The 57,671-nt window shown below is 64.3% G+C and carries 48 protein-coding genes and 1 pseudogene (1 of these 49 only partly in view); 41 read left to right on the forward strand and 8 right to left on the reverse strand.

Features of this window, described 5'->3' with window-relative positions; all coding sequences use genetic code 11:
- The 3 genes and pseudogenes from C0617_RS17275 to C0617_RS16540 form a co-directional block, all read right to left on the reverse strand.
- Positions 1 to 167, reverse strand: a pseudogene (locus tag C0617_RS17275) (cytochrome c oxidase subunit 3 family protein); the annotation flags it as partial.
- An 8-nt stretch (positions 168 to 175) separates the two neighbouring features.
- Positions 176 to 1,732, reverse strand: a complete 1,557-nt coding sequence (gene ctaD, locus C0617_RS16535; protein ID WP_363324413.1) for a cytochrome c oxidase subunit I — start codon at positions 1,730 to 1,732, stop codon at positions 176 to 178.
- 82 nt (positions 1,733 to 1,814) lie between these two features.
- On the reverse strand, positions 1,815 to 2,756 hold the full coding sequence (locus C0617_RS16540) for an SCO family protein (protein ID WP_291318140.1): 942 nt from the start codon (positions 2,754 to 2,756) through the stop codon (positions 1,815 to 1,817).
- 183 nt (positions 2,757 to 2,939) lie between these two features.
- On the opposite strand from C0617_RS16540, the gene C0617_RS16545 reads away from it, so the two are divergent.
- The 13 genes from C0617_RS16545 (at position 2,940) to C0617_RS16605 (ending at position 13,542) form a co-directional block, all read left to right on the forward strand.
- Positions 2,940 to 3,191, forward strand: a complete 252-nt coding sequence (locus tag C0617_RS16545; protein ID WP_363324414.1) for a DUF3343 domain-containing protein — start codon at positions 2,940 to 2,942, stop codon at positions 3,189 to 3,191.
- A gap of 98 nt (positions 3,192 to 3,289) precedes the next feature.
- On the forward strand, positions 3,290 to 4,642 hold the full coding sequence (gene ffh, locus C0617_RS16550) for a signal recognition particle protein (protein ID WP_291318142.1): 1,353 nt from the start codon (positions 3,290 to 3,292) through the stop codon (positions 4,640 to 4,642).
- A 121-nt stretch (positions 4,643 to 4,763) separates the two neighbouring features.
- Positions 4,764 to 5,033: a 30S ribosomal protein S16 gene (rpsP, locus tag C0617_RS16555; RefSeq protein ID WP_291318143.1), complete on the forward strand. Its 270-nt coding sequence runs from the start codon at positions 4,764 to 4,766 to the stop codon at positions 5,031 to 5,033.
- Between the two features lie 51 nt (positions 5,034 to 5,084).
- Entirely contained in the window at positions 5,085 to 5,318 is a 234-nt protein-coding gene (locus tag C0617_RS16560) for a KH domain-containing protein (protein WP_291318144.1), read from the forward strand.
- Positions 5,318 to 5,854, forward strand: coding sequence for a ribosome maturation factor RimM (gene rimM, locus C0617_RS16565; protein WP_291318145.1), 537 nt, complete (start codon positions 5,318 to 5,320; stop codon positions 5,852 to 5,854). Before C0617_RS16560 ends, rimM begins: the two co-directional genes overlap by 1 nt.
- Entirely contained in the window at positions 5,844 to 6,587 is a 744-nt protein-coding gene (trmD, locus tag C0617_RS16570; protein WP_291318146.1) for a tRNA (guanosine(37)-N1)-methyltransferase TrmD, read from the forward strand. Before rimM ends, trmD begins: the two co-directional genes overlap by 11 nt.
- Positions 6,584 to 7,141, forward strand: a complete 558-nt coding sequence (locus tag C0617_RS16575) for an RNA methyltransferase (protein WP_291318147.1) — start codon at positions 6,584 to 6,586, stop codon at positions 7,139 to 7,141. The genes trmD and C0617_RS16575 overlap by 4 nt, the downstream gene beginning before the upstream one ends.
- Positions 7,142 to 7,244: 103 nt before the next feature.
- On the forward strand, positions 7,245 to 7,592 hold the full coding sequence (gene rplS, locus C0617_RS16580; RefSeq protein ID WP_291318148.1) for a 50S ribosomal protein L19: 348 nt from the start codon (positions 7,245 to 7,247) through the stop codon (positions 7,590 to 7,592).
- A 102-nt stretch (positions 7,593 to 7,694) separates the two neighbouring features.
- Positions 7,695 to 8,330 (forward strand): ribonuclease HII, encoded by a 636-nt coding sequence (locus C0617_RS16585; protein ID WP_363324415.1) that lies wholly within the window; start codon positions 7,695 to 7,697, stop codon positions 8,328 to 8,330.
- On the forward strand, positions 8,327 to 8,692 hold the full coding sequence (locus tag C0617_RS16590; protein WP_291318150.1) for a YraN family protein: 366 nt from the start codon (positions 8,327 to 8,329) through the stop codon (positions 8,690 to 8,692). The genes C0617_RS16585 and C0617_RS16590 overlap by 4 nt, the downstream gene beginning before the upstream one ends.
- A 94-nt stretch (positions 8,693 to 8,786) precedes the next feature.
- Positions 8,787 to 10,739 carry an NAD(+) synthase gene (locus C0617_RS16595; protein ID WP_291318151.1) on the forward strand — a complete coding sequence of 651 codons (1,953 nt, stop codon included), beginning with the start codon at positions 8,787 to 8,789 and terminating at the stop codon, positions 10,737 to 10,739.
- An 86-nt stretch (positions 10,740 to 10,825) separates the two neighbouring features.
- A complete protein-coding gene (rsmI, locus tag C0617_RS16600) occupies positions 10,826 to 11,665 on the forward strand; it encodes a 16S rRNA (cytidine(1402)-2'-O)-methyltransferase (protein ID WP_291318152.1) in 840 nt (279 codons plus the stop codon).
- A 155-nt stretch (positions 11,666 to 11,820) separates the two neighbouring features.
- Positions 11,821 to 13,542 (forward strand): hypothetical protein, encoded by a 1,722-nt coding sequence (locus tag C0617_RS16605; protein WP_291318153.1) that lies wholly within the window; start codon positions 11,821 to 11,823, stop codon positions 13,540 to 13,542.
- Between the two features lie 184 nt (positions 13,543 to 13,726).
- On the opposite strand, the gene C0617_RS16610 is transcribed toward C0617_RS16605, so the two are convergent.
- Both C0617_RS16610 and ligA read right to left on the reverse strand, forming a co-directional pair.
- The gene (locus C0617_RS16610; RefSeq protein WP_291318154.1) at positions 13,727 to 14,005 is read right to left on the reverse strand and encodes an acylphosphatase; all 279 of its coding nucleotides are present in this window, start codon (positions 14,003 to 14,005) and stop codon (positions 13,727 to 13,729) included.
- Positions 14,002 to 16,017 (reverse strand): NAD-dependent DNA ligase LigA, encoded by a 2,016-nt coding sequence (gene ligA / locus C0617_RS16615; RefSeq protein ID WP_291318155.1) that lies wholly within the window; start codon positions 16,015 to 16,017, stop codon positions 14,002 to 14,004. Before ligA ends, C0617_RS16610 begins: the two co-directional genes overlap by 4 nt.
- Before the next feature lie 138 nt (positions 16,018 to 16,155).
- On the opposite strand from ligA, the gene C0617_RS16620 reads away from it, so the two are divergent.
- The 19 genes from C0617_RS16620 to C0617_RS16710 all read left to right on the forward strand — a co-directional run bounded on the left by C0617_RS16620 (position 16,156) and on the right by C0617_RS16710 (position 38,968).
- On the forward strand, positions 16,156 to 17,409 hold the full coding sequence (locus C0617_RS16620; protein WP_291318156.1) for a CNNM domain-containing protein: 1,254 nt from the start codon (positions 16,156 to 16,158) through the stop codon (positions 17,407 to 17,409).
- 169 nt (positions 17,410 to 17,578) lie between these two features.
- Positions 17,579 to 18,025, forward strand: a complete 447-nt coding sequence (mraZ, locus tag C0617_RS16625) for a division/cell wall cluster transcriptional repressor MraZ (RefSeq protein ID WP_291318157.1) — start codon at positions 17,579 to 17,581, stop codon at positions 18,023 to 18,025.
- 3 nt (positions 18,026 to 18,028) lie between these two features.
- Positions 18,029 to 18,976, forward strand: coding sequence for a 16S rRNA (cytosine(1402)-N(4))-methyltransferase RsmH (gene rsmH / locus C0617_RS16630; protein WP_291318158.1), 948 nt, complete (start codon positions 18,029 to 18,031; stop codon positions 18,974 to 18,976).
- A 46-nt stretch (positions 18,977 to 19,022) separates the two neighbouring features.
- A complete protein-coding gene (gene ftsL, locus C0617_RS16635) occupies positions 19,023 to 19,340 on the forward strand; it encodes a cell division protein FtsL (protein WP_291318159.1) in 318 nt (105 codons plus the stop codon).
- Positions 19,340 to 21,319 (forward strand): penicillin-binding protein, encoded by a 1,980-nt coding sequence (locus C0617_RS16640; protein ID WP_291318160.1) that lies wholly within the window; start codon positions 19,340 to 19,342, stop codon positions 21,317 to 21,319. Before ftsL ends, C0617_RS16640 begins: the two co-directional genes overlap by 1 nt.
- A 47-nt stretch (positions 21,320 to 21,366) precedes the next feature.
- Positions 21,367 to 22,875: a UDP-N-acetylmuramoyl-L-alanyl-D-glutamate--2,6-diaminopimelate ligase gene (locus tag C0617_RS16645; protein ID WP_365889488.1), complete on the forward strand. Its 1,509-nt coding sequence runs from the start codon at positions 21,367 to 21,369 to the stop codon at positions 22,873 to 22,875.
- Positions 22,872 to 24,266 (forward strand): UDP-N-acetylmuramoyl-tripeptide--D-alanyl-D-alanine ligase, encoded by a 1,395-nt coding sequence (gene murF, locus C0617_RS16650; protein WP_291318162.1) that lies wholly within the window; start codon positions 22,872 to 22,874, stop codon positions 24,264 to 24,266. Before C0617_RS16645 ends, murF begins: the two co-directional genes overlap by 4 nt.
- A gap of 10 nt (positions 24,267 to 24,276) precedes the next feature.
- Positions 24,277 to 25,353: a phospho-N-acetylmuramoyl-pentapeptide-transferase gene (gene mraY / locus C0617_RS16655; protein ID WP_291318163.1), complete on the forward strand. Its 1,077-nt coding sequence runs from the start codon at positions 24,277 to 24,279 to the stop codon at positions 25,351 to 25,353.
- A gap of 122 nt (positions 25,354 to 25,475) precedes the next feature.
- Positions 25,476 to 26,834 carry a UDP-N-acetylmuramoyl-L-alanine--D-glutamate ligase gene (gene murD / locus C0617_RS16660; protein WP_291318164.1) on the forward strand — a complete coding sequence of 453 codons (1,359 nt, stop codon included), beginning with the start codon at positions 25,476 to 25,478 and terminating at the stop codon, positions 26,832 to 26,834.
- A gap of 2 nt (positions 26,835 to 26,836) precedes the next feature.
- Positions 26,837 to 27,943, forward strand: a complete 1,107-nt coding sequence (gene ftsW / locus C0617_RS16665) for a putative lipid II flippase FtsW (protein ID WP_291318165.1) — start codon at positions 26,837 to 26,839, stop codon at positions 27,941 to 27,943.
- Positions 27,940 to 29,076, forward strand: coding sequence for an undecaprenyldiphospho-muramoylpentapeptide beta-N-acetylglucosaminyltransferase (gene murG, locus C0617_RS16670; protein ID WP_291318166.1), 1,137 nt, complete (start codon positions 27,940 to 27,942; stop codon positions 29,074 to 29,076). The genes ftsW and murG overlap by 4 nt, the downstream gene beginning before the upstream one ends.
- A gap of 10 nt (positions 29,077 to 29,086) precedes the next feature.
- Entirely contained in the window at positions 29,087 to 30,484 is a 1,398-nt protein-coding gene (gene murC / locus C0617_RS16675; RefSeq protein ID WP_291318167.1) for a UDP-N-acetylmuramate--L-alanine ligase, read from the forward strand.
- Positions 30,465 to 31,370, forward strand: coding sequence for a UDP-N-acetylmuramate dehydrogenase (gene murB, locus C0617_RS16680; protein ID WP_291318168.1), 906 nt, complete (start codon positions 30,465 to 30,467; stop codon positions 31,368 to 31,370). The genes murC and murB overlap by 20 nt, the downstream gene beginning before the upstream one ends.
- A 70-nt stretch (positions 31,371 to 31,440) precedes the next feature.
- Positions 31,441 to 32,367 (forward strand): D-alanine--D-alanine ligase, encoded by a 927-nt coding sequence (locus C0617_RS16685; protein WP_291318169.1) that lies wholly within the window; start codon positions 31,441 to 31,443, stop codon positions 32,365 to 32,367.
- A 68-nt stretch (positions 32,368 to 32,435) separates the two neighbouring features.
- Positions 32,436 to 33,278, forward strand: a complete 843-nt coding sequence (locus C0617_RS16690; protein WP_291318170.1) for an FtsQ-type POTRA domain-containing protein — start codon at positions 32,436 to 32,438, stop codon at positions 33,276 to 33,278.
- Positions 33,279 to 33,384: 106 nt separating this feature from the next.
- A complete protein-coding gene (gene ftsA / locus C0617_RS16695) occupies positions 33,385 to 34,614 on the forward strand; it encodes a cell division protein FtsA (RefSeq protein WP_291318171.1) in 1,230 nt (409 codons plus the stop codon).
- A 96-nt stretch (positions 34,615 to 34,710) separates the two neighbouring features.
- Positions 34,711 to 35,862, forward strand: coding sequence for a cell division protein FtsZ (gene ftsZ / locus C0617_RS16700; protein ID WP_291318172.1), 1,152 nt, complete (start codon positions 34,711 to 34,713; stop codon positions 35,860 to 35,862).
- A gap of 394 nt (positions 35,863 to 36,256) precedes the next feature.
- Positions 36,257 to 37,981 carry a radical SAM protein gene (locus C0617_RS16705; RefSeq protein ID WP_291318173.1) on the forward strand — a complete coding sequence of 575 codons (1,725 nt, stop codon included), beginning with the start codon at positions 36,257 to 36,259 and terminating at the stop codon, positions 37,979 to 37,981.
- Positions 37,982 to 38,440: 459 nt separating this feature from the next.
- Positions 38,441 to 38,968, forward strand: coding sequence for a cytochrome P460 family protein (locus tag C0617_RS16710; protein ID WP_291318174.1), 528 nt, complete (start codon positions 38,441 to 38,443; stop codon positions 38,966 to 38,968).
- Positions 38,969 to 39,506: 538 nt separating this feature from the next.
- Here C0617_RS16710 and C0617_RS16715 read toward each other — a convergent pair.
- On the reverse strand, positions 39,507 to 41,357 hold the full coding sequence (locus C0617_RS16715; protein ID WP_291318175.1) for a MopE-related protein: 1,851 nt from the start codon (positions 41,355 to 41,357) through the stop codon (positions 39,507 to 39,509).
- A gap of 372 nt (positions 41,358 to 41,729) precedes the next feature.
- Positions 41,730 to 43,874 (reverse strand): MopE-related protein, encoded by a 2,145-nt coding sequence (locus tag C0617_RS16720; RefSeq protein ID WP_291318176.1) that lies wholly within the window; start codon positions 43,872 to 43,874, stop codon positions 41,730 to 41,732.
- A 1,562-nt stretch (positions 43,875 to 45,436) separates the two neighbouring features.
- On the opposite strand from C0617_RS16720, the gene C0617_RS16725 reads away from it, so the two are divergent.
- Together C0617_RS16725 and tpx are read left to right on the forward strand one after the other, a co-directional pair.
- Complete coding sequence (locus C0617_RS16725; RefSeq protein ID WP_291318177.1) at positions 45,437 to 47,434, forward strand: MopE-related protein; 1,998 nt, start codon at positions 45,437 to 45,439, stop codon at positions 47,432 to 47,434.
- Positions 47,435 to 48,087: 653 nt separating this feature from the next.
- Positions 48,088 to 48,606 (forward strand): thiol peroxidase, encoded by a 519-nt coding sequence (gene tpx, locus C0617_RS16730; RefSeq protein ID WP_291318178.1) that lies wholly within the window; start codon positions 48,088 to 48,090, stop codon positions 48,604 to 48,606.
- Between the two features lie 127 nt (positions 48,607 to 48,733).
- Here tpx and C0617_RS16735 read toward each other — a convergent pair whose 3' ends face one another.
- Positions 48,734 to 51,625: a hypothetical protein gene (locus C0617_RS16735; protein WP_291318179.1), complete on the reverse strand. Its 2,892-nt coding sequence runs from the start codon at positions 51,623 to 51,625 to the stop codon at positions 48,734 to 48,736.
- Positions 51,626 to 51,804: 179 nt separating this feature from the next.
- On the opposite strand from C0617_RS16735, the gene C0617_RS16740 reads away from it, so the two are divergent.
- The 7 genes from C0617_RS16740 to C0617_RS16770 form a co-directional block, all read left to right on the forward strand.
- Positions 51,805 to 52,866: a hypothetical protein gene (locus tag C0617_RS16740; protein ID WP_291318180.1), complete on the forward strand. Its 1,062-nt coding sequence runs from the start codon at positions 51,805 to 51,807 to the stop codon at positions 52,864 to 52,866.
- Between the two features lie 10 nt (positions 52,867 to 52,876).
- Positions 52,877 to 54,067, forward strand: a complete 1,191-nt coding sequence (locus C0617_RS16745; protein WP_291318181.1) for a VWA-like domain-containing protein — start codon at positions 52,877 to 52,879, stop codon at positions 54,065 to 54,067.
- Between the two features lie 198 nt (positions 54,068 to 54,265).
- Positions 54,266 to 54,670: a hypothetical protein gene (locus C0617_RS16750; RefSeq protein WP_291318182.1), complete on the forward strand. Its 405-nt coding sequence runs from the start codon at positions 54,266 to 54,268 to the stop codon at positions 54,668 to 54,670.
- Between the two features lie 378 nt (positions 54,671 to 55,048).
- Positions 55,049 to 56,017: a MoxR family ATPase gene (locus tag C0617_RS16755; RefSeq protein WP_291318183.1), complete on the forward strand. Its 969-nt coding sequence runs from the start codon at positions 55,049 to 55,051 to the stop codon at positions 56,015 to 56,017.
- Positions 56,014 to 56,949 carry a DUF58 domain-containing protein gene (locus C0617_RS16760; RefSeq protein ID WP_291318184.1) on the forward strand — a complete coding sequence of 312 codons (936 nt, stop codon included), beginning with the start codon at positions 56,014 to 56,016 and terminating at the stop codon, positions 56,947 to 56,949. Before C0617_RS16755 ends, C0617_RS16760 begins: the two co-directional genes overlap by 4 nt.
- Positions 56,946 to 57,431 carry a DUF4381 domain-containing protein gene (locus tag C0617_RS16765; RefSeq protein ID WP_291318185.1) on the forward strand — a complete coding sequence of 162 codons (486 nt, stop codon included), beginning with the start codon at positions 56,946 to 56,948 and terminating at the stop codon, positions 57,429 to 57,431. Before C0617_RS16760 ends, C0617_RS16765 begins: the two co-directional genes overlap by 4 nt.
- Positions 57,428 to 57,671, forward strand: partial view of a VWA domain-containing protein gene (locus tag C0617_RS16770; RefSeq protein WP_291318186.1) — the 5' portion only. 755 nt of this gene lie beyond the right edge of the window; the window shows 244 of its 999 coding nt (coding positions 1–244); its start codon is at positions 57,428 to 57,430; the stop codon falls past the right edge of the window. The genes C0617_RS16765 and C0617_RS16770 overlap by 4 nt, the downstream gene beginning before the upstream one ends.

Below are 57,671 nucleotides of genomic sequence, written 5' to 3' on the forward strand. Positions count from 1 at the left end.
TTGGCCGTTCCGAAGGGAAGACTGAGTTCCCTGCTGGCCTGAACGAACGCGGCCGGGTAGCGCTGCAGGTAGACCGCGTAGAGGATGAACAACCCGCCGAACAGCATCAACTCGGTGAACAGGAAAAGCCACATTCCCAGTTTGGCGCCGGCGTAGTCCTTGTGCATTTCCTCGCTCACAGCAGCCCCGCTCCCTTGAAGTCGTAGGGGCCGTGGGTGACGGTCGGGTCCTTCTCGAAATTCTCCTTCGGGGGCGGCGACGGCACGGTCCATTCCAGGGTCGCTCCGCCCCAGGGGTTGGGGCCTGCGGGGGCACCGCGGAAAACGCCGCGGAACAGGTTCACGAACATGACCGCCAGGCCCACGGCGAGAATCCAGGAGCCGACCGTGGCCAACTGGTTAAGACTGGTGTACTCGGGCAGGTAGTCGTAGTAGCGCCGGGGCATCCCCTTGATCCCGACAATCTTCATCGACAGGTAAAGGACGTTGAAGCCGACGAACATCAGGCCCCAGGAGACCGTGGCGACCCGCTTGTTGTACATGCGTCCGTAGACCTTGGGCAGCCAGTAGTGCAGGGCGGCGAAGAAGGCGAAGCCGGTCCCCCCGAACATGACGTAGTGAAAGTGGCCGACCACGAAGTAAGTGTCATGGACGTGGACATCGGTGGCGGCGGCGCCGAGGATCAGGCCGGTCAGGCCGCCGATGGCGAAAAGCAGGATGAAGGAAAGGGCGAAGAGCAGGGGCGGGTCGAGGGTGATGGAGCCCTTGTAGAGGGTGGCGACCCAGTTGAAGACCTTGATCGCCGAGGGGATGGCGACCACGAAGGTGAGCAGGGAGAAGATCAGAACCGCGGTGTCGCTCATGCCGCTGGTGAACATATGGTGCCCCCAGACGAGGGAGCCGGCGGCGGCGATGGCGATGCTGGAGACGGCGATCGCCTTGTAGCCGAAGGCCGGCTTTCGGGAGAAGACCGGGATGATGTCCGAGATGACCCCCATGCCGGGCAGGACCATGATGTAGACCGCCGGGTGAGAGTAGATCCAGAACAGGTGCTGGTACATGACCGGGTCGCCGCCCCGGGCCGGGTCGAACAGGCCGGTGCCGAGGAGGCGTTCGGCCAGGATCAGCACCATGGTGATGCCGAGGATGGGGGTGGCCAGGATCTGCACCCAGGCGGTGGCGTACAGCGACCAGATGAAGAGGGGCAGCCGCCCCCAGGTCATCCCTTCGGCTCTCAGGCGGTGGACCGTGACCACGAAGTTGAGGCCGGTGAGGATCGAGGAGAAGCCGAGGATGAAGACGGCGAAGACCGCCAGGGAGACGTTTGTGGCGGTCTGGGTGCTGAAGGGGACGTAGAAGGTCCATCCCGTGTCCGGAGGGCCGCCGCCGGTAAAGAGGGAGATCACGGCCAGGGCCGCTCCGCTGATGTAGAGCCACCAGGAGAAAAGATTGAGACGGGGGAAGGCCACGTCCCGGGCGCCGATCTGGATCGGCAGCATCAGGTTGCCGAAGGCCGCCGGGATGCCGGGGATGATGAAGAGGAAGATCATGATCACCCCGTGCAGGGTGAACAGGGCGTTGTAGGTCTGGGCTCTGACGATATCGACGCCGGGGGAGAATAGCTCCAGGCGGATGAGGAGGCCGAGGATTACCCCGATGATGAAGAAAGCGACGATGGCGTAGAGGTAGAGAAGCCCGATGCGCTTGTGGTCGGTGGAGAAAATCCACGCCATCGGGCCGCTGGGTCCGCCGCGGTTTTCCAGAAAGCCCCGATCGGCAACCGGGGTCGTGGGAAGAGAATCTGCCATGGCGATATCAGGTGTCCTTTTTCCTGCGACCCGTGAGCAGCAGGAAGCCCAGCAGGGTCCCGGCGGTGGCCATGACCACCGTGGCGGAAACCCGCATCAGGTTGAAGACGTAGGTCTTGTTCTCGGGGTCGTAGCTGAAACAGAAGCTGACCACCTTGCGGATCGTCGTGCCGACCCGCCCCTCGGAGGCCTCGATCAAGGCGAGAGTCAAATCCATGGGCAGGTAGCGGGTCCCGTGGAGGTAGCGAACGATCTTTCCTTCTTCGCTGACCACGAAGATCGCCACGGGATGAAGGAAGTCCGCTCCCTGGCGCATGAACCTGTACCCCGCGGCCTCGGTCAGGAGGCGGATGTTCTCGGGGCTCCCGGTCAGGAAGCGCCATGCGTCCTCCGGAAAACGGCCCTCCATGGCTTCCATGTAGATGGCTTTGCTCTTGCGGGCCAGTTCGGGGGTTTCGGTCTCGTCGAAGCTGACCGAGATGATCCGGAAGTCTTCGCCCGGGGTTCGCTTCACCTGGTTCAGCACCCGGGCCAGTCCCCCTTGCAGGAAGGTGCAGACGTTGGGGCACTTGTAGTAGACCGGGGCGATGATGGTCGGGACGGTGATCAGCTCCTTCAGGGAGATCTCCCGGCCCTGTTCGTCAAGGAAGGGAAGGTCCATGGGGATGAACTCCCCCAGCCTCTCCTCCAGTCCGACTTCCCCTGCCTGCTCGGGGGCGGCCACGGGGTGGACGTGGACATGGGGTTCGTCGTCCCCGGTTCCGTCCTGGTGCCGGGCGTTGGATGAAGGGACAGTCGTTCCGTGCCCGGCAGGATGCACCATCGTCTCGTCCGCAGCGAGAACCCCTTCTCCCGCGAAGAGCAGGGCGCTCAACAACAGCAGGCAGAAAAGGGGGCGTGGGCGGTCCAGGATTCTTTCCCGGATCGGCAGGGACGTGGCGAAACGCAATCGATTCATCTTCAGCAGGGATGGGATAGGTCACTCCGTTGCCGTTGAGGGGGAAGGGCGAAGCTGGTAAAATATTCAAAATAATACTAAAATTGTCGGGTTTTGCAATGTCTGCTTGTCTTTTGGGGCTTGTGCGGTGGGGGCAAACGTGGCATCATGCGCGCCCGCAAGGTGGAGAGGTCCATGGTCCAGGAACACGACATCGTCGCCATATTCAATTCCATCCACCGGGTGATGAAGGCCGAAAAGGCCCTCAAGCTGGCCCGGGTCGAGATCCTGCTCATTCCCGTGCCGCGCCAACTCTCCTCCGACTGTGGCCTGGCCATCCGGTTCGCATCGGAAGACCGGCGGCGGGTCGAGGAGGTCCTGACCCGCGAAGGGATCGGCCAGGCCGATTATTTCCGCCGGGAGGGGGAGGGGTTCGGCCCGGCTTGACCCTGTCCGCAGAGGTAGGCTTTTTCCTTGACAAAGGTAGACCCCTTCACTATAGTCCGTACTTTGCGACTATTGGGATAGGTGCGCTTTAGCGGCATATGTTTGATAATCTGACGGAAAAATTCGATTCGGTCTTTAAGAAGCTGCGCGGCCAGGGTAGCCTTTCCGAGGACAACATCAAGGCGGCCCTCCGCGAGGTCCGGCTGGTGCTCCTCGAGGCCGATGTTAACTTTCGGGTGGTCAAGGACTTCGTCGCCGCCGTTCGCGAGCGGGCGGTCGGGCAGGATGTCCTCAAGAGCCTTACCCCGGCCCAGCAGGTCATCAAGATCGTCCGCGATGAACTCGGACGTCTCATGGGCGAGGGGACGGACAACAGCCTCGACCTCGCTGCCCGCCCCCCCGTTCCGGTCATGCTGTGCGGCCTGCAGGGGGCCGGCAAGACCACGACCTGCGGCAAGCTGGCCCTGCGCATGCGCAGGGAGAAGCGAACCCCCCTGCTGGTTCCTGCAGACGTCTACCGGCCTGCGGCCATCGAGCAGCTCAAGACGGTCGGGCGCCAGCTCGACATACCGGTCTTCGATTCCCAGCCGGGGCAGGATCCGGTCGAGATCTGCCGGCAGGCGCGCGACTTCGCCGAACTGAACGGTTACGACACGCTCATCCTCGATACCGCCGGGCGTCTTCACATCGACGACGAACTCATGGGAGAGCTGGCGCGGATCAAGGCCGACCTCGAGCCGCGGGAGATCCTCTTCGTCGCCGACGCCATGACCGGCCAGGACGCCGTGAACGTGGCGCAAAGCTTCGACGAGCGGATCGACATCACCGGGGTGATCCTCACCAAGCTTGACGGTGACGCCCGGGGCGGCGCGTCCCTTTCAATTCGCGCCGTGACCGGCAAGCCGATCAAGCTGGTCGGACTCGGCGAGAAGATGGACGCCCTGGAGGTCTTCCATCCCGATCGCATGGCGCAGCGCATTCTCGGCATGGGGGACGTTCTCTCCCTGATCGAGAAGGCCGAGGCCGTCATCGATCAGGAGCAGGCCGCCGACATGGAGAAGCGCCTCCGCAAGGAGGGCTTTACCCTGGAAACCTTTCGCGACCAACTCCAGTCGATCAAGAAAATGGGGTCCATGGAATCGCTGCTCAAGATGATTCCCGGGGCCGGCAAGGCGCTCAAGCAGGCCAAGGGCATGCAACTGCCCGACAAAGAGTTGAAGAAGGTCGAGGCGATCATCAACTCCATGACCGCCGCCGAGCGCCGCAACCACCGAATTCTCAACGGTTCCCGGCGGATGCGCATCGCCAAGGGGAGCGGCACCACGGTTCAGGATATCAACCAATTGCTCAAACGTTTTACCGAAGCGCAGAAAATGATGAAAAAGCTCCAGCAGATGGGACCCAAGGGGCTCAAGGGCATGCTGGGGCGTGGCGGTATGCCGCCTTTTTAGAGACGCCTGGCGGGCCGGCGGTTGCCGGCAGGGCACACCCTTTGAAGTGTGCTAAGCTTTGGCATGATAGACCCAATCCGATAACGTAAAAACGTTCAGAAACACCCGGGAGGAAAAGTACATGTCAGTAAAAATCAGGCTGGCCCGCGGCGGCGCCAAGAAAAAGCCCTTTTACCAGGTTGTGGTTGCCGACGAACGCTTTCCGCGCGACGGCCGCTTCATCGAAAACCTCGGGCAATACGACCCGAAACAGGACCCCCCCACTGTTACTTTGAAAGAGGATCGGGCTCTTGAGTGGCTGAAGAAGGGGGCCCAGCCCACCGACACGGTGCGGCAACTGCTGCGCAAGCAAGGGGTGTGGGCAAAATTCAAGCAGCCCGAAGGGGCTTAATTCCAACCCGCTAGCAGGGGCGGCCCTCCCTGTCTCCGAAGGACGGACTCCATGAAAGAACTCATCGAATTCATCGCCAAATCCCTGGTGGAAAAGCCCGAGGAGGTGACCATCTCCGAAGAGCAGGAGGAGGATGGCAGCACCCTCATCAAGCTTGCGGCGGCTCCGGAGGACATGGGCCGGATCATCGGCAAGCAAGGGCGCACCGCCAAGGCCATGCGGACCCTCCTCAATGCCAAGGCGACCAGGGAAGATAAGCGCGCCACGCTTCAGATCATGGAGTGATGCGCCCTGAAGATGGCGAACGGTTTGCCGTCGGCGTGGTAAGCGGAACGCACGGCCTGCGGGGTGATCTCAAGGTTCGCCCCCTTACCGACGGTTCGGGGTCGCTGCTCCAGGCCCGGCAAGTCTTTTTCGACCTCCCCGGGGAGGGCTTGATTTGCCATGCTCCGGTTCGGGCCGTGTTCCACAAAAAGATGATTCTTCTTCGCCTGAAGGGTATGGAGGACATCAATGCCGTCCAGCCTCTTGTCGGCTTCGAGGTTCTGATGGACTTTCAGGACCTGGAGGAGCTGCCGGAGGGGGAACATTACTGGCGGGAGTTGCGGGGGGTGAAGGTTCACGATCGAACCTTCGGAGACCTCGGCATCCTCGAGGATCTGCTTACCACCGCCGCCCACGATATATACGTCGTTCGGGGCCGGTTCGGTGAGGTCCTCATTCCGGCGGTTGAAAAGTTTGTGATCGAGGTCGATCAGGAGGGGCGGAGGATGCTGGTCGATCTTCCCGAGGGCCTGGTTACGGAGTCCGATGAAGTTTGATGTTCTGACTCTTTTCCCCGCCATGTTCGAGTCTCCCTTTTCCGGGAGCATTCTCGGAAAAGCGGTCGAGAAGGGGTTGATTCAGGTCGAAGCCCACAACCTGCGGGAGTGGGCCGAGGGGCGCCACCAGGTTACCGACGACGCTCCCTATGGCGGCGGCGACGGGATGGTCATTAAGCCCGAACCGGTGACCAGGGCTCTGGGGGATTTGAAGCGGAGTCGGCCCGAGGCCAAGACTCTCCTCATGACCCCTCAGGGGATGCCGTTCCGCCAGCGCGATGCCGTTGCCCTTTCGGGGGTGTCGTCGCTGATACTGGTATGCGGCAGGTACGAAGGGTTCGACGAGCGCGTTCGCGATCTGGTCGATGCCGAATACTCTATCGGAGATTTCGTCCTGACCGGAGGCGAACTGCCAGCGATGGTGGTGATCGACGCCGTGGCCCGGTTGGTTCCGGGGGTGCTGGGCGGTTGCTGCAGCGCGGAGGCCGATTCCTTCTCCGACGGACTTTTGGAACATCCTCACTACACGCGGCCCGTGGAGTTCAATGGGCGGCGGGTGCCGGACGTACTTCTTTCCGGAAATCACGGGGAGATTGCTCGCTGGAGGCGCCGAGAACAGTTGAGGCGCACACTGCAACGGCGGCCGGAGTTGCTTGACGCCGCGCCTCTCTCCGAGGCGGACCGGGAGATTCTCAAGGCGTTGCGGCGGGAACAGACGCAGGGCGAGTCGTGAATCAGCCTTCCCTTGCGGTGGCGCTAGTACACTCCCCGGTCCTTGACCGCCGGGGGGACCGAGTGACGACGGCGGTCACCAATCTCGATCTGCACGACATTGCTCGTACCGCCCGCACTTACGGCGCGAAGCGGGTATACGTGGTGACGCCGGTCGCCGAACAGCGGGCCCTGACGGAACGACTGCTTGGGCATTGGCGCGAGGGGTTCGGGGCGTCATACAACCCCGATCGCCGCGAGGCCCTGGCCTTGGTGGAGACGGTTGCCTCCCTGGATGAGGCCATTCGGGACTGGGAATCCGTTTCGGGACAATCTGCGCGTCCGGTTCTGACCGGTGCATCGCGCAGCGACGGAATGTCCTTCGATCGTTGCCGTGAGCTGGCATCACGGGACCCGCTGTTGCTGGTTTTCGGCACCGGGTGGGGGCTGGCGCCCGAGCTGTTCGAGCGGGGCTGGTCGGTTTTGAGCCCCATACGGGGGTGCGGAGATTACAACCACCTTCCGGTGAGGGCCGCTGCGGCGATCATCCTGGACCGGCTGGTCGGACGGAAGTGACTATAGGAATTAGCGGAACGTCGTCCCCGCCGGGGCTGCGTTGACGCTCGGACATCGGGACCTCAAAAAAACCAAAAGATGGATCGGAATAGAGGAGGATGACATGAACATCATCGATCGCCTGGACAAGGAACAGATTAAAAAGAATATCCCGCCCTTTAAGGCCGGGGACACCCTGAAGGTGCACGTCAAGATTGTCGAAGGCGACAAGCAGCGCATCCAGCTTTTTCAGGGTGTCTGCATCAAAAGGGTGAACCGGGGCATCGGCTCGACCTTCACCGTTCGCAAGATCTCCAGCGGTTTCGGCGTGGAGAGGATCTTCTCCCTTCACTCCCCCGCTGTCGAAAAGATCGACGTGCTGACCGTGGGCCGGGTCCGCCGGGCCAAGCTGTACTACCTGCGGAACCTGCAGGGCAAGGCCGCTCGGATTCGCGAAAAGCGCCTGATCTAAAGTATCTGTTGTCGAAAAAAGCCCCGGCCCTGTGCCGGGGCTTTTTCCGTTTCTAGGCCGTCTGGACAAGTTCCGACGGCCGACGGGAGGACAGCCTTGACCCTGTCATTGTTTCCCGCCCCCGAGCTCTCCCCTCTTCATTTCGAGAGGGAAGCGCATCGTTCCGGCTACGGGCAGGTGGCCGGGGTGGACGAGGCGGGTCGCGGGCCCCTGGCCGGGCCCGTGGTTGCCGCCGCGGTCATTCTTCCCGATACCTTCGATCTTCCCGGGCTGAACGATTCCAAAAAACTCTCCGCAAAGACCCGTGAGAGGCTCTTCCCCCTTATCCGCTCCCAGGCAGTGGCGGTCGGGATCGGGTGCATTTCAGCGGCCGAGATCGACCGGATCAACATCCTTCAGGCGACCCTGCGGGGGATGGTGCGGGCGGTGGAGCGCATGGGTGTTTCACCCGACTACCTCCTGATCGATGGCATCACCCCGGTGCCGATGCCCCTGCCGCAGAAGACCCTCAAGAAGGGGGATTCGCGCTCTCTCTCCGTGGCGGCCGCCTCGGTCATCGCCAAGGTGGTGAGGGACCGGATCATGGTCGGCTACGATCGTCTTTATCCCGGCTACGGGTTTGCCGGCCACAAGGGATACGGCAGCGCCCGACACATGGAGGCCATTGCCCGGCTGGGTCCCTGCCCCCAGCACCGCCGCACTTTCGGCGGGGTCAGGGAACACGTGGAGGGGCCGTGACCGAGGAGCGGCTGAGCCTTGGGCGCTGGGGCGAGGAGCAGGCATCCCGTTTCCTGCGCCGGAAGGGGATGAAGATCCTCGATCGCAACATGCGCACCCCGGTGGGGGAGATCGACATTGTCGCCCGGCTGGGAAAGACCCTTGTGTTCGTGGAGGTCAAGACCCGCAGCAGCGATGCCTTCGGCTCCCCTCAGGAGGCGGTCGGCCCCGCCAAGCAGCGCCAGATACTGCGCACCGCCCAGTGGTATCTCGGCGCCGGCAAGGGCCGCGGGCTGCAACCGCGCTTCGACGTGGTGGCGGTGCGCCCCGGACAGGGCGGGGCGGCGTCCATCGAGCACATAGAGGACGCCTTCGGGGCCTGAAGCCGTTCCGGTTTGCTTTTTGTGGCCACCCTCATTACAATGTTAAGACCTTTTTGCGCCCCTTCCGCAGGGCGCCGCCGCGGAGGGCTACCCCGTGACAGTACTCCCCAAAAACCTTTCCGACCTCGGCATGGTGCGCGTCGCTGTCGCCTCCCCCGAGGTGCGGGTCGCCGATGTGGCCTTCAACGCCGAGCGGATCGCCCGGGCCATGGCCGAGGTCGCAGGGCAGGGCTGCACCTTGCTGCTCTGCCCTGAACTCTGCGTGACCGGCTACACCTGCGGCGACCTCTTCTATCAAGCCCGGCTCCTCGAGGGGGCCCGGGATGCCTTGCTGCAACTCGCCGCCGAGAGCGCCCGACTGGGGATCGCCCTGGTCGCCGGCACTCCCCTGGCCCAGGGGGGGCGCCTGTTCAACTGCGCCGCCTTTCTCGCCGGGGGGCGAATCGTCGGCGTGGTGCCCAAGACCTTTCTGCCCAACACCGGCGAGTTCTACGAGGAACGCTGGTTCTCCTCCGAACGGGACCGCACCGCAGACGTCCTCGAGATCGGGGGGGAGGAGGTCCCTTTCGGGGCCGATCTGCTTTTCCGGGCCGCCGGGCGGCCCAGTTGCATCGTGGGAATCGAGATCTGCGAAGACGCCTGGTCTGTCAGCCCCCCCAGCGGCGCCATGGCGATGCGCGGGGCCACTCTTCTGCTCAACCCCTCGGCCAGTCCGGAGATCCTCGGAAAAGAGGCCTACCGGCGAAGCCTTGTTCAGGCCCAGTCGGGCCGCTGCCTGGCGGCCTACGCTTACGCTTCGGCCGGACCCGGCGAATCGAGCACCGACCTTGTCTACTCGGGGCATTCCCTGATCGGCGAGAACGGCTTCGTCCTTGCGGAGACCGAGCGGTTTCGGTTCGAAACCGAGATTGCCGTGGCTGATGTTGACATTGAACGCCTCGTCAACGAGCGGCTGAAGAACAACACCTTCGCCGCTTCCCGCGCCCCGGGAGTCTGTCGGATCGTTGATTTCCCCCTTGGCGAAACGGCCGCCGGCAAGCTGCTGCGTCCGGTGCCTGCCGCCCCCTTCGTCCCCGTGCTTTGCGAGGAGCGCGCCTGCCGGTGCGGGGAGATCTTCGCCATCCAGACCGCCGGCCTGGCCAAGCGTCTCAAGCACACCGGCAGCGAGCGGGTGGTGATAGGCATTTCCGGCGGCCTTGATTCGACCCTGGCGCTGCTCGTAACGGTTAAGGCGTTCGACAGGCTCGGTCTCGACCGCAAGGGGATCGTCGCTGTCACCATGCCCGGCTTCGGCACCACCACGCGCACCCGGGGCAACGCCGAAAAACTCGCCGAACTGCTCGGCGTGACCCTGAAGATCATTTCCATCGACGCGGCGGTGCGGGGGCATTTCGCCGACATCGGCCACGACGAGGCGGTGCACGACATCACCTACGAGAACTCCCAGGCCCGGGAGCGCACCCAGATCCTCATGGATCTTGCCAACCGGCTCAGCGGCCTGGTGATCGGCACAGGCGATCTCTCGGAACTGGCCCTCGGCTGGTGCACCTACAACGGCGACCACATGTCGATGTATGCAGTCAATGCCGGGGTGCCCAAGACCCTGGTGCGCTACCTCGTCGACTGGTGCGCCGACGCCGAATTCTCCGGCGAGGCCCGGGCTGTCCTTCACGACGTCGGCGCCACCCCGGTCTCCCCCGAGCTTCTTCCCCCCGACGAGAACGGGGAGATCGGCCAGGTGACCGAGGACCACATCGGCCCCTACATGCTGCACGACTTCTTCCTGTTCCAGGTTGTGCGCCTGCAGTTCTCCCCGAAAAAGGTTCTTTATCTCGCCTGCCAGGCCTTTGATGACCAGTTTCCCGCCGAGGAGATTCTGCGCTGGCTGAAGACCTTCTACCGCCGGTTCTTCTCCCAGCAGTTCAAGCGCTCCTGTCTTCCCGACGGGCCGAAAGTCGGCTCCGTGGTCCTCTCCCCGCGGGGCGACTGGCGCATGCCGAGCGACGCCTGCGCCGAGCTCTGGCTTCGCGAACTCGAGGAGCTGTAAGCTTAAGGTTTGAAGGCCGGGCGGAAAACCGGCCTGTTCCCCTGTCACTTGTCACGCATCACGATTTTTTCCCATCACGGACTCTCATGCCCGGCACCCTTTATCTCGTCGCGACCCCCATCGGCAACCTCGAGGACTTTACCTTTCGCGCTCTGCGGATCCTCAAGGAGGTCGGCCTGGTCGCCGCCGAGGATACCCGCCACAGTCGCAAGCTCTTCAGTCACTACGGCATCGACACTCCCCTGACCCCGTTCCACGAGCACAACGAGCGGCAGAAGGGGGAGCGGCTGCTTGTACGCCTTCAGGCCGGTGAAGACGTCGCTCTGATCTCCGACGCCGGCACCCCCCTCGTTGCCGATCCCGGTTTCGACCTGGTGCGCCGCTGTTGCGCCGAGGGGATTGCCGTGACCGCTATTCCCGGACCTGTTGCGGCGGTGGTCGCCCTGTCTCTCTCCGGCCTGCCGAGCGACCGCTTCGCCTTCGAAAACTTCCTCCCGGCCAAGGCCGGGGCCCGCATGCGATGCATTGAAGAGCTGAAGGGCGAGAGGCGCACCCTGGTCTTCTACGAGGCTCCCCATCGCCTCGCCGTCACCCTGCGCGACCTCGCCTCCGTTTTCGGCTCCGAGCGCGAGGCTGCCGTCGCCCGGGAGCTGACCAAGCTACATGAGGAACTTGCCCGTGCATCCCTCGGTGAACTGGCCGAGCGTTACGCCGCAGAGAAGCCCCGGGGCGAGATCGTTCTGGTCGTCGCTGGGGCGCCCGAAACCCCGCCTGCCGACGAGTCCGAGGTGCGTTCCGTGCTGCGGGAGCTGCTCGCCGGGGGGATGAAGCCCCGCCAAGCGGTCAAGGACGTGGCAAAGCGCTATGGCCTGCCGGGGGACGAGGTATACCGGATGGCGCTGGAGATGAAGGGGGAGTCGGGCTGAGTTTCCTGGGGGTGGCGTGTTATTTGAATGTTCACAGGGCCAGTGAGGGAAGGTGTCAAAGTCGTGGCCATTCTGGCAGACGGCGGCACCGCTGAGTTCAGGCGCCTGCCGACACCCTTGAAGGAATCTCAACACCATCTTGCCGAGGGCTCCCCATGAAGCTGTTCAGACTGTCGCCTCTGCTCCTGTTCTTTTTCCTCCTGGTCGCCGGCTGCGGAGGGGGAAACGACTCCCGCCAGGGTTCCGCCGGGAACGACGACCCGGAAGCCGGGGGCATCGGCCAGGTCCTCTGGGACTTCGAAACCGAGGGTGTCCCCAAGTTCCTCAAGACCAATCACCTTGATCTGCGGCATGTTCAGAGGATTTCCCGGTTCCGTTCCTCTGCCGGCCACGACTATTCGGACCATTTCGAGTGCGAGCGGTCGATGAAGCACTATTTCCACCCGCGGGAAGAGACCGACGAATTCCAGTGGCCCGACATCGAGATCGTCGCCCCGGTCACCGGCACCATTGTCGAGGTCATGGACGAGTGGGGCGGCGGCATCGGCGGCTGCCAGCTTTGGATCGAACCGGACGACTACCCTGCCTTTCACGTCATCATCTTCCACGTCGGCCTGGCCCAGCCCCTGGAGCGGGGCGACCGCGTCGAGGAGGGCCAGGTCCTCGGTCACCACGCCACCGGCTCCACCTGGAACGACCTGGCCGTGGCAGTGTGGACAGAATGCCCCCCCGAGGGACGCGACTGCGCGCCCACCGGCCACCACTTCGACACCTGCACCGACTACGCGGTCAGGAACATCTCGGTCTTCGACATCATGACCGACGAGCTGTTCGAGAGCTACAGGGCCTTTCCCGGGATCGATTCCCGGGACGATCTCGTCATCCCCCGCCAGGAGCGCGATCTTTACCCGGATTTTCACGGCTACCCGGAGGAGCTGTCTTGGGCCACTCTGGTGGAGCCGCCTGCGAACGACCCGGGCGATTTTACCCCGGCGGTCGGCGCTGATCCTTCCCAGGCCGGCGACGGCCCCTGGAGCCGGCGGCTGCGCCTCGCGACCAGCCCGGACGGCACCGACTGGACCCGGACCGGGCTGACCCTGGCCGACCAGGGCGACGTGCCGTCTGTCATCGTCAAGGACGGCACCCTTTGGGCCTTCTACGTAATGTGGAAGGACGCCGACGACACCGAAGAGCTGCGCAACACCACGGTCGCGGCGACCTCGGAGGACCTGGTGAACTGGACCTACCGGGAACTGAACTTTTCCGGCCTGCCCGCCGGGCGGACCCCGAACCCGGTCGACCCGGCGGTGGTTGCTTCCGGGGGGGGCGGCTACCGCATGTACTTCACCCTCGGCGATCTCTCCGGCGGCCCGGCCCAGACCTACTCGGCGGTTTCGGCGAACCTGCTCGACTGGACCGTGGAGGGTGGGCCGCGTTATCCCGCCGCCGGCAGCGACGTCCTCGATCCGAACCTGCTCTGGGTCGGGGACCATTTCGAGTTTTTCGCCGGTGGCGCGCCGGGCGCCAACCATCATGCCGCCTCCACCGGGGGGGCGCAGCAGCATAGCCACGGTCTGGCCTTTAAGCCCCTGGCCGACTTCGTTCCCGACCCCTTCGTCGTCATGGCCAACGGCCTGAAGATCGGCGGGGAGTACCGCTACTACGGCTTCACTCAGGAGCCAGGCAGTTCCGAAGAGACGATCCGCTCCTTCACCTACGCCGGGGACGGCCAGTGGACCCTCGACCCCGGCATCCGCCTGGCCGTGGACGAGGCCGGCGGCGAGGAACGGGCCTTCGTGGCCGATCCTGCCGTGGCGCCGCATCCCGCGGGGAGCGACCGGGGCTACGTCATGGTCTACGTCACCGAGGTTCCTTGATCCGCCAGGCTTGCGACACCGAAAAAAAGCCGGTCTCCAGACATTGGAGACCGGCTTTTACCGATTCTTTCCCCCCGCTCCCCGATGGACACGGGTTATTTACCGCGAATTCAGAACGCTTGCCCAAAAAAGGGCAGGCCGACGATCGAAAGCGTCCCCGAACCCAGGAAGAAAGCCCCCGTCTTTAGCGCAACACTTCGAACGACTCGAATTCCCCCCGAAAATCCTCCCAGTCGATGAAGAGTTCATCGACCCGGGCGGCGCTGGGGCCGCTGCGGCACCAGTCGAGGGCCTGCCGCACCGCCGTCTCGCGTCCCTCGAAGACCGCCTCCACGTCGCCGTCCGGCAGGTTGCGCACCCAGCCGGTGAGATCGTGCTCGATGGCGGTGCGGCGGGTGAAATAGCGGAAGTTGACCCCCTGGACGAGGCCGCGGATGCGCACCGTGGCACGGACCGGTCTCATGCTTCTGCCTCCTTTTCGATCATGGTCAGAAACTCCTTCTCGGAAAGGATCGCGACGCCGAGGGAGCGGGCCTTTTCCAGCTTGCTTCCCGCTTCTTCGCCGGCGACGACGTAGTCGGTCTTTCTGCTCACCGAGCCGGCGGCGCGGCCGCCGAGGTTCTCCACCATCTCCTGTCCCTCTTTGCGGCCGAGGGTCGGGAGGGTGCCGGTGAAGACAAAGGTCTTGCCCGAGAGGGGGCCGCCGGCGCGACGTTCGGTCGCTTCGGGGGCGACCCCGGCGGCGCGCAGCTGGTCGAGGATCTCGCGGTTGCGACCGGAGGCGAAGAAGTCGACGACGCTGTCGGCGACCTGGGGACCGACCTCGTGGATCGCCAGCAACTCGTCACGGCTCGTCTTCGCCAGGTTGTCCAGGGAGCCGAACTGGCGCGCCAGGACCTTGGCGATGTGCTCGCCGACATGGCGGATGCCGAGGGCGAAGAGGAAGCGGGGCAGGGGGCGGCGCTTGCTCGCCTCGATGGCCCCTAGGAGTTTCTCGGCCAGTTTCTCGCCCATGCGCTCGAAGCGGAAGAGGTCGTCCCGGTCGAGACGGTAGAGATCGGCCACACTCTCCGACAGGTCGAGGCGCAGCATCTGGTCGATGTAGCGGGCCCCGAGGCCGTCGATGTCCATGGCGCGGCGGCCCACGAAGTGTTTGATCCCCTCCAGCAGGCGGGCCGGGCAGGCGAGGTCCTGGCAGCGCGGGACGACCTCGCCCTCCAGCTTCGCCACGGGCGAGCCGCATTCCGGGCAGGCCTGGGGCAGGGGGAGGGGCCGCTCGATCCCGGTGCGCTTTTCGGCGAGGACCCGGACCACGTCGGGGATGACGTCGCCGGCGCGCTCCACGACCACGTGGTCGCCGATGCGCACCCCGAGCCGGTCGATTTCGTCCCAGTTGTGCAGGCTGGCCCGGGAGACGGTCACGCCGCTGACCTCTACCGGTCGCAGCAGCGCGACGGGGGTGATGGCGCCGGTGCGGCCGACCTGAAGCAGGATGTCCTCGATGATCGTCTCGGCCTGGCGAGGCGGGAACTTGCAGGCGATCGCCCAGCGCGGGGTGCGGGTCTTCTCCCCCAGTTCCCGGCGCAGGGCGAGGTCGTCGACCTTGACCACCATGCCGTCGATCTCGAAGGGCAGCTCTTCGCGGCTCTCGACCAGTTCCCGGTAGCGGGCGAGCACCCCGTCGACGCCCCGCACTCGCCGGGTGCCCTCGAGGTTGACCCGGCAGCCCCATCCCTGCAGGGCCTCCAGGGTTTCCAGGTGATTAGAGGGGACATCTCCGGCGATTTCTCCCACCCCGTAGCAGAAGATTTTCAGGGGGCGCCGGGCGGTGACCCGGGAGTCGAGCTGGCGCAGGCTCCCGGCGGTGGCGTTGCGGGGGTTGGCGAAGGTCGGCTCGCCGTTCTCCTCCCTCTCCCGGTTCAGGGCCTGGAAGTCACGCAGGTCCATGAAGACCTCCCCGCGCACCTCGAGCAGCTCCGGTGCGGAGTCCGCAAGGACGAGGGGGACGGCGGGGACGGTCTTGAGGTTCTCGGTGATATTCTCCCCGACCGTGCCGTCGCCCCGGGTGGCGCCGGCGGCCAGCTTTCCGCCGCGGTAGACGAGCTCCACCGCCACCCCGTCCATCTTCATTTCGCAGACGTAGTCGATCTCCGCGTCCCGGTGCAGGAAGCGCTTGATGCGGGCGTCGAACTCGCGCATCTCGGCCTCGTCGAAGGCGTTCTCCAGGGAGAGCATCGGCAGGGTGTGGCGCAGGGGCTCGAACTTGTCGAGGGGCGCCGCGCCGACCCGGGCGGAGGGGGAGTCGGGGCCGGCCAGCTCGGGATAGGCCTTCTCCAGTTCGAGCAGTTCGCGAAACAGGCGGTCGTACTCGGCGTCGGGGATCTCGGGGCGGTCGAGGACGTGGTAGAGGTAGTTGTGGCGGTGGAGTTGTTTGCATAACTCCAAGTGGCGGTCTCTGGCCTGGGTCTCGTCCATGATCGGTCTCGGGGAAGGGGGTGATGGAAATGTTTCGGATTTATAACACAGGGGCCAGAGCGGTTCAACCTGCTGAAGCCATTGTAATATGCCTGGGCATCATGTAAACTGCGAGCCAAATTTTCAGGAGACCTGGCCGTGGACGACCAATATATGCGCCTTGCCCTGCTCGGGGTGCTGTTCCTGCTCTCCGCCTTCTTCAGCGGGTCGGAGACGGCGTTGATGTCCATCGACCGGCTGCGGGTGAAGTACCTTGTGCAGAAGAAACGCCCCAAGGCCAAAAGGCTGGAGGCGCTGATCGAGAACCCCGACCGCCTGCTCGGGACCATCCTCGTCGGCAACAACCTGGTCAACATCGCCATCTCGGTCTTCGCCACCGGCTTTTTCGTCCACCTCTACGGCGAGCGGGGCGAACTGGTCACCATCCTCGTGCTGACCCCCCTGCTCCTTCTCTTCGCCGAGGTCAGCCCCAAGTCCTACGCCGCCAGGTACCCGGAGCGGACCTCATTTTTCGTCCTGCGCCCGATCCGGGTCTCCATGCTGCTGCTCGCCCCGGTGAGCCTCTTCGTTACCGCCTTCTCCCGCTTTTTTACCCGCCTGATTTCCGGCAAGGAGGAGGCGCGCCCGGTCATCTCCGAGGACGAGCTGCGCACCCTGATCACCGTCGGTGAGCAGACCGGGGTGGTTCCCAAGGAGCAGCGGCGCATGCTTCACGGGGTTTTCGAACTCTCCCAGACCCGGGTGCGCGACGTCATGATTCCCCGCACGGAACTGGTCGGCATCGAGGTCGACGCCCCCTTCGAGAAGGTGCTGGTCCTGGCCCAGCAGGCCCGCCATTCCCGTTTTCCCGTCTACGAGGGGGATCTCGACAGCGTCGTCGGGATCATCCATTCCAAGGACATCCTCAACTACGTGGACCGGCCGAAGGAATTCGCCATCCGCGAGGTCGCCCGCCCTCCCTACTTCGTCCCCGAATCGAAGCGCATCGAGACCCTCCTGCAGTCCTTTCGCAAAAAGCGCCTGCACCTGGCCGTCGTGGTCGACGAGTACGGCGGGGTGGAGGGGATCGTCACCCTGGAGGACATCTTCGAGGAGGTCTTCGGCGAGATCCAGGACGAGTACGACGTAGAGGAGGTGCTGATCCGGGAGATCGCCCCGGGGCGCTTCCTGATCGACGGCAGCGCCTCGTTGCGCACCATCAACCGCCGCTTCAATCTCCAGCTCTCCGAGGAGCACGCCAACACCCTGGCCGGCTTCCTGCTCCGGGTCATCGGGGCCATTCCCCAGGAAGGGGCCCGATGCGAGGCGGAAGGCATCGTCCTTGTCGCCCGCAAGGTCGTCGATCGCCGGGTCGAGGAAATCGAGATGATCCTGGAGGAAAATCCCTCCTGAGGCTTTTCCCCTTCGTCCCGCCGCCTCCTTTCGGCGGGTGGTTTTTGCCCCTCCTTCATTAATCTAAACCCCTGAAAAATTGGAAATTTCTCCTTGACAAGGTCGTTGCCTGTGACTATAGTTCCCAAAAGGTGGGATTTAGTGTCAAATTAGGCCAAAAGGGGCCAGGATGAATTTTCAGGGGGAGTTCCACAACACCATCGACGCCAAGGGGCGGGCGAGCATTCCGGCGAAGTTCCGGGAAGTACTCGCCGAAACCCAGGGTGACGAGCGCGTCGTGGTGACCAAGAACCTCGAGGGCGGCCTGACCGCCTATCCCCTTTCCCACTGGAGCCAGATCCTGGAGAACGTCCAGGGACTGCCCAACGGCCCTCAGAAGGCCGCGGCGATCCGGTTGATGGTCGCTCCTGCCGCCGAGTGCGCTTTCGACAAGCAGGGGCGAATCCAGATCCCCCAGGCCCTGCGCAGCGACGCCGGCCTGAAAAAGGAGATCGTCGTTGTCGGGCTCTTTGAGAAGATCGAAATCTACAGCCAGCTTCAGTACGCCGCCGTGACCAGCAAGTCCGAGGAGTTGCTCCAGAGCGACTCCCAGGCTGTGGCGGACATGGGTTTCTGAGGGGTGCCGGCGGAGATCTTCGCCCACCTCTCGGTCATGCCCGAAGAGGTTGTGGAATATCTGCGGCCCCGGCCCGGAGGCGTCTACCTCGACGGGACGGTCGGCGGCGGCGGTCATGCCGGGCTCCTTCTGGAGGCCTCGGCGCCGGACGGGCGGCTGATCGGCCTCGACCGCGACCCGGCGGCCCTGCGCAAGGCCGCAGAAGTGCTGGCCCCCTGCGCCGACCGGGCTCTGCTGCGGCACGCCAATTTTTCCGAGGCGGACGAGGTCCTGGCCGAACTCGGGATCGACGGGCTGGACGGCATGCTGCTCGACCTGGGGGTCTCCTCCCATCAGCTGGACACGCCCGAGCGGGGCTTCTCCTTCCGCGAGGACGCTCCCCTCGACATGAGGATGGATCCCGGGGCGGGGGAGACGGCGGCCGATGTGGTCAACGAAGCCGACGGGCGGGAGTTGGCCCGGATCTTTTTCGAATACGGCGAGGAGCGCTGGGCTCGGCGCATCGCACGGCGCATCGTGGACGAGCGGGAACGCCGTCCGCTGGCCACCACTGCGGAGCTGGCCGAACTGGTCCGTGCGGCGGTTCCCGGCGGGATGATTCCCTCACGGGTTCACCCGGCGACCCGGGTGTTTCAGGCCCTGCGGATCCACGTCAACCGGGAGCTGGAGCATGTCGCCCGGGGGGTTGCCGGAGGGATTGATCTTTTAAAGCCTGGAGGGAGGCTGGCGGTAATCAGCTTCCATTCTTTGGAGGATCGCATCGTCAAGCGGATCTTCCGGCAGGAGGCCAAAGCCTGCATCTGTCCGCCGCGGCTTCCGCTCTGCGCCTGCGGGAAAGTTCCGCGGGTGGAGCTGGTCACGCGCAAGGCGGTGCGCCCGTCTCCGGCGGAGGTCGATGCCAACCCCAGGGCACGAAGTGCGATCCTGCGCGTTGCGGAACGCTGTAGCTGAAGAGAGTTTCCCGTCTCGGGAAGATGTTTTTTTTCTGGAGGGTGTCATGTCCGATACCATTGTCCGTCCCATCCCCAAGGTCAACGTACTGGTGCTGCGCCGGCCCCGGCTCTTTCCCCTGCTCGGGTTCGTCGCGATTCTGCTCGCCGTCTCCCTGTTCTTCGTCTGGTCCCGGCTTCAGGTGATCAACCTGGAATACGAGATTTCGAGCCTCGAGGGGCGCCTGCGCGGCCTGCAGCAGGATTCCCGCCAGCTCCGCCTGGAGGAGGCGAGCCTGCGCAGCCCGGCCCGGATTGAACAGGTCGCCTTGAACAAGCTCGGGTTGCGGATGCCCAACCCCTCGCAGGTCATCACCGTGGACTGATGGATAAGACCGAGGGGTGGGTCCGCATTCGAATCCGGCTGGTCGGCGTGCTCTTCGTGGTGGCCTTTCTCCTGGTCGCCACAAGGGCGTACTATATCCAGGTGCACTGTCGGGATGACTGGCAGAAAAAGGCCGAACGGCAACATCAGAAGGTGATCCCGCTCACCCCGCAGCGGGGCACCATTTTCGACCGCAATAGTGAGGTGATGGCCTTGAGCGTTGAGGCGGACTCCATCTACCTGGAACCCAGCAAGGCCAGGGCCGGCAAGGTGAAGGCCCGGGATCTGGCTGCGGCACTCTCCCTCCCGCACAAGGCGGTGGCGGCCAAGCTCAAATCGGAAAAGCGTTTTCTCTGGCTCAAGCGCCAGGTCCCCCCCCGGGTAAGTGAAAAGGTCAGGGCCTTGAAGCTTCCGGGGGTGAATTTTATCAAGGAACACAAACGGTATTATCCCAACTCCAAGATCGGGGCCCAGGTCGTCGGCTTTACCGGGATCGATCCCGAGGGGCTGGAGGGTGTAGAGCTCAAATACGACTCGGTCATTCTCGGGCAGGGCGGCTACCTGGTGACCGAAAGGGATGCCCTGGGCCGGGGCATCGGCTCCGGAGAGCCGGAGATCAAGGGGGGCAGCCGCGGCGACGACCTCTACCTGACCCTCGACAAAAACCTGCAGTACATCGCCGAGAAGGAACTGGCCGCGGGGGTCCGCAAAGCGAACGCCAAAGCCGGGACGGTGGTAGTCCTCGAGCCGCGTACCGGCAAGGTCCTGGCCATGGCCAGCCAGCCCGACTTCAATCCCAACGCATTCAACAAGTACCGTCCCAGGCAGTGGCGCAACCGGGCCCTGATCGACACTTTCGAGCCCGGCTCTACCATGAAGATCTTCCTCCTTGCGGCCGCCCTTAACGAGGGAGCGGTTCGGCCAGAAGAGCTTATCGACTGCGAAAAAGGCGAGTTCCGGGTCGGCGGCAAGGTCATCCACGACCACCATCCCTATGAACAGCTCTCCGTCGCCGACATCCTCAAAGTCAGCTCCAACATCGGTTCAGCCAAGATCGGAAAAATTCTGGAACGGGACCGCCTCTACTCCTACCTCACCGGTTTCGGCTTTGGTGCGCCCAGCGGGGTCGATCTCCCGGGAGAGACCTCGGGCCTTTTGCGCAAGCCGTCTCGTTGGTTTGAGGTTGATCTTGCGGCGATTTCCTTCGGCCAGGCGATCACGGTGACCCCTCTGCAACTGGCGCTGGCGACCGCCGCCATCGCCAACGGGGGCACCCTCATGGAGCCCTATGTGGTCGAACGGGTCGTGGACAGCTACGGCGAGGTCGTCGATCGTCGCAAGCCCCGCGCGGTGCGCAGGGTGGTCAACGAGAAGGTGGCACGTATCGTTCGCGAGATGATGGTTCGTGTCACCGAGGAGGGAGGGACGGGGACCAGGGGCGCCGTGACCGGCTACCGCGTCGCCGGCAAGACCGGGACCGCCCAGAAGGTGGATCCGGTGACCCGGGGCTACTCTGTGGATAAGCGCGTTTCCTCCTTTGTCGGGATGGTGCCGGCCGAAGATCCTGAACTGGTGGTGCTGGTCGTGATCGACGAGCCCGAGGGACAGACCTACGGCGGGGTGGTGGCGGCCCCGGTTTTCTCCCGCATTGCAGAGCAGGCGCTGCGGCACTTGAAAGTCGCTCCGAACCAGCCCGGCCAGGAGGACTTCCTTCCTCCCCTTCCCCCGGTTACCCTGGCCTCCAGAGAGACGCCCCCTGTCAGGATTGAGGGGCAGGGCGGGGAGATTGAGGGCGAAGGGACGCTGAACATGCCCGATTGCATCGGAATGAGCTACCGCCAGGTGCTTCAGGCGATGGAGCGCACCGGGCTGAATATAAGACTGAACGGTTCGGGGCGGGTGGTGGAGCAACTCCCGGCTCCCGGTGGCCAAATCCGCTACGGAAAAGAGGTCTGGGTGCGGCTCCAGCCCCCGGCCTGAAATACCCTTTGACATTTGTCGAAGAGGGTAAGAAAATGCCTGATTCTATGAAGATTTCCGCTCTGATTAAAAGGCTTTCTCCGCGCCGGATTGAGGGGTCCCAGGACACCGAAATCAGTGGACTTTTCTACGACTCGCGCAAGGTCGTGGAGCAGGGGGCCTTCTTCGCCCTGCGCGGAGTTGCCGCAGACGGACATCGCTTTATCGACCAGGCACTGCGTGCGGGGGCCAGCGCTGTTTTCACCGAGGAGCATGTCTCCCTTCCCGAGGGGGTCACCGGGGTGCTGGTGGACGACACCCGCCTGGCCCTGGCTTTGGCCGCGGCATCGTTCTACGGAGAGCCTGCGGCGGACATCCCCGTGGTCGGGGTCACCGGGACCAACGGCAAGACGACCGTGACCTACCTGGTGGAGTCAATCCTGGAGGTCGCCGGGAAAAGGCCGGCCGTTCTCGGCACGGTCAATTACCGCTTTGGAGAGCACTGTCTGCCGGCAGCGCACACCACCCCCGAATCGGCGGATCTGTTGCGGATCCTCGCAGACTTCCGCAAAGAAGGCTGCGACGCACTGGCCATGGAAGTCTCCTCCCATGCCCTGGACCAGCACCGCGTGGCCGGGGTTCATTTCGACGTCGGCGTCTTCACCAACCTGACCCGGGAGCATCTCGACTACCACGGAAAGATGGAGGCCTATTTCGCCAGCAAGGCGCGGCTTTTCGATCAAGTCGCCTCCGGCGGGGGAAGGGTGGTGCTGAACATTGACGACCCCTACGGGGTCCGGCTGGCCGACCGGTTTCCCTCCGCCCTGACCTGCGGGGTTTCCGACCGGGCGCAGGTGCGGCCTCGCGAGGTGCGGCTCTCCCTCGGCGGGATCGAGGCGCTGATCGATACTCCCCGGGGGGCTTTCGCTTTGCGCTCGGCCCTGCTCGGCAGGTTCAACCTGCAGAATCTGCTTTGCGCCGCGGCCGCGGCCCTGGCTCTGGAGATTCCCCTGGAGGCCGTGGCCGAGGGGCTGGAGAAGGCCCGGGCGGTTCCGGGGCGCATGGAGTCCATCGACAACCGGCTGGGGGCTCAGATCCTTGTCGATTACGCCCATACCGGAGACGCTCTGGAAAAAGCCCTGTCTACCATGAAGGATCTTTCTCCCCGGCGCATCGTGGTGGTCTTTGGCTGCGGCGGGGATCGGGACCGCAGCAAGCGCCCGCTCATGGGAGAGATCGGGGCACGCCTGGCCGATTTGAGCGTGCTGACCTCGGACAACCCCCGCTCCGAGGACCCCATGTCCATTCTCGCCGAAGTCCGGGAGGGGGCGCGCCGGGTCATCCCGGAGGAATGGTCCCCCGAGGAGGCCCGGAAGGCCGAGGGCCGAGGGTTCGTTTCGATCTGCGACCGGGCCGAGGCCATTGAATTCGCCGTCTCCCTGCTTGGCCCCGGCGACCTGCTGCTGGTGGCGGGCAAGGGGCACGAGGATTATCAGATCGTGGGGCGGCAGCGGCTTCATTTCGACGATCGCGAAGAGTTGCGCCGGGCCCTGGCCCGGCTGGAGACTTCGGCATGAACCTGGACCTTCAGCGCATCGCCCGGCTGACCCGAGGACGGATTTCTCCCGCCGATGCCTCGGGGCCGGTGGCGGGCATTTCCACCGACAGCCGCACCCTGCGGCCCGGGGAGCTGTTTATCCCCCTGCGGGGTCCCAACTTCGACGGCCACGATTTCCTGGTCAGGGCGCTGCGCAACGGCGCGGCCGCCTGCCTCAGCGAAGATGTGATCGCCGGCCTCCCGGTTCCGGTGATCCAGGTGGACGACACCCTGGCCGCCCTCGGGGATTTGGCCGGCGGCTTGCGCGGTGACTTCTCCGGCCCCGTGGTGGGGGTGACCGGCTCGGCCGGCAAGACCACGACCAAGGAGATGCTCGCGGAGATCCTGTCTCTGACCGGCCCCGGCCTGAAGACCGAGGGCAATTTCAACAACCTGATCGGGCTTCCCCTGACCCTGCTGCGCCTGGAGCCGGAGCACCGCTGGGCGGTCCTGGAGATGGGCATGAGCGTCCGTGGTGAGATCGCCCGCCTGGCGGAGATCGCCACGCCCGCTGTGGGGGTGGTCACCAACGTGGGGCCGGTGCACCTGGAGTCCCTGCACAGCCTGGACGGGGTGGCTCGGGCCAAGGGAGAGCTTTTCGCGGCCCTGCAGCCGGGGGGCACCGCGGTCATCAACGCTGACGACGATCGGGTCCGCCAGCTTCCGGTGGCCAACGGGGTGCGCCGCCTGCTGTTCGGGCAGACGAGCGAAGCCGAAGTGCGGGCCGAGGATGTTGTCGCCTCTTCGGGCAAAATCTCCTTCCGGCTGGTTCTGCCCGGGGGAGAGTGGCCCGTCGCGATCTCCGGTGCCGGGCGTTTCAATGTCCAAAACGCCCTGGCCGCAGCGGCCGCCGCCGTTGCCCTTGAGATCGACGGAGCGACCATCGCGAAGGGCCTGGAGAGGTTCCAGACCCTTCGCGGAAGGATGGAGCTGATCCGGCTGGACGGCGATGTGCTCCTTCTGGAAGATAGCTACAACGCAAATCCCCTGGCCGTGGAAGCGGCCCTGACGACCCTCCAGGAGCTGGGAGGCGAAGGGCGGCGCATCGCGGTGCTGGGGGACATGCTTGAACTGGGCGAGGATGCTCCTTCCCTGCATCGCGAGGTGGGCCGGGCCGCGGCCCGCCTGGTCGATCGCCTGGTGCTGCTCGGGCCTCTCGGGGCTGAAGTCGGCGCCGGTGCGCGAGAGGCCGGGATGCCCGGCGACAGGGTTCGTGTGACTGCCTCCCACGGGGAGGCGGCCGTTTACCTGCAAGGGCTCCTTCGGCCCGGCGACCGGATCTTGGTCAAGGGGTCCCGTGGCATGCAGATGGAAAAGATTTCGACGGCCCTGCAAGAGGCCGTGGCTGCCCGCGCTATGGGCCATTCATAGGAATCGGTGGATGCTTTATCACTTTTTATATCCCCTGCATACAGAGTTTTCGGTCCTGTACGTCTTCAGGTTCATCACCTTCCGGGCCATCTACGCCACGATCACGGCCCTGCTGATCTCCTTCATCCTGGGGCCGTGGCTCATCGACAAACTCTCCAGGCTGCAGATCGGGCAGAGCATCCGCAAGGTCGGCCCCGAGTCTCATTTCAAGAAGGAGGGGACGCCGACCATGGGCGGCACCCTGATTCTTTTCGCCATTGTCCTGCCGACCCTGCTCTGGGCCGACCTCGGCAATACCTATGTCTGGGTGACACTGCTGGTGACCGTCGGTTTCGGAGCCGTCGGCTTCGTGGATGATTTCCGCAAGGTCAAAAGCAAGAGCAGCGACGGGCTCTCGGCCCGGCAGAAGATGTTCTGGCTCCTTCTCATCTCCCTGGCGGCGGGCTTGTCCCTTTATGTCTTTCCCTCTTTCCAGACGACTCTGGCAGTCCCTTTTTTCAAAGGGGTGCGGCCCGACCTCGGGATCTTCTATATCCCCTTCGCCATGCTGGTCATCGTCGGGGCGGGTAACGCGGTGAACCTGACCGACGGTCTGGATGGCCTGGCCATCGGTCCGATGATCATCGCCACCGGGACCTACCTCCTCTTCGCTTACCTGGCGGGCAATGCCCGCCTTTCCGAGTACCTGCAGATCAGCAGCGTCCAGGGGGCCGGCGAGCTGGCGGTGCTGTGCGGGGCGATGGTCGGGGCGGGGCTCGGTTTTCTGTGGTTCAACACCTACCCGGCCCAGGTCTTCATGGGGGATGTGGGCAGCCTCTCTCTGGGCGGGGCACTCGGGACCATTGCGGTGATCACCAAGCAGGAGATCGTTCTGGTCATCGTCGGCGGAATCTTCGTCGTCGAGGCCCTGTCCGTGATCTTCCAGGTTGTCTCCTTCCGGCTCTGGGGCAAGCGGATCTTCCGCATGGCTCCCATTCATCATCATTTCGAACTGAAGGGGTGGCCCGAGCCGAAGATCATCGTGCGCTTCTGGATCATCAGTATCATCCTGGCCCTCGTGGGTCTGTCGACGCTGAAACTGCGATAGAGACAGCTGAAAGCTTTAAGCCGGAAGCTGTAAGTAAAATCAAAATGACCCAAACAGGAAAAAGAGCAGAAAAAACGAGGTTTTTCTTTCAGCTTAAAGCTGATAGCTAACGACTGATTTTTATGACTCCTGATTTGCGCAATAAAAAGATCGTAGTCGTCGGCGCCGGGCGCACCGGGTTGGCCCTGGCTGGCTACTTTCATGAGCGGGGGGCCGAGGTCATTCTGTCGGACCGGCGCCCCGCGGCGCGCATTGCGGGACTGGAACCGCTGCGGCAAGCGGGGGTCGCTCTCGATTTGGGCGGTCATACCGCGGCCTATTTCGGCGCCGCGGACCTGGTGGCGATCAGCCCCGGGGTTCCCCTTTCGGTGCCTGCGGTTGCCGGGGCCATCCGTCTGGGCGTGCCGGTGCTGGGAGAGGTCGAGGTCGCTTTCCGGGAGCTCTCCGCCCCGATGGTGGCGATTACCGGGACCAACGGCAAGTCGACGACCACGACCCTGGCGGGGGAGATCTTCCAGGCCTGGGGACGGGCCGTCTTCGTCGGCGGCAACCTCGGGACGCCCCTCGTCGAGGCGGTGGGCGGGGCCTGGGACTGGATCGTGGCCGAGCTTTCCTCCTTTCAGCTCGAGGGGATCGAGTCCTTCCGGCCCCGCTACGCCATGCTGCTCAATATCAGCGATGATCATCTTGACCGCTACCCCGACATGGCCGCTTACGTCGCCGCCAAGATGCGGATTTTTGAGAACATGACCGACTCGGACGTGGCGGTCCTCAACGCCGACGACCCCCTGGTGCAGGAGGCCGCCGCCGCGATCCGGGCCCGGCGCGTGGAATTCTCCTCCCGGCGGCTGCTGCCGGCGGGAATGGGCTTTGAGGGGGGCGAGATCGTCTGGCGCTGGGGGGGGGAGGAACACCGTTTCCCGGCGCGGGAACTGCGCCTCAGGGGTGCGCACAATCTGGAGAACGTCATGGCCGCCCTGATTCCCCCTCTGCTCGAGGGTTGCCCGGCGCAACTCGCCTGGCGGGCCGCATGCAGCTGTGCCGGCCTGCCGCACCGGATGGAACTCGTTCGCGAGCTTGACGGAGTGGCCTGGTACAACGATTCCAAGGGGACCAACGTGGGCAGCGTGGTCAAGAGCCTCGCAGGTCTTGCTGCCCCGGTGACCCTGATCGCCGGCGGCAAGGACAAGGGAAGCGATTACGGCCCCCTGGCCGGCCCTCTCCGGGAGAAGGTCGCCCATCTGGTACTCATCGGCCAGGCAGCCGAGCGCATGGCCCGGGACCTGGCCGGGCACACCGACACGGTGCGGGTCGAAACCCTCGATGACGCCGTGCAAAGGGCCCGGGAACTGACGCCTTCGGGGGGCTCGGTCCTGCTCTCCCCGGCCTGCTCCAGTTTCGACATGTTCGCCAATTTCGAGGAGCGCGGCGATGCATTCTGCCGGGCTGTGAACGCCCTGCCCCAACGAGAGGCGGTCTAGCCATGGATGCGAGAAAAGGTTTCGACTCCACGATCCTCCTGCTGGCGGTGGTGCTGACCTGCTTCGGGGTGGTCATGGTCTATTCCTCCTCCTCCATCATGGCGGCCAAGAAATTCTCCGACGGGTTCTACTTTCTCAAGAAACAGGGGGTCTTTGCCCTGGCCGGCTTCATGATCATGGCCGCGGTCATGCACATCGACTACCACCTGCTGCGCCGGTTAGCGGTCCCTTTCCTGCTGCTGTGCGCGGCCTTGTTGGTCGCCGTGCTGATCCCCGGCGTGGGAACCCACGCCGGAGGAGCCTGCCGCTGGATCCGCCTCGGTCCCGTCAACGTTCAGCCCTCGGAGCTGGCCAAGCTGGCAATGATCCTGTACATGGCCCACTCTCTGGCCAAAAAAGGAGAGAAGATAAAAACCTTCAAGCTCGGCTTCATCCCTTACATGGTGGTCCTCGCCCTTCTCCTGATGCTGCTGCTGATGCAGCCGGACCTCGGCAGCGCCCTGACCCTGGCCGGGGTGGCCATGGTGATGCTGCTGGTGGCGGGGACCCGGCTGAGTTACCTGTTCTCCCTATTGGTGCTGGCCCTGCCTTTTCTGTACTTCGCGGTGATGAACGTCGATTACCGGCGCAAACGGATTTTGGCCTTTCTCAACCCCTGGGATGATCCGACCAACTCGGGCTTCCAGATCATTCAGAGCTGGATCGCCTTCGGCTCGGGCGGGCTGTTCGGAAAGGGGCTGGGCGAGGGCAAGCAGAAGCTCTTCTACCTGCCGGAGGCGCACACAGATTTTATCTTCTCGGTCGTCGGGGAGGAACTCGGATTCGCCGGGGTGGTCGTAGTGGCGGCCATGTTCCTGGTGCTCGTCATGCGAGGGGTGCGCGCGGCCGTCGGGGCGCCCGATGATTTCGGGCGTTACCTGGCTTTCGGCCTGACCCTGCTGCTGGGCCTGGAGGCCTTTGTCAATTTCGCCGTCGTCATGGTAATGGTGCCGACCAAGGGTCTGGCCCTGCCTTTTCTTTCCTACGGAGGCACCAGCCTTGTGACGACCCTGTTTGCGGTGGGAATCCTGCTCAACGTTTCCAGTCAGGGAACGGGGGAGGCGCGATGAAACTGCTGCTGGCCGGAGGGGGGACCGGTGGACATCTTTTCCCCGCGGTGGCGCTGGCCCAAAGGCTGATCGAGACAGAGGAAGACTCCGAGGTGCTCTTCGTCGGGACCAAGCGGGGGATCGAGGCGCGGGTCATCCCCGAACTCGGACTTCCCCTCGAGACGATCGACATTTCCGGATTCGTCGGCAAGGGCTGGGCCGGCAAGCTCACCTTCGGCCCGCGCCTGGCCATAAGCGTGCGCCAATCCCTGGCCATCCTCGAACGATTCCGGCCCGACGTTGTGGTCGGTGTGGGCGGCTACGCCTCTGCCCCGGTTCTGGCCGCGGCCAAAATGCGGGGATACCCCGTATTGATCCACGAGCAGAACGCCTGGCCGGGCCTGACCAACCGGTGTTTCGCCCGCTGGGCCGACCGGGTTTGTGTCTCTTTCGCCGACGCCGACCGGGCCTTTCACCACGGACGCACCGTGGTGACCGGCAATCCCCTGCGCCAGGGAATGGACGAGTGCCCGCCCATCCCCCGGGAAAACCCGCTTCTGCTGGTCTTCGGTGGCAGCCTCGGGGCCCGGGCGATCAACGAGGCGATGGTGGAAACCCTGCCCCTGCTCGAGCCTCTGAAGGGGGAGTTGACCATCCTTCACCAAAGCGGCCCCAAGGAACTGGAGCGGGTCCGGGAGGGATACCGCAACGCCGGCTGGGACCCGGAAGGGGTGGTCCCCTTTATCGAGGACATGGCACAGGCCTACGCCCGGTCCCACCTCGTGGTGTGCCGGGCCGGTGCGACCACCGTCGCCGAGCTGACCTCCTGCGGACGCCCGGCGATCATGATCCCCTATCCTCACGCCGCAGGGGACCACCAGACCACCAACGCCAACGCACTGGCCAGGCGCGGGGCTGCCCTGCTCCTGCCTCAGGCAGACCTGACGGCCGAACTGCTGGTCCGCCTCGTCTCCGACCTGTTCCGAGACCGGGAGCGCCTCCTGGCCATGGCCGGGGTGGCACGCTCCCTCGGGCGCAAGGGAGCCGTGGACCTGGTCCTGAAGGAATGCCGGATCATCGCCCGGCCCCGGCGTCAGGGCGGCTCGGCCGGTAACGACAAAAGCAAAAACAACCCGCCCCTTCGGGCAATATAAGACGGACGATATGTACGGACGGATTCGGAAAATACATTTTATCGGCATCGGCGGTATCGGCATGAGCGGCATCGCCGAGGTGCTGCTCAACCTCGGCTACCAGGTTTCCGGCTCTGATCTGCGCGAGTCGGAGACCACCCGCCGCCTCGAGGAACTCGGCGGTGAAATCACCTACGGCCACCGGGAGGCGAACCTGCAGGGGGCCGACGTGGTCGTCACGTCGACCGCGGTGAAGGCCGACAACCCCGAGGTCCAGGAGGCCCACCGTCACCTCGTCCCGGTGATTCCCCGGGCTGAGATGCTGGCGGAGCTGATGCGCATGAAGTACGGCATCGCGGTGGCCGGAACCCACGGCAAGACAACGACCACGAGCATGGTGGCGACGGTCCTGGTGCACGGCGGGATTGATCCCACCGCGGTCATCGGAGGCCGCCTGGACTCCCTCGGCTCCAACGCCAAGCTCGGGCAGGGCAAGTTCCTGGTGGCCGAGGCCGACGAGTCGGACGGCTCCTTCCTGCGCCTCTCCCCGACCATTGCGGTGGTTACCAACATCGATGCTGACCATCTCGACTACTACCGCGATCTCGAGCAGATCAAGGACACCTTTGTCGATTTCATCAACAAGGTGCCCTTTTACGGACTTGCGGTGCTGTGCCTCGACGATCCCAACATCCAGGACATCATCCCCCGGGTGAAGAAGCGTTTCGCCACCTACGGCATGACCAGCCAAGCCGATTTTCAGGCCACCCGCATCGAGCACCGCGAGGGGAGCACCTCCTTTACCGTTCACTGCCGGGGCGAGGAGCTGGGACGGCTCTCCATCAACATGCCGGGCCGCCACAACGTCCTCAATGCCCTGGCCGCGGTCGCGGTTGCGATAGAGCTGGACATTCCCTTCGCGACGGTGGCCGAGGGGTTCGGCGGGTTCGGCGGGGTGGATCGACGCTTCCAGATCAAGTACGACGAACGGGGGATCATGGTGGTGGACGACTACGGCCATCACCCGGCCGAGATCGTCGCTACCCTGGCCGCGGCCCGCGCCGGCTGGGACCGGCGTATTGTCGCGGTCTTCCAGCCCCATCGCTACAGCCGCACCCAGGCGCTTTTTGACGAGTTCGTGACCGCCTTCTACCAGGCCGACCACCTCGTGGTGATGGACATCTACGCGGCCGGTGAGGACCCCCTGCCGGGAGTGGAGGCGAAGGATCTTGTCAAGGGGATTTGCGGCCACGGGCACAAGGGCGCCCATTACATCGGCGATCAGCATGGGGTGGTCTCTCATCTCATGTCCGAGCTTCGGGAGGGGGATATCGTCATAACTCTCGGTGCCGGCAACGTCTGGCAGGTAGGGGATTCCCTGGCCCGCCGCCTGCGCGAAGGGGGGGCGGGTGTCCCCGGAGATCTTTGATAAGTTGAGCGCCGCCCTGCGGGGTCGCGTCCTGGTCCGGGAACCCCTGTCCCGCCATACAACGTGGCGGGTGGGCGGACCGGCCGACCTGTTCCTGGTTCCGGTCGATCGTTCCGACCTGCTCGCCGCTCTGGGCCTGTGCCATGAAGCCGGCCTGCCCTGGATGGTTCTCGGTGCGGGGAGCAACCTGCTGGTCAGGGACGGTGGCATCCGCGGGGCGGTGATCCACACCGGGGGCTTAAAGGAGCTTGTTTTCGAAGAGGAAGGTTTGGCCCGTGCCGGTGGTGGACTTCCCCTGATGACCCTCATCCGCGAAACCGTCCGGAGGGGCCTCGCCGGGCTGGAGGCACTGGCGGGCATTCCCGGCACGGTCGGGGGCGGTGTGACCATGAATGCCGGCGCGGGGGGCCAGGACCTGGCAGGGGTGGTTCGGGCCGTGACTCTGGCCTCGCCGGAGGGCGAGGAGATCTGGGAAGCACCGAGGCTTCACTTCGGCTATCGCGGTTCCTCTCTTCCCCGGGACAGGGTAGTCGTAGAGGTTCTGCTCGCCTTTGAACGCAAAGACCCGGCTGCCCTGGAACAGACCATTCGCGAACATCTGGCCCGGCGGCGAAGCAGCCAGGGGGTACGCGGTCCAAGCGCCGGTTCGGTGTTCAAGAATCCTACCGGCACCCCGGCTTGGCGCCTCATCGATGAGGCCGGTCTGCGGGGCGCCAGCGTGGGGGGGGCCCAAGTTTCAACGGTCCACACCAATTTTATCGTCAACACCGGAGGCGCCACCGCACGGGACGTTATGGAATTGATCGAGTATGTCAGGAAGACGGTCTGCAGCAGGAGTGGGGTGACACTAGAACCAGAGGTCCGTATCGCCGGGGAGGATGGATAAGGCCGATTTTTCCCGATGGCCAGACGAAGGGTAGAGAGTTCTGGCATTCCGTGAGCTATTAGGATATTTTATGACTCGACAGGAACTGAAAACCAAAAAAATCGCCGTTCTGATGGGGGGCCTCTCCGCGGAGAGGGAAGTGTCCCTGCGCACCGGCGAGGCGGTGCTCGGCGCCCTGCAGAGGCGCGGCTACCGGGCCGTCGCTATCGACGCCGGACGGGATCTGGCCACCCGCCTCAGCACAGAAGGGGTCGAGGTCGCGTTTGTCGCCCTGCACGGTCGCTACGGCGAAGACGGAACGGTCCAGGGGCTGCTTGAACTATTGGGCATTCCCTACACGGGGAGCGGGGTTCTGGCCTCGGCCCTGGCCATGGACAAGGTGGCCGCCAAGAAAGTCCTCCTGTTTCACGAGATTTCCACGCCCTCTTTCGAGGCGTACCGCCGGGGCGACGATTTACAGGAACTCCTGGCCCGCTGCCGCCACTTTCCCCTTGTGGTCAAGCCGGCCCGGGAGGGGTCGACCATCGGGGTGAGCATCGCGGAGAGCCTTTCCGCTTTGAGGGAGGGGCTGGGCGAGGCGCTCAAAAGCGACGATCTGGTGCTGATCGAGGACTGCATCCGCGGCGAGGAGGTGACAGTCGGGGTCCTCAACGGACGGGCCCTGCCGATCATCCAGGTTGTGCCCAAGGGAGGATTCTACGACTTCAAGGCGAAGTATACGGCCGGACAGACCGAGTATCTTCTGCCGGCTCCCCTGGAGGGGGCCCTCTACGAGCGGATCCAGCAGGACGCGGTCGAGGCCTGCCGCGCCCTGGGCTGCGCCGGAGCCGCGCGGGTCGATTTCATGGTGAGGGGACGCGAGTTTTTCTGTCTGGAAGTCAACACTATTCCCGGTATGACCGAGACCAGCCTTCTGCCGAAGGCGGCTCGGGAGGCGGGACTGACTTTCGAGGAACTGGTGGAGCAGATCCTCGAGGGGGCGTCGGTCGGCAAGTAGCGCGCGAATGACGATGAAGAGGCAGGGGCTTTTTCCCCGATAGCACCGAAGCACGGAAGCAGGATGGCATGACGGACCTCAAAGCCCAGAAGCGTAGCCGAGTCAAGGCCAACCGCCGCAAGCGGGAGAGCCAGCCGCGGGAGTGGAAGAAACACTTTCAGCGTCTGCTGCGGCTCACCGTCTTGGCTACAAGCTGTTCCCTGGTGGTCTGCGGCGGGGTTCTGGCCTGCCGCCTGCTGTGCGATTCGGGGTACTTCCGCGTTGACCAGGTGCGGGTGGAGAATCACCGCCGGGTCAGCCAGGAGGAAGTCCTGGCTCTCTCCGACATACAGATGGGAACCGCGATTTTCGATCTGGACCTGGAGATGATCGGCCGCAAGATCGAGGAAAACCCCTGGGTGGCCGCCGTCCAGGTGGAGAGGGTTTTCCCCCGGGGAGTGGTCATTCGGGTTGCCGAGCGCGAGCCCAAGGCGGTGGTCAACCTGGGGTATCTCTACTATGTGGACGTAACGGGGGAGATATTCAAGACGCTGGAGCCCAAGGACAGCCTCGACTTTCCGGTGGTGACGGGGATCGACAGGCAGTTCCTTCTGCAGAATTCGAAAGCCGCCCGGAGTCTTCTGGTCGATGCCGTGGCCCTGATCGGCGAATTGGCCAGTCGCAGCCACTTCAACCTTCGGGACGTGTCCGAGGTCCACATCGACCAGGCCGAGGGGTTCAATCTCTACACCTATGTGGGGGGGATTCCGGTGCGGATGGGATACGGCAATTTCGCCGCCAAACTGGACCGACTTGAAAAAATTTACCAGGACCTGGAACCGCGCCTGCTGGGTCTTAAGTCCATCGATCTCAACGTCAACGACCGGGTGGTGGTCAAGATCGACCGCGGGACGGCCACCGGCCGGGGGTAGCCCGCACTCGCGCTGTGGGCACATTCCAGAGCGGGCCCGGATGGGGCCGGTCCGGCCTGGATCATGAGTTGGCAGAACATATCGTTTTAGGGGGAAGGGAAAGAAGATGAGCAACAAAAGGGACAATCTGGTCGTCGGCCTGGACATCGGCACCACAAAGATCTGCGCCATCGTGGGCAACCTTACCGACGAGGGGCTGGACATTGTCGGAATCGGGACCAGCCCCTCGCAGGGGCTGCGCAAAGGGGTTGTCATCAACATCGAGAGCACCGTGGAGGCGGTCCGCAAGGCCCTCCGTGAGGCCGAGTTGATGGCAGGCTGTGAAATCAAGTCGGTCTTCGCAGGGATCGCCGGCGGCCACATCAAGGGCTTCAACTCCCAGGGCGTGATCGCCATCAAGAACCGCGAGGTCGCCAACGACGACATCCGGCGGGTCATCGATGCCGCCAAGGCCATCGCCATTCCCATGGACCGCGAGGTGGTTCATATCCTTCCCCAGGAATTCATCATCGACGACCAGGACGGCATCAAGGAGCCGCTCGGGATGAGCGGCGTACGTCTGGAGGCCAAGGTGCACATCGTCACCGGGGCCGTGGCGAGCGCCCAGAACATCATCAAGAGCTGCAACCGCGCCGGCGTCGATGTCGCCGATATCGTTCTCGAACAGCTCGCCTCCTCCAAGGCGGTCCTGTCTTCCGACGAGAAGGAGCTGGGCGTTGCCATGGTCGACATCGGCGGGGGGACGACGGACATCGCCATCTTCGTCGATGGCGCCATCAAGCACACCTCGGTCCTTTCCCTGGGGGGCAGCCACCTCACCAACGACATCGGGGTCGGGCTGAGAACTCCCATGGCCGAAGCCGAGAAGATCAAGCAGCAATACGGCTGCTGCCTGACCTCCATGGTCGGCAAGGACGAGACCATTGAGGTCCCCTCGGTCGGGGGGCGCGAGCCCCGGGTCCTCTCCCGGCAGCTGCTGGCGGAAATCCTGGAGCCGAGGGTGGAGGAGATCTTCTCCCTGGTGAACCGGGAGATCGTCAAGAGCGGCTTCGAGGACCTCATCGCCTCCGGGGTGGTGCTCACCGGGGGGTCCTGCATCCTGCCAGGGATGCCGGAGCTCGCCGAGCAGGTCTTCAACCTGCCCGTGCGCAGGGGAGTGCCCCGGGACATCGGCGGGCTGACCGACGTGGTCAACTCGCCGATCTACGCCACCGGGGTCGGCCTGGTCAAGTACGGCAGTAAGAACATGCAGACCAGCAACTTTTCCATCGGTCAGGAAAACGTGTTCGAGAAGGTCGTGCGCCGCATGAAGGAGTGGTTCGGCGAGTTTTTCTGAACGATGTCAGGAGGATCGCTCCCGGCTGCTTGAGGGGCGGGCGGGACATGGATTAACCAACGGAGAGTTTCAAACCAAAAGGAGAACGGGGGAGTCATGTTTGAATTGGAGGAAAGTTTGGACCAGATGGCCAAGATCAAGGTCATCGGCGTCGGCGGGGGCGGCAGCAACGCGGTAAACACGATGATCGTCTCCAACGTCGAGGGGGTCGATTTCTTTGTGGCGAACACCGACGCTCAGGCCCTTCGGTCGAGCCGCGCCCAGGTCAGACTTCAGCTCGGCAACAAGCTGACCAAGGGGCTCGGGGCCGGAGCCAATCCCGAGATCGGCCGCGAGGCGGCCCTTGAGGATCGGGCGCGCCTGGCGCAAACCCTCGAGGGCGCCGACATGGTTTTCATCGCCGCTGGCCTCGGCGGGGGGACCGGCACCGGCGCTGCGCCGATTATCGCCGAGGTGGCCAGGGAGGTCGGCGCCCTGACCGTGGGGGTGGTGACCAAGCCCTTCTCCCGCGAGGGCAAACAGCGCATGGTCAAGGCCGATGAAGGGGTTGAGAGGCTCAAGGAGGTCGTCGACTCCCTGCTCGTCATTCCCAACGACCGGCTGCTCGGCCTGGCCGGCAAGAACATGAGCATCCTTGACGCCTTCAAGCCCTCCGACGACGTTCTGCGCCAGGCGGTCCAGGGGATTTCCGATCTCATCACGACCAGCGGCCTCATCAACGTCGACTTCGCCGACGTCAAGGCCATCATGAGCGAGCGGGGCATGGCGATGATGGGGATCGGCCTGGCCGATGGCGAAAAGCGCTCCGCCGAGGCCGCCCAGCAGGCCATCAGCAGTCCCCTGCTCGAGGAGATCGACATCTCGGGTGCCAAGGGGGTCCTGGTCAACATTTCCGGGTCGTCCAACATGACCATGGAAGAGTTCGACGAGGCATCCCGGATTATTCACGAAAAGGTCCATGAAGATGCCAATATCATCATCGGCCTGGTGATCAACGAGGACCTTGGAGACCAGATCAAGATCACCGCCATCGCCACCGGTTTCGGCGGCGCCTTCGACAAGGAGCAGCGCGAGGTCGAGGAGGTCAAGAGCCGCGTGGCCCAGGCGCCCACCGTCGACGGCATCGACCGGGACCTGCCGACCTTCCTGCGCGACCGCCAGAAGCGCAGCGGCAGCAGCTATGACCGCGTCATGGACGAGGAGGATCAGTACGAAATCCCCACCTTCCTGCGCCGCAGGGTGGACTAGGGCCGACCAACCAACGCCCGAAGGGGTCCCCGGCAGAGTCTCTTTTCGTCGCTCCCGGGCCGGTTCTCCGTCCGGCCCGAACGGTGACGGCGTGTTTTTTGCTCTTGTTGTTATGACTCCCTCTTCAGCGGGGACCGCATGGTGCGGTCCCCTTTTTTTCGAACCGCGCAACAATTGGGGTTTCCGGGCCGTGGGGCCGTGGGGCCGCGGGGACTTTGAAAACCGCGGCGGAGCCAGGCCGACCCACGACCCTTTCGGCGCTGTCATCGCAGATCCGATTTACAGAAGCCCCGGTCTCCTGTTCAGGTGTCCGTCTCTTCCCGGGCCGTAGGCGTTCCCGGCTTTGCGCTCGGGAGGGATGGATGCGACAATAAACAGGTGGAGTCATCGAATCATGTCCCGTAAGCTGCTCGAGAAGGCCCGCCGCCGCATGCAGGAGGAAACCGGCTGCCGATCCAACCCCTGGGGAGGACGGCTCAGCGTGGCCCTGGTCTATCCCAACACCTACCATCAGGCCATGAGCAACCTCGGGTTCCTCTCCGTTTACCACCTTGTCAACAGCCGCGAAGGCGCCCTGTGCGAGCGTTTTTTTCTTCCCGACCCGGAGGACATTGCCGAACACCGCAAGACCGGCACACCCCTCTTCTCCCTGGAGTCGGGCCGGCCCCTCGCCGACTTCGACCTGATCGCTTTTTCAATCTCCTTCGAGAATGATTACCTCCACCTGCCGGTCCTCTTCGACTTGGCCCGCATTCCCCTCTTGGCCGCCGATCGGGGTGCGCGTTTTCCCCTGGTCCTTTGCGGCGGGGTCTGCGCTTTTCTGAATCCCGAGCCCCTCGCCGGGATCATGGACCTCTTTGCGGTTGGGGAGGGGGAGGCCCTGCTGCCCGGCCTTCTCGACACTCTCGGAGAGGCCGATCAGGAACGCTCCCCTCTGTTTCAGCGGCTGGCCGCCCTGCCCGGAATCTACGTTCCCTCCCTGTACGAGGTTGCCTACCGACAGGACGGCACCGTCTGCTCCTGCAGTCCCGGCGAGGGCGCCCCGGCGCGGGTGCGGCGCCAGTGGCTGGCCGATCTCGACGCCGCCCCGACCCGCTCCTTCGTCCAGGCCGGAGAGACCGAATTCGGCGACATGGCCCTGGTGGAGATCTCCCGCGGCTGCTCCCGCGGCTGCCGCTTCTGCGCCGCCGGCTTTATTTATCTCCCCCCACGGGAACGCTCCCTGGAGCATCTCTCCGAGCAGGTGGAGGAGGGGCTCTGTCACCGGAACAAGGTGGGGCTGGTGGGGGCGGCCGTCTCCGACTATTCCCGCATCGAGGAGCTGAACCAGGCTATTCTTCAGCGAGGCGGCCGGGTCTCGGTTGCGAGCCTGCGCATCGACTCGCTGACCGCCGAGGAGGTCGCCGCCCTCAAGGAGTCGGGACACAAGACGGTCTCCCTCGCCCCCGAGGCGGGGAGCCAGCGGATGCGGGACCTGATCAACAAGGGGCTCGACGAGGCCCAGATTCTGCACGCCGTGCGATTTTTGGCCGAAGGCGGCATCCCCAACCTCAAGCTCTATTTCCTCATCGGCCTGCCGGGGGAGAAAGAGGAGGACATCGAGGAAATGCTCGGCCTGGTCACCCGCATCCGCGAGGTCTGGGTCGCCGAGGGAAAGCGCCTGGGGCGGCTGGGCCAAATAACCCTTTCGGTGAACCCCTTCATCCCCAAGCCCTTCACTCCACTGCAGTGGGCCCCCATGGAGCAGGAGAAGAGCCTGCGCAAAAAAGTACGTCGCATCCGCTCTTTCTCGGCCAGGCAGGCCAACGTCGAAGCGACTTTCGAGTCCCTGCGCGGGGCCGCGCTGCAGGCCTTTCTCTCCCGGGGGGACCGGAGGGTCGGGAGCGTACTGCCGGCTCTGGCCGCGGGGGAGAACCTGCGGGCCGCCTGCCGCGAGGCCGGCCTCGACCCCGCGTTCTACCTGTACCGGACGCGGGGCGAGAACGAGACCTTCCCCTGGGACGTGATCGACAACGGGGTGCGCCGGGACTACCTGTGGCAGGAATACGAGCGCGCCCTGGAGGGACGGGCAACTCCCCGCTGCACGCCCGGTTGCCGGCGCTGCGGGGTATGCGGGTGAAAGGCCGTGAAACGTGGAAAGTTGCCCGGGGGGGATGAGTGAAAAATTGGGATGACAACACGGTACTCCCGAGGCATAATCTTCTTCGGGAGGAGGTCGCCGCCGTGGCCGACCGGACCCGTTGGACCAACGACCTCGAGTGGAGGGAGGTCGAGACTCTTGCCGGCTGCCTCGAATCCTGCCTGGTGCCCCGCGGAGCGGTCACCTTTCGCGGTTGGAGATGGAGCACCCCCTCTGTGGGGAAAGGTGCAGCTCAAGATCTCCAGCCTTCTCAGCCAGCGCGTGCGGAGCACCGGCGGCTGGCTGGCCGATTGTCTCTGATCGGTCTCCGGTGTCGGCCCGGGTTCTTCCGCCTTTGCTAACTGCCCGACTTGACTCACAAGAAAAGTCTGCTTGACTAAAGGAAAGACGTTCCTAGAACCTTACTGTCGGCTGATATTTCCTTGCAAGGAGAGTGTCATGAAGCGATTTTCCCGCCTGTCCCTTGTTCTGATCGTCCTGATGTCCGTCGCCTTCCTCGGTGCCTGCGCCTCCGGCAGCTCAAGCGGTCCGGGAACCGGAGGTGAGGGGGCTTATTGCCCCGCCCCGGCCGGGCAGGCCGTTATGGACTACATTACCAAGGAAAACCCCTACCAGAACTGGGACCTGTGGCCTGGCAAGGGCAAGCTGTACAAGGGGCAGCATCCCCATGGTTCCTATCTGACCACCTACGTCTCCCCGCTGGCCCACGGCGCCATCGAGGACAAGGCCGGGGAGATCCCCGACACCGCCTTTATCGTCAAGGAAAACTATACCTCGCGCAAGGTGTTGGCCGCGGTCACGGTAATGTACAAGAAGACGGGCTACAACGCGGCGGCCGGCGACTGGTTCTGGCTCAAGTACACTCCTGACGGCAAGATCGAAGCAGAGGGCAAGGTGGCCGGGTGTATCGGGTGCCACATCGCGGTCAAGAGCAACGACTGGCTCTTTACCGGGCCCACCAAGTGATATTGTAAAATAAGATAGGGTTAAGGACCAATCATCTCGAGGCCGTCTCGCTGTTATAGCGGGGCGGCCTTTTTAATTGTTTTAACAGAGGACTTGGGGGGGCGTCCCGTTCCTGTTCAAGTCCCTGCGGGGACGCCCCAAGGCCTTGCCCGCCATCGCCGAGGCGATAGTGGGTTCCTTTCGCTTCGCTGGGTATCTGGCGCGAAGGAAAACTTGGTTTCGGCTTCGGACATTCGGTTGGTTTTTTCAAACAGGCCCGCTTCGCTCCGGCCTCGGCCGCCGGGGGGAGGGCAAATGATTAATAGTTTGCGGAGAGGGGAAAGTCAGGCGAACCACGATCCGATTTTGTTCAGAACCTTTCGACCGCTCCATGAAAAAGGGGCCGGCCCGTTGCAGGCCGGCCCCGATAGCATTTCATCCAAGGCGGGATATTCGTCAGGGCCCCTGAGGGCTAGTTGCAGACATCGCTGTGGTCGTAGGGAGTGGTGTCGACAAACTCGCTCACGCAGGCCGGGTCGCAGGGCGAGCAGAGGCCGCGCTAGGGGCGCTCGAAGCTGTGGCAGAAACCGCAGCCGATGCCGGAACCCTTTTGCAGGTGGCCGTGCATCCGGTCCTGGGTGCGGGGCAGTTTCTTGTCGCTGTGGCACTGGTTGCAGACTTGCGCTTTCGGGCCCTTCAACTTGTAGCCGAGCAGGTCGAGCTTGTTGTCGCTACCTACGCTGAAGTCGCTGTGGCACTGGGCGCAGTCGATTGTAGCCGCCTGGGGGATGCCGTGGTTGAGCAGGGCGTAGGTCTCGGTGGTGATCAACTCATAGGGCTCGTTAGCGGGATAGCCCATGTTGACCAGGCCGGACTGAACAGCGGTGTCAAGATCGCCGGTCACCTTGAGGAAGTCGAAGGTGTCGACGGAAATGATCACATCGTCAGCGACGGTTTTCGGCTGGTAAGCGGTCTTGTACTTGAAGGGGTACAACTTGCCGTCGTTGATGTCGCCGTTCGGACGGGAGGTAGGATAGGTGCCGGTCACAGGGTCGAGAACAGCAGTTTCGTAGAGCAGCGCGTTGTGGCTGGTCCGGTTCCAGAATTTGAGGACCGGAGTCAGGTTGGCAGCCATCTCAGAATAGGGATGCCCAGGGCCGGAGACGCCGTCAGCCGGCTCACCGTCATGGTGGAATTCCCAGTCCCGGTGGATTTCGGTGGGCACCTTTCCGTATTCGTCGATATGGCAGGCTTGGCAGGCGACTCGAGCGATATGACGGTCGGCATCGGTGCGGTTCAGGCCAGCGTCGGTGTGGCCGGTCCCACTATCCATGCCAGCGTGGCAGCTGGTGCATTGAACTTCAGCAGCATGATCGGTGGCACGCAGGTCGGACCCTTTGCCGGTGACCTTGTGGTTGATGAAGGCGTGGCAGTCCTGGCAGGCCACGTTGGCGCCGCCCATGTTCATGTGGACATCAAAGTCGGGATCGGTGTTGGTGATGTCAGACATGGAGATGTCGCCACGCTTGATGCCGTCGCCACCGCCAGCATTGGCATGGCACTTCAAGCAGTTTTGGCGGGTCGGTGCAGCAATGTTCTGCAGGTAGCCGTTGAGAACCGCCGTATCAGTACTGGAGGGGCCCATGCTGCCGTCGGGCAGACGGACGCGAGCCATGGCATAGTCAGCATTATGGCACATCAGACAATCGATGTTGCTGTTGTCGGCCTGGGCATCATCGGGGCGCAGGCCGCGGCCGACGTGACAGGAACCGCAGACCGGCCAGTCGCCGAGGATGTTGATGCAGTAGCTGTTCAAGGCGTTGGTCAATTTGCCTTGCTGGGTGCCGGGCTGGTTGGTCATGTCGGGAGCATCGCCGACCCAGGTGTAGTGCAGGGCGTCGGCCATTTCATTGAACTGGGTGTTGTGGCAGGCCATGCAGTTGTTCGGATAGTCCTGATAGAGGAGACCGGAGTGCGGGCTGCTGCAGGCAGGGTCGCCGGAGCAGTCGCTGTCGGCGCAGTCGACGGCGTCGTCGCAGTCGTTGTCGACACCATCGGTGCAGTTTTCGGGGATCGGGTTGCAGGTGCTGCAGGCCGGGTCGGCAGTGCAGTTGCTGTCGGCGCAGTCGATAGCGTCATCACAGTCGTCGTCGATACCGTTGTCACAGATCTCGGAAACCGGGGTGCAACCGCCGCATCCTTCGTCAATCACGTCATCGCAGTTGTTGTCAACGCCGTCACAGATTTCTGTGGCACCGGGGTTGATCGTGGCATCTCTGTCGTCGCAATCGACGGTTGAAAGATAGCCATCTCCATCACGGTCACTTGCAGGTTTTCCCGCAAAGACCGTGGCGCTGCTGAATGTCAGCAGCAGAAATAGAACGCTGATGGTTGCTAGGACCTTCTTCATGGTGTTCTCTCCCTCGTCTCTAGATTGGATTGGTCAAATACGAAAAGCGGCCGGCGGGTGATTTCCCCCAGTCACCTCCTTTCTCGCCGCGCAAAATGTAAGACGGGGATAATTGGGCTGCAACAATGGTGCCTGCATTAAAATTGTCTATCCGAGTGAACGATTCCGGGAATTAAGCAAGTTGTAATTTATATGATTAGTGCGATGGGTTTAACGGTTTGGGGGAAATGGCTCAGGATGCGGTGGGTGATATGCCCCAGGGTGGCGCTTGGGTTTATGGGTGGGATGGAGGAAAAAGTGTCAAAAAAAGAGGGATGCCCTGGCGGACATCCCTCTTCGATTTCATTCAACCGTTACGGTCGATGGTGATGCTTAGTTGCACTCGGGGTGCGCGAACGGAATGTTGTCAACAAAATCGCTGGCGTTCGCATCGCAGGGGCCGATGCCGCCGCGCTCGGACTGGCGGGTGAAGCTGTGGCAGAAGAGGCAGTCCATGCCGGCGCCTTTGTTGATGTGGTTGTGCATCTGGAAGTGGTCACGCTTCAGGTTCTTCTCGGCGTGGCACTGGGAGCAGATGTCCGCCTTGGCGCCCTTGAGTTTGTAACCGAGCAGGTCGAGCTCGTTGTCGGTGTCGATGCCCCAGTTGGTGTGGCACTGGGCGCAGTCGACGTTGGCCGCGGGACCCATGCCGTGGTTGAGGAGCTGGTAGGTGTCGGTGGTGACCCACTCGTAAGGCTCGCTGGCCGGGAAGCCCGAGTTGACCAGGCCCGACTCGATGGCCTCGACCACGTCGCCGGTCTGGCCGATGTAGACCAGGGTGTCGAGGGCGAGCAGTTCGCCGGTAGCGGTGATCATCGGCTGGTCGGCGGTCTTGTACTTGAAGGGGTAGAGCTTGCCGTCGTCCATGCTTCCGAGGGGGCGGGAGGTCGGGTAGAAGCCGGTGGCCGGATCGATGACGGCGGTGTCGCCGAGCAGGTAGTTGTCGCTGGTGCGGTTCCAGAACTTGTAGACCGGGGTCAGGTTGGCATCGGTGTAGACGTGGGGGTGGCCGGGGCCGGAAACGCCGTCGGCCGGGCTGCAGTCGTGGTGGAAGCGCCAGTCGCGGTGGGTCTCGGTGGCGACCTTGGCGTACTCTTCGACGTGGCAGGCCTGGCAGGCGACGTGGGGCACGTGGCTGTCGGCGTCGACGCGGTTGGCGCCGGCGTCGGTGTGACCGGTGCCGCTGTCCATGCCGATGTGGCAGGTGATGCACTGGACGTCGCTGCCGCGGGCGGTGTCATCGGTGGGGCGCAGGTCGGAGCCGCGGCCGATGGTCTTGTGGTTCTGGAAGACGTGGCAGGCCTGGCACTGCAGGTCGCCTTCGACCGGGTCGCCGTTGACGTTCATGTGGACGTCGAAGTTGGCGCTGGAGTTAGAGATGGTCGCCATGGAGAGGTCGCCACGCTTGACCGCGTCGCCGCCGCCGGCGTTGGCGTGGCACTTGAGGCAGTTGGCGCGGGTCGGGGGGGCGATGTTCTGCACGTAGCCGTCGAGAACCGCCTGGGCGGTGCCGGTCGGGGGACCCATGGTGCCGTCGGCGAGGCGGGTGCGGGTCATGGCGTAGTCGGCGTTGTGGCAGGCCAGGCAGTCGATGTTGCTGTTGTCGGCGGCGGGATCGTCGGGACGCAGGCCGCGGCCGGCGTGGCACTTGCCGCAGATCTTCCAGTCGCCGAGGATGTTGATGCAGTAGCTGTTGACGGCGTTGGTCAGCTTGCCCTGCTGAGTGCCGTTCTGGTTGGCCATCTCGGTGGTGTCGCCGACCCACTTGTAATGGGTGGAGTTGGCCATCTCGTTGTACTGGGTGCCGTGGCAGCCGAGGCAGGCGGTGGGGTAGTCGGCCCAGGTCAGGCTGGAATGGTTGTCGCCGCAGGGCAGGTCGGCGCCGCTGCAGTCCTGGTCGATGCCGTCGCCGCAGATCTCGGTGGCGCCGGGGTTGATCGCCGGGTCGGTGTCGTCGCAGTCGACGGTGGTGTCGTAGCCGTCGCCGTCTGCGTCGACCGGGCCGGCCAGATCCTGGCAGGAGCCGTTTTTCTTGGTGCCGATCCACTCGCAGGCCGGATCGTTATTGCACTCGTTCATGCTGGTGATGTCGGCGCAGATCGAGCCGCCGCAGGGCAGGTCGGCGCCGCTGCAGTCCTGGTCGATGCCGTCGCCGCAGATCTCGGTTGCGCCGGGATTGATCGCCGGGTCGGTGTCGTCGCAGTCGACGGTGCTGTCGTAGCCGTCGCCGTCCACATCGACCGGGGGCTCGCCGCAGGTCGGGTCGGCGCCGTCGATGAAGCCGTCGCAGTTGTTGTCGATGCTGTCGTCGCAGATTTCAGGAGCGCCGGGGTTGATGGCGGGATCGCTGTCGTTGCAGTCGACGTTGTTTTTGTAGCCGTCGCCGTCGTTGTCGACGGGCTTTCCGGCGAGGGCGCCGGTGGTGCTGAGGGCCAGGGCCAGCAGCAGAACGCTCAGGATAGCAAATACCTTCTTCATGTTCATCCTCTCTCTTTGGTTTGGGCTTGCGGAAAAGACCCCTCTCGGCGGCTGCCCCCCTGGCCTTCTCCATGATTACGAAAACGGTTGCCTGTTGCCTTTTCCGGGTCACCTCCTTTGTCGGGCAATTTAACCCCTTGTCGTGCGGAATATTGACACAGTTTGCAACAACAATGCCGCAAACTGAATGGAAAAAGTAGGTTAATGTTTACGCTGTTTAAGCGGGTTGTTGAATATATTAGTTTTGTGAATTTAACTTAAAATTGGGGGAAATGATCGGGTATCTGGGGGAGATGCCGCAATTTGTTGTGGCAGTCCAGTAGAGTAGAGAAGGTCAATTATTAATTATTCATCTATTCGATTGCTCGGTGAAGCAACCGCGAGGAATATGGACGGACACGAAGGTTCGTTTCAGGTCATGGGTGACTTGCACTCAGGGGGAAAGGGGCAATGGGCGACAAGATCACCGTTTTATGGCCCGAAGGGGCTGATGCCCTCGCGGTCGAATTCACGGATGAAGTCGTGGCCATGCCTTGGCCCTTTCTCAACAGGGCTGAGGATCTGGAAGCGGTACGCGCCTTGGGCACTTTTCGCGGTGGCGTTGAGTGCAGGAGCCCGGCCTGGACCTCGTGTGCCGGTGCCCGAGCGCGGAGGGGCCACTGATCGTTTCATTGTCCATCTACGCCTTGACGCGGCGCTCCTCGCCAGGAGCGGAAAGGGACGGTCGGCTTTGGCTCCGGCGCAGGGCGAACGGGAAGTCAGAAGGAGTCGGTAGCCGGGCTGCTCACGGCAGCCTGAATGGAGAGCTCTCGGGCAATGGAGGACGCCGTAGGCAGGATTGGGGTAGCGCAGTGAGAGCCCGTTTGGCTGGCCTTGGGGCAATCTTGGCGTCCCCGCCGTCTTGGATTGGTTCGGCAATACCCATAAATGCCGCAACCGGGGGAGATGGCCCTGTTGCCCGCCATCTTTCCATGACGGCGCAAAAGACCTATCGCTTCGGGGAAAAAGGGGGGCACTTGCCCTCGTTTGGTGTGAAGAAGAAAGGTCGTGGTGGCAGGGGGGGGAAGAATGGGGGGCGGCCAAGCCTGGGCTTCTCAAAACAATATTCAGTTTCACGTCGGGAATTGAATGCGGTGTGGATCTCGGAAAAAGACAAGTTGGGAGATAATGAAAGCCACATGAGTGTTGAGCAATATTTTACAATGTTAATGGGGCAATTGGCCCACGGTGTGTCTTATGCCCCACCAAGGAGGTCAAGAATGTCTGGTGAGAACACCCCACCAAAGGCATGGGTCAAGATACCTAGCGTAGATAAAGTGAGCTGTGTTTTCAGTTGCTTGCGAGCGAGTGTTTCGGACCATCCCCGAATTGGCACGATTGGTGGAGTATGGAAAGACGAATAATTAATGTTCGCCCTTGAAAGGAGGTATGGAAAGGCAAAGGCGGACGTCACATCATTGGGGGTGGGGAAGATTGGCCGGGCAGGGATCGGAAACCGAGTCGATGTCAGGTGTCGGCCCCACAAATCGGACCAAGGAAAACAAGAAAAGGAGAAGATGGAAATGAAGAAGGTTTTCGTGTTCCTCAGCATAATCTGTCTGGTATTTGCCTTTACCAGCACCTCTGCTTTTGCAGGCAAGCCCGTCGACAACGACGGCGACGGCTACAAGTCCAACGTCGACTGCAACGACAACGACCCCGCCATCAACCCCGGCGCAGCCGAAATCTGCACCGACGGCATCGATAACAACTGCGACGGATTCACCGACGGGGCCGACCCGACCTGCGGCGGCGGCCCTGTCGACGCCGACGGCGACGGCTACGACGACACTGTCGACTGCGACGACAGCGACCCCGCCGTGAATCCCGGTGCAACCGAGATCTGCAACGGCATCGATGACAACTGCGACAGCGTGGTGGACGAAGGCTGCGGTGGCGGCGGCACCCATGACGGCATCACCGGGACCTTCGACACCCCGGCCCAGGTGACCGCCAAGTGTCTCGAGTGTCACTCCCTGGAAGGCTCCCACATCGCCAACGCTCTGCACGGCCTGAAGCCGATCGCGACCCCGGACGTCGTTAACAACCTGGACGACAGCAACAAGTACCGTGAAATCAACACCTTCTGCAGCTATCCTGGTCCGGAACAGGCGGGAGCCGCCTGCATGGGCTGCCACCCGACCCTCGGCAAGTACGAGAACCTCGGCGCCGCGGACATCGACTGTCTGCGCTGCCACAACGACCAGTACAAGCGCAAGTTCACCGCGGAAGACGATCCGGCCAATTTCTACAACGTGGTCGACTGGCAGGGGACCCCGAAGACCTACATTCCCTCCAAGAAGGACGCCCAGGGCAACTTCATGGTCGAGTTCAACTGGGGCGCCATGCCCGGCCTGACCGCGACCGACCTGATCGCCGGCGTGCATCGCCCGACCACCTCGACCTGCCTCTCCTGCCACGCGAAAGCTGGCGGCGGCGACTGGACCAAGCGTGGTGATATCGGTCTGAACACCGCGACCGCGACGGCGGCCGAAGACGTCCACCTCGCCTCGGCGGCAAGCGGCGGCGCGGGGCTCTCCTGCTCCGACTGCCACGTCTCCTCCAATCACAAGATCCCCGGCCGCGGCATCGACCTGCGCCCGACGGAACAAGGTGTCGCCGTCAAGGCCTGCGTCGAGTGCCATACCGGCTTTGAAACCGGCAACGGTCACGCCGCCGCCGGCGCCAACCGCAGCGAAGGCGACCGCCACGTCTACCGCGTTGCCTGCCAGTCCTGCCACATCGCCGAGTTCGCCAAGGGCGGCGCCACCGAAATGCACCGCGACTGGACCAGCCCGCACTGGAACCAGGCCCTGTGCAACGGCCAGGGCGCCTGGGCCGGCCACGAGGTCAAGGAAGCCAACGTGGCTCCCGATCACGTCTTCTTCAACGGCACCTCTTACATCGCCAACCTCGGCGAAACCGTTGACCAGGTCGACCCGGCCAGCGGCTACCTCACCGTGGCGGACGCCAACGGCGACCTGAACGACGGCATGCTGGTGCCGATCAAGCGTCATCAGTCGAACATGGCCGTGATGGACAACACCGGCGAGCTGGTCCCCTACGACATCGTCTGGCAGTTCATGACCGGCAAGAATGACGAAGCGGCCGAGCGCGGCAAAGCCAACGCCGGCCTGAACGGCACCCACAGCTGGCAGTGGGTGGAAGCCGAGATGGCGATCAACCACGGTGTCGCCCCGGCCACCGACGTAGCTGACTGCTCCGCATGTCACGGCAGCGGTTCTATTGACCTGGGTTCCACCTCCAAGCTGGACGCCATGGGCTATGCTCTCAAGGACACCAAGGCTCTGATCTGCTCGCAGTGCCACGCCGAGAAGAAGCTCCCGAGAACCTGGGACCGGATGCACAACCACATCAACAAGACCGCCGGCGGCTCCGCCGGGATCGACTGCCTGTTCTGCCACGACTTCACGCGTCCCGAGCGTGGGCTGACCACTCCGTGCGACCCTGAAGCCTCCAACTACGTGGATACCAATCCTTACCCGCATCAGTGCAACTAGAGATGCACAGCTAAGGAAGGGAACACTTCCTTCCTGATACAAAAAAGCCTGGGGGAGAGTTCCCCCAGGCTTTTTTTCGTTGTGCGCCAGGAATGGCGCGTGGCGCGCAAGCGCCAGCTGGTTGGACGTAATGGGAACAAGGTAGGCTGAAGCACAAAAAGTGAGACGCGCTGCATCTCCCCACAGAGTCAGCGCGTCTCAGGTCTTGAACGAAAAGGAGAGGTAGCTTTTTACTACCGTTCGTTCAAGGAAAGTATACTTCCCTGGCGGGCCTCAGTCAAGCAATTCTTTACCAAAAGGCTTAACTTAAGCCCGGGGCAGGGGGGCATTAAGTTGACTGGTGTTTCCTGGAGGTCGTGAAGGGTTTCCGCACCAGTGGGGGCACAGGTACAAGGACTCCAGATTTTTGCCGAATGAAGAAGAAAAAAATCCTATTAATGCCCTGGAGAATTGCTGGCGGGGTATCGGGGAAATGTTTGGCACGGCTCGTTTCGGTGGTAGATGACCACTTAGGGGAAGAAAAAAGCCCCTGATTGAGTCTCTGGCCCGAGGAACGGTTTTAAGGGTTTCCCGGCGATGGCCTTGACAGGGGGTAATACGCGGCTAGAATTAGAACCGTTTCGATTGCTTATTTATAGGGAGGACAAGAATTCATGGTACAGGAAAGAACCGACGTGATTACCTTCAAAGGCAACCCCATGACCCTGCTCGGCCCCGACGTCGCGGTCGGTTCCCCGGCTCCCGATTTTCGGGTCGTGGACAACGCACTGCAGCCCGTGACCCTGACCGACTCGACGGGGAAGGTGCGGATCATCACCGTCGTCCCCTCCCTCGACACCCCGGTGTGCGACACCATGACCCGCAGGTTCAACGAGGACGCGGCCAAGCTGCCCGAAGACGTGGTCGTCTACACCGTCAGCCTCGACCTGCCCTTCGCCCAGAAGCGCTGGTGCGGAAACGCCGGCATCGAAAAGGTCGTGACCCTCTCCGACTACCAGGACCGCTCCTTCGGGCTGAACTGGGGGATGCTCATCAAGGAGCTGAAGCTCCTGGCGCGCGCCGTCTTCGTCGTCGACCGCTCCGGCAAGGTCGCCTACCGGGATGTCGTGTCCGAGGTCACGGCCGAGCCTGACTACAATGCTGCCCTGGAGGCGGCCCGCAAGCTTCTCTGAAATGTTCTCCCATCCTGGAAACAGAAAGGCCCCGGTCGTTTGACCGGGGCCTTCGCTTTTCTGGTGCCAGTGAAGCTCTTTGCGGCTGAGGTGATTCAGGCCACGGATCAGGAGTGCCGACGATTACTCAAAACCGGGCCCACAGAGAGAGATACCCCTGGTCCTCTCCCCCCTCGTCATGACCCCGGGCGAGAACCAGGCGCAGGGTGATCGGTAACACGTACCCCAAATCCAGATCGAGCCTGGCCTCCATCCCGGAGGAGGTGCGGATGTCCTCGCTGCGGAGCCCGCCGCTGTCGAAGGCGTTCGCTCCCTCGGCGAAGACCGCCCCGTGAATGCGGCGGAAGAAGAAGGGGCCGTTGCCGGGGCCGCGCTCCAGGTTGACGACCGGAAAGCGGTACTCGAGGCTGGCGAGGACCGCCCGCTGGCCGCGGAACTCGTTGATCCCGTAGCCGCGCAGGGGAAGGGACTCGCCGTCGAGCCCCTGGAGGATGTCTCCGGGCGGATCTCCTCCGACCCGGAAGGCCCGCTGGTCGAGGGTCTCGCCGTCGGCCAGCCCCCCGAAGAGGCGCCCGGCCAGGACGTGGTGGCGCCACCAGGGCATGTCGAGGAATTCGCGCCAGTCGAGGGTGTACTTGGTGAGCCGGAAGTCGCTGCCCAGCCCGGGGCTGTTGTGCTGCACCGCCAATGACACCCTGCGGCCGTCCTCGGCGCTGATCGAACGGGGCGGGCGGACGGTGTTGTCGAAGAGGTAGCTGAGTCGCACCCCGGAGAGCTGGCCCTTGTCGGGCCGGGGCGCTCCCGGCGGCGGTGCGGTCAGGCCGTGAAACTCCTCGAAGCGGTATCCCGGGATCAGGTAGTGGCGGGACCAGGTCCCGGGGAAGGGGATCCGGATGTCGAGCCCCGCGCTCTGGCGCCGCTCCCAGAAGTCGAGTTCCGGGCCGCCGGGAGTGCCGAAGGCGTAGTCGGCCAGGGCCTCGGCACGGTCCGAGGCGAAGAACTGCAGGGTCGGGTAGAGGCCGTCGTAGGCGTAGAGAAGGCTGTAGGAGGTTCGCCCGCTGTCGGGGCCGTAGAGGAGGGTGGCCGCCCAGCTGTGGCGCTCCAGGGCGTCCAGACCCGAGGTTATGGCGCCGTACTGGGTCCCTTCCTCGTCGACGCCGAACCAGGGGAACCAGTAGCGCGGCAGCAGGGAGGGGAAGGGGGAATAGGGGCGCTCGGGCATTTCCGTCTGGAGAGCATTTTCGGCGGTCCGATTGGCGGCGGGGGGGGCGGGGGCCGGGTTGCCCTCGGGAGGCTCGACCGTCGTCCAATTCGCCTCGTCGAGGGGGAGGGAGGCCAGGTCGAATCCGCCGCCGCCGTAGCTGGCGAGGACCAGGGTGGCGCCGTCCGGGGAGGCCGCCGGAGAGAAGGCGCCGCCGAGCAGGTTGGTGACCCGGAAGAGGGTTTTCTCCTCCGGTCGCCAGGCGTAGATATTGAAGATGCCGCTGCGGTCGGAAGTGAAGAAGACGGTCCTGCCGTCGGGGGCCCAGGCCGGGCCGGCGGCGATGGCGCCGCCGGGCAGCTGATGCAGAAGGCGGCCCTTGCCGTCGAGGACCTGGATAGCGAAGCGCCCGGCCCGGTCCTTGGTCCCCACGGTGATCCGCGACCCGTCCGGCGACCAGCGGGGGCCGGCGTAGTCGAAGGGGGAGTCTGTACCGGTCAGGTGGCGGATGCCCTCTCCGCCGGGGCCGGCGACGGCCAGGCGGGTGCGTCCCCCGGAACCGGTGACGAAGAGGAGGCTGTCGGTGGCTTTCGATACGTCGGGCGACTGGGCCCTCGCTCCCCGGGTCAGGCGGGTCTCCCGCTTCCGGTCGAGGTCGTAGCGGAACAGGTCGTAGAACAGGTTGTCGCTCCCGTCCCGCTCAAGCTTGGCGTAGACCAGGGCCCGGCCGTCGGCGCTCCAGGAGAGACCGGCCCCGGCGGGGACGGCGAGGCGGCGGACCAGGCGCTCTTTGCCGGTGCCGTCGGAGCGCATCAGCCAGAGCGCCGCCGAGTTGTCGGCCGTGGCCGAAGACCAGGCCAGGGTGTCGCCGGCCGGTGAGAAGACCGGGGAGGCATTTCGGTACCCCTCCCGCGTCAGGGGAGCGAGGGGAGTCAGACCTTCGGCCTCCAGGTCCCGGCGCCGCTCCCCGTAGTGCTCGGCGAGGGAGCTCTGCCACCGGCGCCACTCTTCCTTGTAGGTCGAGCCGAATGCCCGGCGCGCCGAGGAATCGACCATGAAGGGCAGGGGGCGGCCGGCGTAGATGTTATTGACCTTTTTCGCCAGGCCGGGGCCGTGAGCGGCTTCGAGGTATTCGAAGAATTTCGCGCCGAAGAGGTATGGGGCCTGCCCCGCCGGCCAGCCGTCCGGAACCGTCGCGGCCTGGGCGATGCTCGGGAAACGGCCCTCGAGGATCGCCATGCGCAGCACCATGTCGGTGAAAGAGGCCCGGCCCCGGCCGCCTTCCGTGGCCGCCGTCTCCTGGTAGGTGCCGAGACCCTCGATCACCCAGTTGGGCTGGTAGGCGTTGGGAAAGTAGAGGCGGCCGAAAATCTTCCGCAGCACCTTTGGGAGGCGGCGCACCGTGTCGAGGTGCAGGATGTGGGTATATTCGTGGGTGATGACGATGCGCAGCCAGTCTTCCCGGTCGGTCAGGGAATAGGGCTCGTCGAGGGGGGGGGCCAGGTAGATGATCATCCGGTTGACCGGAAAGGGGGTGGCCATTCCGTTGCTGGCGTCGGAGACGTCGGCGAAGACCAGGTGGGTTTTGGCCGCAGGCTCCCAGCCGAGTTCGCCGATGAGGCGCTCGTGGACCTCTTCGGCAATTGCCGCTCCGCGCTGTGCGACCTCTCGCGCCTCGGGATGGAAGTGGACAAGGAAATGGCCGGTCTCCCGGGTGCGCCAATCGAGACCCGGGTCGAGCCGGGCGAAGGCGGCGGGAGGGGGCAGCATCAGGGCGGCCAGGGCGATCAGGGCGAGGCAGAGGAAGGGCTTATTCACGGGTCCTCCTGGAATGGAAGAGGAAAATGCATTGCAGGGTGGAATGTTCGTTAGTGTGCGTCAATTCGCTGTTCGGAGGCAACCGTTTTTCAACGCTCCGGCCTGCGAGGGATGGACTTTCGTTGACTTTCCGGGGTATTCTAGGACCTTAATCTGTCCTGCGGAAGGATGATCGGGCCATGAACGTTGAACAGATGAAGGACGTGCTTCGCGAAATACTGGTCAAGACCGACCTGACTCCCTGCGTTGTCGGGCACCGGGGAGTGGGCAAGACCGCCGGCATCATCCAGGCCTGCAGGGAACTGGGGCGCAGGCACGTTTCTCTGCGTCTCGGGCAGATGGAGGTCGGCGACCTGGTGGGAATCCCCTACCGGGATGGGGAGACCATGCTCTGGTCCCGCCCCTCCTGGTGGCCCGGCGAGGACGACCCGGAGACGGTCGTCCACTGCGACGAACTCAACCGCGCCCAGCAGGAGGACACCCTGCAGGCCATTTTCCAGTTCGTGGAGCCGCCGGCCGACGGGATGCGCCGCGCCCTTCACACCCACACCCTGCACCCCCGGCACAAGGTGGTCGTCTCCATCAACCCGCCCGATGGAACCTACCAGGTGGCGACCCTCGACCGGGCGCTCCTCGATCGGATGGTGATGCTCTACGTGGAGACCGACTACCGGTGCTGGGCCCGCTACGCACGCAGTCACGACTTCGATCCCGAGGTTCAGCGCTTTCTCGCCGGCAACCAGGGGCTGCTGGCCCGCCAGGGGAGCGCCCTCGACATGCAGGTGGAACCGACAGAGCGGGCCTGGGAGATGATCAGCACCCTGCGCCGCTCCTGCCGCCTTCCCAAGGACCTGGAGATGGAGGTCTACGCCGGGATCGTCGGCCAGGAAGCCGCGGTGGCCTTCCTGCGCTGGTGCAGCGAGCAGAGAGAGCGGCCGGTGACCGCCCTGGAGGTTCTCGACCGCTGGGACGAGGTGGCGCCGCGCGTCAAGGAGCAGCGCCACGACCTGCAGGCGACGACCATGAGCGAACTCGTCACGGTCCTGGAGGTCGAATCGGCCCTTGACGAGGCCCGGGAGGCGGGGCTGATCGGCTACATCGGGGCGCTGCCCCGGGACATGCGCTTCGGTCTCGTCAAGGCGCTGGTCAAGATCCCGCAGGTCGCCGAGGTGCTGGTTCAGGACAAGTACGACGCTGTCGTCTTCGAGGCCATTTCCGAAATCAGCCGAGAGGCCTCCTGAAGCCTGGTCGATGAGAAACCTCCAGAACGCCATCGTGCGCCTGCTCAAGGCCCGCCCCTTCTACGGGCATTTTCTCCTCGGCTTCCGGCGGCTCGAGCGGAGCGGTCCGGCACCTCTCGGCGTGACCCTGCAGGGCGGCACCCCGACCCTGCGGGTCTGTCCCGAACGGTTCGCCGCACACTCCGGCATCGAGCAGTCGGCCCTCCTTGAACACATCATCAAGCATATTCTCCATCTCCATCCGGTCCGGCGCGAGGGGCGTCACCCCCTCGTCTGGGACCTGGCCTGCGACCTGGCCGTCAATCCCTCCATCGAGGGCCTGCCCGCGGCCGCAGCGCTCCCTGAACCGCTGGCTCTGGAGGCCGGACTGGCCGCCGAGGATTACTACGGACAGCTCTGCCGGAGCTTCGACATCGGCAACCTGGACGGCCCCGGGATCGGCGACGCCGGGCAGGATGACGGCCGGCAGGCGGGTCGGGGGCGGGAGGAGTCCGAGGCGGCGCTGAAGAAGGAGGCCCGGCACCGGGAGCGTTTCGACGACCACCGGGAGTGGGAACAGGCCGACAGCACCCCGGTGCGCCTGGCCGAGGAAGTCGTGCGGCAGATGGTCCGCGAGGCTTGGCAGCGAAGCGACGGCGAGGTGCCTGGCGATGTGCGGCCCCTGGTGGAGGGACTGCTGGCCCCGTCCCCGGTCCCCTGGATGCAGGTGCTGCGCCAGTTCGTCGCCACCGCTGGCCGGGTCGGGCGGCAGGGCACATGGATGCGGCAGCACCGCCGCTTCGCCCATGACACTCCGGGTATCCGCAAGCGCCGCCGGCTGAACCTGCTGGTCGGGATCGACGTCAGTGACTCCACCGACGTGCGCGAGCTGCGCGAGGCCTTTGCCCGCGACCTCCTCCGCATCGCCCGCGGGCGGGACAGCCAGATCACGGTCCTCTACGCCGGCAGCCGGATCCAGCGGGTGGAAAGCTTCAAGGGCCGTTCGGCCGTGTCCGAAGTCTACGAGGGTGGCGGTTTTACAGACCTGCGCCCTGTCTTCGATCATGCCAGGGGAATGAATCCCCCGCCGGCCGCCGTCATCTATCTTACCGACGGCTACGGCGAGGCGCCGGAGAGGATGGAGTTCCCCACCCTCTGGGTTCTGACCGGGGACGGCCGCATGCCTGCCGACTGGGGGGTGGAACTGCGGCTCGATGTTTAGTCTTTTTTTGGTATGCACTTCGTTCAACTCGAATGCGGATTGGCTTCAGAACCTTGCCGTCTGGCAACGCAACAAGGGCGATTGAAATCAAAACCGGCCTCTCGCCCGTTCACTGTCGCTATCTCAAGCCGCAAAGCAATAGCCAAAAGATCGTTTTTCTCGTCACGCGTTACGCGTCACTCGTCACGAGGTGAAATTATGGACCAAACCAAGCCGATGACCGAGGAGTCGGTCAAAGAGATTCTGGAAAACGCCGGCGCCCGGGTCATGTCCCGGGGCGGTCGCACCGAGAGCTACGGCTCCCCTCGGGAGTTCTCCTTCGAGGTCAAGGGGGCTTTCGCCAACGGTCTTACCCTGCACGTGCTCGCCCGCCAGTACACCTACCGCGACCCCTGGGAGGCCGAGGGGCGGGTCAACGACGTGGTCGATGTCGCCCTGCTGCGGGAGGGAAGCTACGCCGTCCTGCCCAAGGGGAACCCCTGGTTCCAGGGGGTGGACGAGGAGACCGGGGTGGACGAGGAGGGGCTGAGGGAGATCGTCGCCATCGTGCGGGAGATCAACCCGAAGATCTTCGAACTTCAGAAGCTGACCGGCGATCTGTAGCCGAGACTGGTTCCCTGGCAAAGGTGCCTGTCCCGATTCCCTCCTTCGCACGTCGGTTCCCTCTGTTCTGTCGCGGCGTTGGCCCGGAGTCGGATCAACCTGATCGCTTCCGAGAATTTCAAGCTCATCCCCTTTTTTCCCGTCGTCATTACGCCTGCCCCGTCCCCTTCCGGTGCGCCGCCTCGTCGGGCAGGCCCTGGCTCGGCGCGACCCTTCTCCGGCATGCCGTGACCCTTTGCCGCAGGCTATTCGGCGACCGAGAGAAGCCGGGCGACCTTGACAGGAATGAAGAGAGTGATTATTTTCCTGCTGGCTTTAATTTCGGTCATAGTCGCGCAAGACCTTTCCCTGAATCCATAGCGCAAAGGGTCATTTTTCATGTCGAATCAGGAAGCTCTTCTTCAGCTCAGGAGTTATATCAACCGTCTCATCATCGGCCAGGAGAAGCTGGTCGAGCGTCTGCTCATCGCACTGCTCGCCGACGGCCACCTGCTTGTCGAGGGGGCGCCAGGGCTGGCCAAGACGAGGGCCATCCGGGTGCTGGGCGAGGGGGTCGAGGCTGATTTCCACCGTGTCCAGTTCACTCCCGACCTGCTCCCCGCCGATCTCACAGGCACCGAGATCTTTCGCCAGCAGACCGGCGAGTTCGAGTTCCGCCAGGGGCCGCTGTTTCACAATCTGGTCCTCGCCGACGAGATCAACCGTGCGCCGGCCAAGGTGCAGTCGGCTCTGCTCGAGGCGATGGCCGAGCGGCAGATCACCATCGGTCGGGTGACCTATCCCCTGCCGCCGCTCTTCCTGGTCATGGCGACCCAGAATCCCATCGAGCAGGACGGCACCTATCCCCTGCCGGAAGCCCAGCTCGACCGCTTCCTGCTCCACCTGCGCATCGATTACCCCGGCGCCGGGGACGAGCGGAACATCCTGCGCCTGGCCCGGAGCGAGGCCTTCGGCCAGGCAGAGGGCACGGTCCCTGCGCCGCCGAAAATAAGCCAGTCGACACTCTTCGCCGCGCGGGAAGAGGTCCTCTCCCTATATATGGCCGAGAACCTCGAAGAGTACCTGGTGCAGTTGATCCTGGCGACCCGCAACCCCGGCGCCTACGGCGAGGATCTCGCCCATTGCGTCCGTTACGGCGCCAGTCCCAGGGCGACCATCGCCCTGGACCGCTGCGCCCGCGCCCACGCCTGGCTCGCCGGCCGCGATTACGTCGCCCCCGAGGACATCCAGGCGATGGCCCCGGACGTGCTGCGCCACCGCGTGCTGCTGAGCTACGAGGCGGAGGTGGAGGGGATGACGGTCGATCGCTTCACCTCGGAACTGATGGCGCGGGTGGCGGTTCCATGAACCTTTTCGGATCCAAGCCCGACCGACAGGGCGAGGGGGTGCGCGTCAGCGCCGGTGAACTCGTGGAGCTTCGCCGGGCGGCCCGCGGCCTGCCGCTGCGTTCGGCCCAGGTGCGCGCCCAGCAAGGGGGAACCTACCTCTCGGCCTTCAAGGGGCGGGGCATGGAGTTCGAAGAAGTTCGCTCCTACCAGCCGGGGGACGACATCCGCAACCTCGACTGGCGGGTCACCGCCCGGACCTGCAAGCCGCACACCAAGCTTTTCCGCGAGGAGAGGGAGCGGCCGGTGCTGCTGTGGGTCGACGTCCGTGCACCGATGTTTTTCGGCACCCGGGGGGTCTTCAAGGCGGTACAGGCTTCCCGCGCCGCCGCTCTGCTGGCCTGGAGCGCCGTCGGCCAGGGCGACCGCCTGGGCGGGCTGGTCTTCTCCGAAACGCAGCACCGGGAAATGCGCCCGCGCCAGGGGCGGGACGCCGCCCTGCAGTTCATCCGCCTGATCAGCGGCCACCCGGCCTGGGACAAGGGCGAGCGCCAGGCCTCCGACGCCCCATGGACTCTGCGCCGCCTGCGGAGGGTGGCCCGTCCCGGGAGCCTGGTCTTCCTCTTCAGCGATTTCCGCCACCTCGGTCCCGAAGCCGAGGCCAATCTGCGCAGCCTCTCCCGCCACTGCGACCTGGTGCTGGTCTTCGTCCACGACCCCCTGGAGCGGGAACTCCCTCCGTCCGGGCGCTACCGGGTCAGCGACGGCGCCGGCGAGGCCCTTTTCGACAGCGGCGACGATCGCGTCCGTCATAGCCATCGGAATCGCTTCGAGGCCCACATGGAGCGACTGCGGACCCTCTGCAGCCGCCACGGCATGTTCCTGCTCCCCCTGGCCACCGACGACGACCCGGCCGGCCGCCTGCGTCAGGGACTGATGCTGAGGTCGCCATGAACCCCGGCCAGCTTCCCCTGCGCGATATTCATCTGCCCGAACCGATCTCCTGGTGGCCGCCGGCTCCAGGCTGGTGGCTTCTTGCGGGTCTTTTCGCACTGGCCGCCCTGGCCCTCCGGATGTGGCTGGTTCGCCGCAGGCAACTGGCCTGGCGACGCACCGCCCTGGCCGAACTGGAGCGCCTGGGCCGGGCTTACGCCGAGCACGGCGACGGCCGGCGCCTGGCGACCGAGGTTTCGGTGCTGCTGCGTCGCGCCTGCCTCTGCCGTGCGCCGCGGGCGGAGGCGGCGGCCCTGACCGGGGTCGCCTGGCTCGACTACCTCGATGCCGCCCTCGGCGACGGACGGTTCCGCCAGGGGCCCGGGGCGGCCCTGGCCAGCGCCCCTTACCGGCCGATCGCGAAGATCGATGCCGAGGGCCTGTTGCAGCTGTGCCGCGACTGGCTGCGGTCCCGACCTTCCCGCCGGGGGAGGAGGGCATGATCCACGTCGCCTGGCCCTGGGTCTTTCTGGCCCTGCCCCTTCCCTGGTTGTTGCGGCTGCTGCTGCCTGCGGCCGAGGCGAATCGGGGAGCGGCCCTGCGGGTGCCGCAGGCGGGAGACTTCGCCTATGGGGCGGCCTCCCCGGGGAAAATCCGACGCCGGTGGTCCCTCCTGCTGGCGGCTCTGGCCTGGCTTTGCCTGGTGGGCGCCGCGGCCCGGCCCCAGTGGCTCGGCGACCCGG

Source organism: Desulfuromonas sp. (assembly GCF_002868845.1).
GTDB lineage: Bacteria > Desulfobacterota > Desulfuromonadia > Desulfuromonadales > BM501 > BM501.

Coding starts and splice junctions, on each gene's coding strand:
- ctaD (WP_363324413.1), bottom strand. CDS start 1,732: ATGGCGTGGATTTTCTCCACCGACCACAAGCGCATCGGGCTTCTCTAC.
- C0617_RS16545 (WP_363324414.1), top strand. CDS start 2,940: ATGGTCCAGGAACACGACATCGTCGCCATATTCAATTCCATCCACCGG.
- ffh (WP_291318142.1), top strand. CDS start 3,290: ATGTTTGATAATCTGACGGAAAAATTCGATTCGGTCTTTAAGAAGCTG.
- rpsP (WP_291318143.1), top strand. CDS start 4,764: ATGTCAGTAAAAATCAGGCTGGCCCGCGGCGGCGCCAAGAAAAAGCCC.
- C0617_RS16560 (WP_291318144.1), top strand. CDS start 5,085: ATGAAAGAACTCATCGAATTCATCGCCAAATCCCTGGTGGAAAAGCCC.
- rimM (WP_291318145.1), top strand. CDS start 5,318: ATGCGCCCTGAAGATGGCGAACGGTTTGCCGTCGGCGTGGTAAGCGGA.
- trmD (WP_291318146.1), top strand. CDS start 5,844: ATGAAGTTTGATGTTCTGACTCTTTTCCCCGCCATGTTCGAGTCTCCC.
- rplS (WP_291318148.1), top strand. CDS start 7,245: ATGAACATCATCGATCGCCTGGACAAGGAACAGATTAAAAAGAATATC.
- rsmI (WP_291318152.1), top strand. CDS start 10,826: ATGCCCGGCACCCTTTATCTCGTCGCGACCCCCATCGGCAACCTCGAG.
- C0617_RS16605 (WP_291318153.1), top strand. CDS start 11,821: ATGAAGCTGTTCAGACTGTCGCCTCTGCTCCTGTTCTTTTTCCTCCTG.
- C0617_RS16610 (WP_291318154.1), bottom strand. CDS start 14,005: ATGAGACCGGTCCGTGCCACGGTGCGCATCCGCGGCCTCGTCCAGGGG.
- ligA (WP_291318155.1), bottom strand. CDS start 16,017: ATGGACGAGACCCAGGCCAGAGACCGCCACTTGGAGTTATGCAAACAA.
- mraZ (WP_291318157.1), top strand. CDS start 17,579: ATGAATTTTCAGGGGGAGTTCCACAACACCATCGACGCCAAGGGGCGG.
- ftsL (WP_291318159.1), top strand. CDS start 19,023: ATGTCCGATACCATTGTCCGTCCCATCCCCAAGGTCAACGTACTGGTG.
- C0617_RS16640 (WP_291318160.1), top strand. CDS start 19,340: ATGGATAAGACCGAGGGGTGGGTCCGCATTCGAATCCGGCTGGTCGGC.
- C0617_RS16645 (WP_365889488.1), top strand. CDS start 21,367: ATGAAGATTTCCGCTCTGATTAAAAGGCTTTCTCCGCGCCGGATTGAG.
- murF (WP_291318162.1), top strand. CDS start 22,872: ATGAACCTGGACCTTCAGCGCATCGCCCGGCTGACCCGAGGACGGATT.
- mraY (WP_291318163.1), top strand. CDS start 24,277: ATGCTTTATCACTTTTTATATCCCCTGCATACAGAGTTTTCGGTCCTG.
- murD (WP_291318164.1), top strand. CDS start 25,476: ATGACTCCTGATTTGCGCAATAAAAAGATCGTAGTCGTCGGCGCCGGG.
- ftsW (WP_291318165.1), top strand. CDS start 26,837: ATGGATGCGAGAAAAGGTTTCGACTCCACGATCCTCCTGCTGGCGGTG.
- murG (WP_291318166.1), top strand. CDS start 27,940: ATGAAACTGCTGCTGGCCGGAGGGGGGACCGGTGGACATCTTTTCCCC.
- murC (WP_291318167.1), top strand. CDS start 29,087: ATGTACGGACGGATTCGGAAAATACATTTTATCGGCATCGGCGGTATC.
- C0617_RS16685 (WP_291318169.1), top strand. CDS start 31,441: ATGACTCGACAGGAACTGAAAACCAAAAAAATCGCCGTTCTGATGGGG.
- C0617_RS16690 (WP_291318170.1), top strand. CDS start 32,436: ATGACGGACCTCAAAGCCCAGAAGCGTAGCCGAGTCAAGGCCAACCGC.
- ftsA (WP_291318171.1), top strand. CDS start 33,385: ATGAGCAACAAAAGGGACAATCTGGTCGTCGGCCTGGACATCGGCACC.
- ftsZ (WP_291318172.1), top strand. CDS start 34,711: ATGTTTGAATTGGAGGAAAGTTTGGACCAGATGGCCAAGATCAAGGTC.
- C0617_RS16705 (WP_291318173.1), top strand. CDS start 36,257: ATGTCCCGTAAGCTGCTCGAGAAGGCCCGCCGCCGCATGCAGGAGGAA.
- C0617_RS16710 (WP_291318174.1), top strand. CDS start 38,441: ATGAAGCGATTTTCCCGCCTGTCCCTTGTTCTGATCGTCCTGATGTCC.
- C0617_RS16715 (WP_291318175.1), bottom strand. CDS start 41,357: ATGAAGAAGGTCCTAGCAACCATCAGCGTTCTATTTCTGCTGCTGACA.
- C0617_RS16720 (WP_291318176.1), bottom strand. CDS start 43,874: ATGAAGAAGGTATTTGCTATCCTGAGCGTTCTGCTGCTGGCCCTGGCC.
- C0617_RS16725 (WP_291318177.1), top strand. CDS start 45,437: ATGAAGAAGGTTTTCGTGTTCCTCAGCATAATCTGTCTGGTATTTGCC.
- tpx (WP_291318178.1), top strand. CDS start 48,088: ATGGTACAGGAAAGAACCGACGTGATTACCTTCAAAGGCAACCCCATG.
- C0617_RS16740 (WP_291318180.1), top strand. CDS start 51,805: ATGAACGTTGAACAGATGAAGGACGTGCTTCGCGAAATACTGGTCAAG.
- C0617_RS16745 (WP_291318181.1), top strand. CDS start 52,877: ATGAGAAACCTCCAGAACGCCATCGTGCGCCTGCTCAAGGCCCGCCCC.
- C0617_RS16750 (WP_291318182.1), top strand. CDS start 54,266: ATGGACCAAACCAAGCCGATGACCGAGGAGTCGGTCAAAGAGATTCTG.
- C0617_RS16755 (WP_291318183.1), top strand. CDS start 55,049: ATGTCGAATCAGGAAGCTCTTCTTCAGCTCAGGAGTTATATCAACCGT.
- C0617_RS16760 (WP_291318184.1), top strand. CDS start 56,014: ATGAACCTTTTCGGATCCAAGCCCGACCGACAGGGCGAGGGGGTGCGC.
- C0617_RS16765 (WP_291318185.1), top strand. CDS start 56,946: ATGAACCCCGGCCAGCTTCCCCTGCGCGATATTCATCTGCCCGAACCG.